The following is a 57671-nucleotide window of genomic DNA, read 5'->3' on the forward strand; positions in this document are numbered from 1 at the left end:
GCCGATGGTACTGCAGGGGGGACCCTGTGGGAGAGTAGGACACCGCCGGACTTAACTTAGAAACACCAGAAAAGCCATCCCTCCGGGGATGGCTTTCCTGCGTTAACAGGCCACCCACGGGTGGCCCTGTTTTCGTTAAGCCGGTCTCTTTCGGCCGCGTTCAGTAGCGTTCTCAAGACCCGGGCCGTACGCCTGCGGGGTGACGGCGCATCCGCTGCTCAGCTCAAACACTCGAACTCGGCACCCCGCGAATACCCCGACACCCCGCCCACAACGTAGACGCTGTGCGAGCTGCGACGTGCTGCAGCGGTGGTGAGAGCCGGCGTTTGGCGATGGGCAACGCGCAGCGGGCAATAGGCGCTTGCGGTTCTGTGGCTGTCTCTGAGATCCACCATCCGCGTGCTATATCCCGCGGCTTTTGCTTGGCTCTCAGGACGGAACAGGAGAAGGCGTGCCCTCCGCTGTTTAGCTAGCGGTTGGGGAAGCCGTGGGGGAGGCCGGTCAGGATCGGCGCGAGCCGGGCCAGACGCTCGCGCTCGAGGACGAGGGCGGTGTACTCACGTTCGCGGCGCACGGCGGCCACGCCGACGAGGAAGTACTCGGCCGGAGCGTCGGGCAGAGGATAGACGAAGGGGGCGACCTCGGCGGCGAGGGACTGAGCCAGATGTTCGCGGGTCGCGGGGGTCAGATGGGACGACTGGCGCAGGTACTGGGCGACACGACGGGCGAGGCGGTCGGGCAGGCGCGCGATATCGACCGTCTGCGACCAGGGCAGCAAGGCGTCGGGTAGGGGCCGCGGGACCTCTTTATTGCGCTGCACACGTTCGTGCTGGCTGTAGGTACCGGCCAGCAGGTCGCCGAGGCGCTTGGAACGCCCATTGAGCAGGGCTGTGATGGCGGCGAGACCTCCGACGGTCATGATGATCTCGAGCACGCCGGTCAGGGCGCGAATGAACGCGTGACGCAGGGAGATCGCTCCACCGTCGTCTCGTACGATGCGGGCGCCGATGGCGAACTTGCCGAGCGAGCGGCCGTGCGTGAGGGTTTCGACCAGGACCGGCACGACCACCAGCGAGAAGACGAGGGCAACAACGTTCAGTGCCTGGGTGAGCGCGGCGTCGGTATAGACCGCGAAACTCAGATAGAAGCCCAGAAGAATGAGCAGGTACAGGGCCAGATAGGCGATCGCGTCGATGATCGCACCGGCACCGCGGAGGATGACGCTGGCCGGCCGCACGTCGAGCGCGACCGCCTCACCGGTGACGAGTTCATCGTCACGCTCAAAATCAGCGGCACGGTCGGTGGGACGCGCGGTCTCCTTCATGTCTACTATTGAACCAGATGGATCTCGACGCATATACGGCCGCGCACCGCGCCGACTGGGACCGCCTGACCGAGCTCGGTGCCCGGCGGGGTCTGTCCGGTGCCCAGTCGGATGAGCTGATCGAGCGATATCAGGCCGGGGCCACTCAGCTCTCCGCGATCAAATCGACCGCCGGCTCTACCCTGGAAGGTGACCGGCTGTCGGTCGGCCTGTCCCGCGCCCGGCTGCGCTTCACCGGCGTGAGTGTCAATGTGTTGGCGCAGCTTCCCCGGTTTTTCGTTGCCCAGCTCCCCGCGGCCCTATATCGGCTTCGCTGGCTCACCCTCGCGGTCGCCGTGGTCACGGTCGTCGTCGCTGGACTGTACGCCGTGTGGGCCTACAACGATCCAAGGGTCTTGGCCAACCTGGGAACAGAGGCGCAACTCGCGCAACTGGCCAACGAGGACTTCGTGGGGTATTACTCCGCGAACCCGGCGGCCTCCTTCGCCGGGTTCGTCTCGACCAACAACGCCTGGATCGCCGCGCAGTGCATCGCCTTCGGCATCACCGGGGTCTACGTGCCATTCATCATTCTGCAGAACGCCATGAACCTCGGCACCACGGCCGCCATCATGTTCGCCTACGACAAGGGCGACGTGTTCTTTCTCTACATTGCTCCGCACGGGCTGCTCGAGCTCACGGCGATCTTCGTTGCGGCTGCCGGCGGACTGCTCATCTTCTGGGCCTGGATCGCCCCCGGCGCACGTACCCGAGGTCAGGCACTCGCCGAAGACGGCCGAGCACTGTTCACCGTGGCGATCGGACTGGTGTTCGTGCTGTTGGTGTCGGGCATTATTGAGGGCTTCGTCACCTCGCAGCCCTGGCCGTGGCCGATCAAGATCGGCATCGGAGCGGTGGCGCTCGGCGCGTTCCTGTTTTACATGATCGTGGTCGGCGGGCGCGCAAGCAGGGCCGGAGAAACCGGCGACCTCAGTGAGTTCGAAGCGGGGAGTACGCGCATTTACAGCGCGTGAGTCAGAGCCGCCCGGCCGCCTTCAGCGCGATGTAGCGGTCAGCCAGGGCGGGCGGAAGCTGCGCGGGGGAGGCGGTGACGACATCCGCTCCCAGCTGGCGGATGGCGGCCGACACGCGCGCCACGTCGAGCAGGGCCCGCTCAGCGGCCGCCGCGCGGTAGATCTCGTCGCGTCCGCCGCGGGTGGCCGCCGCGAGCACGGTAGCTGGGTCGAGCACGGAGGCCACGACCACCGTGTGCCGCTTGGTGAGCTGCGGCAGCACCGACAGCAGCCCGGTCGACGCTCCCGCAGCGTCGATGGAGGTGAGGAGCACGACCAGGGCATGCTGGCTCGTGACCGCGCGCACCTGGCCGGGAACGGCCGCCCAGTCCATTTCGATGAGCTCCGGGTCGATCAGCGCCATGGAATCGACCATCTGCGACAGCAGCGCCGCGCCGGTCGCGCCCTGCACCCGGCCGCGCACCCGGCGGTCGAAGGCGAGAAAGTCCACCCGGTCGCCGGCCACCGAGGTGAGGGCTGCCAGCAGCAGAGCCGCCTCGAAGGCGGTGTCCAGCCGGGGCTCGTTGTCGACGCGGGCTGCGGACGTGCGGCCGGTGTCGAGCAGAATCACGACCCGACGGTCGCGCTCCGGCCGCCAGGTGCGCACCATGACGTCGGCCCGCCGGGCCGTGGCCCGCCAGTCGATCGAGCGCACATCGTCACCGCGCACATATTCGCGCAGCGAGTCGAACTCGGTGCCCTGCCCGCGCACCATCACACTCGTGCGTCCGTCGAGCTCCTTGAGTCGTGCGATGCGGGAGGGCAGGTGTTTGCGGGCGTGAAACGGCGGCAGAACCCGGATGCGCCCCGGCGCGTTCAGTGTCGCCTGACGGTTCCACAAACCCAGCGGCCCCAGGGAGCGCACCGTCACCTGTTCGACCCGGCGCTCCCCCCGCCGAAACGGAGTGAGCGTCAGCGAGACCAGGCGCCGTTCGCCGCGCGGAATCACCACCCGGCCGCGCACGAGGCCGGCACCCGCCGACGGCTGCCAGGCATCCCGCACCACGGCGTTCAGGCGCCGACGACCGGTATTCGTCAGGTACAACTCGCTCGTGGCCGATTCGCCGAGGCGAACGCGGGCGGGCAGCATCCGTTCGACCGAAACGGCGCGCGGCGACGCGGCCAGCGCCAGGTCGAGGCTGCCGAGCAGAAGCACGAAGATCAGCCAGAGGGCGAGCACGCCGGCCGCCGCCTCCACGGAGGGCCCGAACAGCACGATGGGCACCGCGCCGAGGGCGAGGAGAAGAACGAACCGTCCGCTGAGCGTCATCGTTAGATCGGAACCTGAACCTGCTGCAGCACTCCGCGCAGAATCGCATCGACCGAGACGCCTTCGAGTTCGGCTTCGGGGCGCAGCTGCACACGGTGCCGCCAGACCGGCAGCGCCATGGCCTGCACGTGGTCGGGGGTGATCGAGTCGTAGCCGCTCAGCCAGGCCCACGCCTTGGTAGCGGCGAGCAGGGCGGTCGTGCCGCGAGGGCTGACCCCGAGCTTGACCGAGGGGCTCGTGCGGGTGGCGCGGGCCAGGTCCACGATGTAGGCGAGCACATCGGCGCTCGACCCGACCCGAGCGACGGCATCCTGCGCCGCGGCGAGTTCGGCCGCGCCGAGAACCGCGCTCACACCGGCAGCGGCCAGATCGCGCGGGTTGAAGCCGGCCGCGTGGCGGCGCAGCACCTCGATCTCATCGACCCGCTGAGGCACTTCGAGCACGAGCTTGAGCAGAAACCGGTCGAGCTGTGCCTCGGGCAGCGTATAAGTGCCCTCGTATTCGATCGGGTTCATGGTCGCCGCCACGATGAACGGCTCTGGCAGCTTCAGCGACTCGCCGTCGACGCTGACCTGACGCTCCTCCATCGCCTCGAGCAGCGCGGACTGCGTCTTCGGCGGCGTGCGGTTGATCTCGTCGGCGAGGCAGATGTTCGTGAATACCGGCCCCTGCCGAAACTCGAATTCGCCGGCCTTGGCGTCGTAAATGAGCGACCCGGTCACGTCGCCGGGCATCAGGTCGGGCGTGAACTGGATTCGTTTGGTGTCGAGACTGAGTGCGTGGCTGAGGGTGCGCACGAGCAAGGTTTTCGCTACGCCCGGCACGCCCTCGAGCAGCACGTGGCCGCGCGCGAGCAGCGCGATGATCAGCCCGGTGACCGCGCCGTCCTGCCCGACGACGGCCTTGCCGACCTCGGTGCGCACCCGGTTGAGGGCGGCCCGCAGCGCGGCGGCATCCGCTGCGTTGGTCGGCGCGGTGTCGATCTGATCAGTGGGAGTCGTCATGGGTCCATTCTCTCGGCTGGAGGGGTGAAGATTTCAGAAGAAGCGGATGCCGGAGCCCCGGCCCGCACGGCCTGGCTGGTCGCCGTTTCGAGGGCCTGCAGGGCGCCTCCGAGCTCCATCAGCTGGGCATCGGAGACGGGGATCGCCCCCACGAGAACCCGGCGAACCTCGTCGGGGGCGCGGCCGGTGAGAAGCACCACCGTGCCGATGACCTCGTCCAGGTGGGCGAGCCGGCCGAGGCCGACGGTTCGGGCCAGGCGTTGCACGGAGCCCACGCGCAGGGCGTCGATCGCCCGCAGGCGGGCGTTGCTGCGCGCATAGAGTCGGGCGCGACCCTCCATGGTCTCGCTCGCCTTCACCGTTACCGGCAGATTTTCGGCTACGAGCGGCCCGAAGCGCCGGCCGCGCCAGAGGGCAGCGGCGACGCCGACGAGCGCGAGCAGCACGAGCACCGGGGTGACCCAGCCGGGCGTCAGCTCGGCGAGTGAGGGTGGCCCCGTGCGGGGCAGGTCGGCCAGGGTCGGCAGGTACCAGACCAGCGAGTCGCTCGGCCCGAGCAGGCCGAGGGCGAACGCCGCATTGCCGTAGCCGGTCACGTTCTCGTTGTTGAACACGCGCGGGTCGGGCACAAGCGAGACGAGCCCGCCGGTTAGTTCGTTCTGCACCTGCACCAGCGAGAAGGTGTCGGTGCCGCTCGGAAAGCAGCCGGTGACCAGCGGATGCTCGCCCTGCGGAATCGACAGGGTGTCGCCTCCCGGCACCAGCTCCCCGGCCCGGCTTGCGGCCGGAACCGAGCAGTCGGCCGTCAGTGTCTCCGCATCGGAGACACCGCCGAAGCCCACGGTGGGCGCCAGCGACTGCAGGGCCAAGAAATCCGGTGCAACGACCACCGTGCGCGCGGCGACGTCGCCGAGTTCGCTTAGCTGTGACTGGTCGAGGTAGCTGTTCTCGTCATAGAGCAGCACGGTGGAATCCGCGCCGACCGCTCCGCGCACCTCGGCCAGGGAACCGGCCAGAGTCACGGTGACGCCCTGCTGGCGAAGCACTTCGACCAGGGCCATCGACCCGGCCGGAGCCGCGTTGTCCCCGGCCAGTGCCCGGCCGGCCGCCTGGCTGCCACCCGAGACGAGCACGGCGATGATGGCGATGGCCAGTATGCAGGCAGCGGCGATCACCCAGAACGAGGAGCGGCGAAGCAGCGCGCGCAGGGTCGGCGTTGCCACGGTCGTGGCGCTCGCAGGGCCACCACCGGCGCGGGCGCCGGGCGCAGCGGCATCCTCTGGAGACGTCAGCGTCGCGCTCATGACCGACCCGCCTCGGCCAGCGGGGCCAGCACGACGGGCATCGCAGAGCGCAACTCGGCCTCGAGCGCGGCCAGAGCGCGATAGTCGGGCTCGGTGCCGGCCTGCTCCAGATAGCGCACCCGGTCGAAGGTATCGGCGGCGAGAGCCAGGGCCGGGCCATGCGCCGGAAAGGCCTGCCGGGCTCGGGCGGCGAAATCGTGCGCGGTCGTGCCGGGCGAGACAACGAGCACCGTGCGTTCGGCGAGGCCGCGGGCCAGGGCGCGAAAAATTTCCTCGCAGGCCAGGCTCCAGTCGCCTGAGCTCGCCGTTGCCTCGGCGGCCGTGCGCATCTCGGCGCTGCTGCGCTGGTCGATCGTGCCGAACAGGTCGAGAACGGCGCGGCGTCGCCTGGCCAGCCTGGGGGCGCCGAACAGCAGCCAGCCGGCCACAAGCGCCGCGAGCACCAGCACGACCGCGACAATCGGCAGCCAGTCTTTCAAATTGCCGTCGCCGCTGATGGTCAGGGACTGGAGCCAGTCCAAAAAGGCCTGGGACGCCCGGTCGAACCAGGTGGGCCGGGCGGCGGCGTACGGGGCTTTGGCGAGTTCCTCGCGAAGCCACTGGCGGGCCTCTGGCGCGTCGGGAACCACCGGTACATCACGCGGCACGCCGAACGTGATGCGGTCAACCAGCGATCCGAGCTGCGCCAGGCCCAGAGCGGTCATGCCGCCGGATACCCCGTGCCGGGAGCGGTCGGTACCAGATACGGGTCGGGAACATCGCCGCCCTGCGCCGCCGATTCCACGTAGCGCGCCAGCTCGAGGTCGAGCCCCTCCTTGCGCATGCGCAGGTCGAGGTAGATCAGCGCTATGGCCGCCGACTGCACGACGGCCGCCACTGCGGCCACCGGGATAGCGATGATCAGGCTGAGGGCGGTGATGATGTAGGTCGTCTCGTCGGTGAATGCCCCGTTCGGGTCGATCAGCGACGCGCCGATTCCCATGAGCAGTGATACGGGCGTGGTGATGATCTGGGTGATCACCTGCACGATCAGGCCGATTAGCAGCAGTACGCCCAGGGTGCGCCAGAAGTAGCCGCGAGTGAGTGACCACGATCGAACAACGGATGCCCGCACGCCCAGTTTCTCCAGCACGATCAGGCTCGGCACGACACTGGTTTTGGCATACAGGAACGCGCTCACGGCCGCGAGCAGCAGGCCGCCGAAGATGCCGACCAGAACGCCGGCCACGAATCCGGCGGTACCGCCGACGCTGATCAGCGCCACGACAATGCCGGCGATCACGGCCACGCCGATGAAGAGTGCCACGGTCAACAGCACGGTCCACAGCACCAGCGGCCAGAGACGGGTCGCCGCTGTGCGCCACAGTGCGCCGAGCCGTAGTTTCTCGCCGAGGGTCGCGCGGGCCACTTCGAGCACGATGACGGCCTGCAGCAGGGCCGAAGCGATGAGTGACAGGGCGATCGGGATGATGGCGGACAGCGCGCCGGCCAGTAACGAGCCGGCGGTGACGGCATCCTTTTGGTCGAGCGGGGCGCTGTCGATGCGGTCGATGGCCCAGAACGTGACGAGCCCGACAATGACCACGGTGATGAGCATGATCGCGGCCTGCACGATCAGACCGCTGCCGAAGGTTGCCTTCGGATTGCGGCGCAAGACCTGGAACGACGCGCCGAGCAGCGTACCGAATCCGATCGGTCTCAGTGGAATCAGCCCCGGCTTGGGCGGGGGCGCCCAGCCCTGGCCGGGGGCGCCGTCCGGGTACGGGCCGCCCGGGTACGAACCGTACGGATGCGGCGCGCTCTGATCGGGCGAAACGGGCGGCGCAAACTCCCCGTAGCGCGGTGCAACGGGGGCGTCGGGGGCTTGCCAGGGGTCTGTCACCATTCAATGCTGGCACAGGTCGATCAAGAAATGCGCTCAGAGGCACTCTGTCAGCGCGCTCAGCTACTCTTATGCCAGACTTTGCCGTACTCATCGGGCAATCTGCTGAGCGAACCACATCAGAACACACGTGACTGACGTTCTGGAAAGAGACCCATGACTGCACGAATTTTGGTTATCGATGACGATACCGCCCTGTCCGAGATGATCGGCATCGTTTTGCACGGCGAAGGCTTCAATCCGGGGTTCTGCGCCGATGGGTCCCTCGCCCTCGAGACGTTTCGCACCGAGAAGCCCGACCTGGTATTGCTCGACCTCATGCTGCCCGGCCTCGACGGGATCGAAGTGTGTCGGCTGATCCGCGCAGAATCGGGGGTCCCGATCATCATGCTCACCGCGCGGTCCGACACCACCGACGTGGTCAAGGGTCTCGAGTCCGGCGCCGACGACTACATGGTGAAGCCGTTCAACCCCAAGGAATTGGTCGCCCGCATTCGCACGCGCCTGCGCCCGCCCGCCGCCGACGGTGCCCTCGCCCTGCACATCGGTGACCTCGTGGTGAACGCGGTCGGCCACGAAGTCACCCGCGGAACGGCCTCGATCAATCTGACCCCGCTCGAATTCGACCTACTGCTCGCCCTGGCGTCCAAACCCCAGCAGGTTTTCACCCGCGAGATGCTGCTGGAACAGGTCTGGGGCTACCACTACAAGGCGGACACCCGGCTGGTGAACGTGCACGTGCAGCGGCTGCGCGCCAAGGTCGAGCATGACCCCGACAATCCGAAGATCGTCATGACGGTGCGCGGTGTCGGCTATCGCGCCGGCACGGTCAGCTAGAGAACTACGACCGCCCATGTGCGCCCGGCGCTTCCCGCAGAAACGGTTTCTCAAACCGTGCCCCAGCTGACCTATTGGAGCAGGCCGCGTAACTGGCCGAGGCTGGTGCGCGCGTCGTGGCGTTCCTCCCTGCAATTTCGTACGGTGACGATCTCGGTCGCGCTGTCCGGGCTGGCGATTCTGGTGGTGGGCGTCTACATGTCGGTCAGCATCGGCAACGACCTGTTTCAATCACGACTCAGCCAGGTGCTGCTCGAATCCGACCGTGCCACCAGCTCCGCGCAGAGCCTGTTCGATTCCTCCGATGCCACCGACCGGGTGCAGGTGCAGAACCTGCTCAGTTCGGCCCGCACCTCGATCTCGGCCGCCTCCTCGAGCCGGCTGGTCGCCGTGCTGCGGGTGCCTGGGCAGGATCCGTCGACCGTCGCGCCGCTCGACTCCTCGACGTTCGGGCAATCCACCGGTGTGATCGGCACCGACCTGCGCACCGAGGTGCAGGCCAACGACGGCGATCAGTTCTGGCAGTCGGTCACCCTGACCGGTGAGGATGCCACGACCATTCCCGGCATCGTGGTCGGGTCGCAGATCACGGTTCCGGTGGCCGGCCGCTACGAGCTGTACATCGCGTACAGCCTGCAGGATGCCGAAGCGACGCTCCTGTTCGTACAGCAGACCCTCGGAGTGGCCGGTGTCACCCTCGTGCTGCTGATCGGGGCCGTATCGTGGATCGTCGTGCGCTTCGTCGTCACGCCGCTGCGCGTGGCCGCCGAGACGAGCCAGAAGCTGGCCTCCGGTGACCTGGAAGTGCGCATTCCCGAGAAGGGTGAAGACGTCATCGCCACGCTTGCCCGTTCGTTCAACGGTATGGCCGACAGCCTGCAGAGCCAGATTCGTGAGCTCGCCGACCTGTCCGAAGTGCAGCAACGCTTTGTATCGGATGTCTCGCACGAATTGCGAACGCCGCTCACGACCATCCGCTTGGCCGGCGATGTACTGTACGACCAGCGGGCGACTTTTCCGCCGGCCACCGGCCGCACCGCCGAGCTGCTGCACACCCAGGTCGAACGGTTTGAGCTGCTGCTGAGCGACCTTCTCGAAATCAGCCGCTACGACGCCGGGTCGGTGGAGCTGGAAAGTGAACCGACCAATCTGGTCTACCTCGCCGAGGATGCCATCGACAGCCTCCGCTCCCTCGCCGAGACCAAGGGCAGCGACCTGCGACTTCTCGCCCCCGGCGGGTACCTGAACGCCGACGTCGATCCGCGGCGCATCCGTCGGGTGCTGCACAACCTCATCGGCAACGCCATCGAGCACGGTGAGGGCAAACCCGTCGTGGTCTCGGTCGACAGCGACGCGAACGCGGTGGCGCTCGCCGTGCGTGACTACGGGCTCGGCATGAGCCAGGCCGAGGTCGCGCACGTGTTCGACCGGTTTTGGCGTGCTGATCCCTCACGCCAACGCACGATCGGCGGGACCGGACTGGGGCTGGCCATCTCGCGCGAAGACGCGAGCATACACAACGGCTGGCTGCAGGTCTGGTCGAGCCCCGGCGACGGGTCGTGTTTTCGACTGACTCTGCCGCGCACGGCCGGCGCCATGCTCGAATCGTCCCCGATCCCGCTGCCGCCCGACGACGCCACGGCCGCGCTGGGCGAAATCGGGCATGTGCCCGGAATCGGCGGGGGCCAGCATGAGTAGTCGCAGTTCAGCCTGGCGCGTCGTTCCGGCGCTGCTCGTAGCGGTCAGTCTCGCCGTCGGTCTCGGCGGCTGCACCGGCATACCGCGCGACGGCGTGGTGCACGCCGGCAATGACATCGCGCCCGACGACAATCCGGCGCCGGTCTTTCTGCCCGCACTACCGCAAAAGGATGCTTCGATCGAGTCCATCCTGCGCGGATTCATCGACGCCTCCTCCAGCCCGGAGAACAACTACGACATCGCCCGCCAGTTTCTGGCTCCGGCGTTTCAATCCAGTTGGGATCCTACTGCGGGCGTCACCGTCGACAACGGTTCAGGGCGCACCCTGACCGTCATCGACGACGCCACCACCCTCGTGGCCGTCACACCGATCGCCGAAGTAGACCAGTCCGGGGAATACCGCGAGGTCGACGCGAGCCCGGTACCGTTGCGCTACGAATTTGCGCAGATCGGCGGCCAGTGGCGCATCAGCGCGGCCCCGAACGGCACCGTGATCGATGAGAACACCTTCAATGACGTGTTCAGCGCCCAGCCGGTCTACTTCTACGACCCGGGATTTCGGTTTCTGGTGCCGGACCTGCGCTGGTTTCCGCGCGGGGCATCCGCTCCGACCAAACTGGTCAATGCCGTCCTGAACGGACCGAGCGCCTGGCTGACCGGCGCCGTGGCCACGGCGTTTCCGGAAGGCTCCAAGCTCACCGCCGACGCCGTGCAGGTCGTCGGGCGGCAGGCCATGGTCGACCTGAACAGCGAAGCCCTCAACGCCGATCGGCAGACCCTGCAGCGTATGAAGGCCCAACTGGCGGCGAGCCTGCCGACGGGCCTGACCGTCGAAATCACCATCGACCAGAACTCCCAGGCCATCACTGATCTGGAGTCCGGCGCTCCGCTCGTGGATCCGCGCGTGGATGCCAGGGCGCTCGTGCTGCGCGGCGACGAGTTCGGTTTTCTCGCCGCGACCGGGCAGAGCGTCACCCCGCTCGACGGTTTGTCTGACGCCATCGCCCAGCTGGCCCCGACCGCGGTGACGCTCGCTTCGGGGCAGGGATCGGCTGCTGTACTGGCCAGCGACGGCGTCTACCTCGTGCGGGCCGGCGACGACCCCCAATTGCTCGATACGCGTGCCGGACTGCTCGCACCCTCGATCGACAACGACCGCTTCGTCTGGTCAGTGCCGGCCAACGATCCGAGCGCACTGGTCGTCTATGGCCCGTCGGGGGAGGCGACCGTACTGCCGACGCCATGGCCGGAGGCCACGTCGATCTCGTCGCTGAAGGTGTCCAGAGACGGCGCCCGACTGATCGCGCTGCTCGGCACCGGTTCCGAGACCCGATTCGTGGTCGCCTCCATCATTCGCACCGGCGTTGTGCCGACCGGCATCGGCGCGCCCGTGCTGCTGGCATCGGGCGGCGGGGTCGGCCAGGGCGCCACCTGGATCAACGAGTTGACCGTCGCATCGCTCAGCCTGCTGCCCAGTGGCGAGACCCGCATCGTCGCCCAACAGATCGGCGGCGTCAGTACCGTTTTGGAATCCCCGGTCAGCAGCCGGTTCATCGTCGGCAGCAACTCGGTGCGCGACCTGCGAGCCCTCACCGACACCGGCAGCCTCGAGGTGCAACGCGGAGCGGGCTGGCAGGCCCGCATCGGAGACGTGACCCTGCTCGCCACCCAGCAAGGCCTCGGCGGCTAGCTTCTCCTCCCCAGCGGGCGTCCAGGCCCGTTTGTGCACCGCTGGCGAGGTCGCACAGTCCCCACCGTCATCCCGCGGCACACTGAGGCCATGAGTAGACAGCTGCGCGATCGACTGGCCGCCGCCGGCCGCGACGCCTGGGCCACGCTGCTGCCGACCGAGTGCAGCGGCTGCGGTGCCGTCGACCGTGCCCTGTGCGCGAGCTGCCGGCTGGCGCTGGCGCCCGCCGTGCACGCGGTCACCCGCGACGACGCCCTCATCTGGGCCGCTCTGACCTATGCGGGTCCTGCCCGCCACGTGATCGCCGCCTACAAAGACGGCGGTCGAACGGATGCCGCCGCCGCGCTCGCCGCGCCGCTGCGAGCGGCCATCGTGGCCGCGCTCGTCGCCGTGCCAAACCTGACCGAGCCGAATCAGCCCGGGAGCCCGCGCGACATCCACCTGGTCACCATTCCGTCGTCCCGCCTGGCCTGGCGCGTACGCGGCTACCACCCGGTCGACGCCCTGCTGCGCCGGGCCGGCTTGCACTCATCCACGGTGCTCGTGCAGCGCACCGAGGCCCTCGACCAGGTGGGCCTCGGCCGGGCGGCGAGGGCCTCGAACAAGAACAACAGTCTTGTCGCCCGGCATCCGCTCGACGGGGTGTCGGTGATCCTCGTCGACGACGTTGTGACGACCGGCGCGACCCTGCTCGAGGCGCGGCGTGCCGTGTTCGCTGCGGGCGGTATCGTCGTCGGTCTGGCCGCACTGGCGGAAACACGGCGTCTGCTCCCCGCGCACAACCCTCCTTAGGCAAACTGATGGATAAATACTGTGACTTATCTGACCGTCACGGCTACGGTGGAGACAAAGGCGCGTAATGATCGCCCAGTTGTCGGGCGGTCCGCCAAACTGGAGGTCGTCATGGAAACTAACATCGTCGGACGCAACCTTGGGATCACTGATCGCTTCCGGGATTACGCGACGGAGAAGGCCGAGAAAATTGCCCTCCTCGCCGAGAAGGCCGTCGCGCTCGAGATTAAGGTCAGCCGCCACCACGAGAAGAACGGCGCTGCCGTCGGCAACGACCGGGTCGAACTCACCCTGATCGGCAAAGGTCCGCTGGTGCGGGCCGAAGCAGACGGTTCCGACAAGTACGCCGCCTTCGACGTGGCGCTGGGTCGTCTGCTCGAACGCGTTCGTCGCGCCAAAGACCGCAAGAAGGTGCACCGCGGCGGGGCCCACCGTCCTACCTCGCTGCACGAGGCATCCGCTGTGGGATTCAGCGTCATCGACATCACCCCCGCCAACCCCGAAACGCTCGAGCGGGTGCGCACCGGCGCGATCCCGATTGTGCAAGCGGATGCCCCAGAAGCCTCCGCCGAGGAGGAATACTGCCCCGTCGTCATCCGTCGCAAGGTGTTCGCGGCTGCTCCCATGTCCGTCGACGATGCCCTCTACTTCATGGAGCTCGTCGGCCATGACTTCTACCTGTTCCAGGACATCGAGACGAAGCGTCCCAGCGTGGTCTACCGCCGCAAGGGCTGGGACTATGGGGTCATTGAGCTCGACGGTTCGTCGAGCGAGTTGCAGGAGGCTGTGCCCGTTGCCAGCGGGCGTGCCAACTGACCAACTAGCATTGCCTTAGCCGCCGACCAGGTCGGTGCTCTGGCATCTGCCAGACGAGAGGTGCAGGCTTGTGCTGCAGAAGTCCGATTGGGCTGCCGCAGTGCGAGCCTGCACCGTTTGACTAGTGGAGTACATTCGTGGCGTCAATTCTTGAAAAGGTTCTTCGTGTTGGTGAAGGCCGCGTTCTGCGCCGCCTCGAAAACTATGCGAAAGCCATCAACGCGCTGGAAGAAGACTTCCATGAGCTCACCGACGACGAGCTGAAAAACGAAACCGTCACCCTGCGGGAACGGTATTCCAACGGCGAATCGCTCGATGACCTGCTGCCGGAGGCCTTCGCCGCCGTGCGCGAGGCCAGCACGCGCACCCTCGGCCTGCGTCACTTCGACGTGCAGCTCATGGGCGGAGCAGCCCTGCACCTCGGCAACATCGCCGAGATGAAGACCGGTGAGGGCAAGACCCTCGTCGCCACCACCGCGGCGTATCTCAACGCGATCAGCAGCCGCGGCGTGCACGTCATCACGGTCAACGACTACCTCGCGAGCTACCAGAGCGAGCTCATGGGGCGCGTCTTCCGCGCCCTCGGCATGACGACCGGATGCATCCTCTCCGGCCAGACTCCGGCGCAGCGTCGCGAAATGTATGCCGCCGACATCACCTACGGCACCAACAACGAGTTCGGTTTCGACTACCTGCGCGACAACATGGCGTGGCAGGCCAGCGACATGGTGCAGCGCGGCCACTACTTCGCCATCGTCGACGAGGTCGACTCGATCCTCATCGACGAGGCCCGTACCCCGCTGATCATCTCCGGGCCGGCATCCGGTGAAGCGAACCGCTGGTTCAACGAGTTCGCCAGCCTGGCCAAGCGTCTCATTGCTGACGAAGACTTCGAGGTCGACGAGAAGAAGCGCACCATCGGTGTGCTCGAACCCGGCATTGAAAAGGTCGAGGACTACCTCGGCATCGACAACCTGTACGAGTCGGCCAACACGCCGCTGATCTCCTTCTTGAACAACGCCATCAAGGCGAATGCCCTGTTCAAGAAAGACAAGGACTACGTCGTCATGAACGGCGAGGTGCTCATCGTTGACGAGCATACCGGCCGTATCCTCATGGGCCGCCGCTACAACGAGGGCATCCACCAGGCGATCGAGGCCAAGGAGGGGGTCGCGGTCAAGGCCGAGAACCAGACCCTGGCCACGGTCACCCTGCAGAACTACTTCCGCCTGTACTCGAAGATCTCCGGAATGACCGGAACGGCCGAGACCGAAGCTGCCGAGTTCATGAGCACCTACAAGCTTGGCGTGGTGGCCATCCCCACCAACAAGCCGATGCAGCGCATCGACCAGTCCGACCTGATCTACAAGAACGAAGAGTCCAAGTTTCGTCAGGTCGTCGAGGACATCGTCGAACGACACGAAGCGGGACAGCCGGTTCTGGTCGGCACGACCAGCGTTGAGAAAAGCGAGTACCTCTCGCGCCTGCTCGCCAAGAAGGGCGTGCGTCACGAGGTGCTCAACGCGAAGAATCACGCCCGTGAAGCTGCGATCGTCGCGCAGGCCGGTCGACTCGGTTCGGTGACCGTCGCCACCAACATGGCCGGTCGTGGTACCGACGTGATGCTCGGCGGCAACGCCGAATTCCTCGCCGTTGCCGAGATGAACGCCAAGGGCCTCAGCCCGGTCGAAACCCCTGACGAGTACGAACTCGCCTGGGACGACGTGTTCACCGTGGTCAAGGCCAACGTCACCGAAGAGGCCGAGAAGGTGATCGCCGCCGGCGGTCTTTACGTGCTCGGCACCGAACGGCACGAATCACGCCGCATCGACAACCAGCTGCGCGGGCGCAGCGGACGTCAGGGAGACCCGGGCGAGAGCCGCTTCTACCTCTCGCTCACCGACGACCTCATGCGCCTGTTCAACGCCGGTGCCGCCGAGGCCCTCATGGGCCGCCAGGGCGTGCCAGACGACATGGCGATCGAATCCAAGGTGGTCAGCCGCGCCATCCGCAGTGCCCAGTCCCAGGTCGAGGGTCGCAACGCCGAGATCCGCAAGAACGTGCTCAAGTACGACGACGTTCTCAACCGTCAGCGCGAGGCCATCTACGGAGACCGCAGGCACATCCTCGAGGGTGACGACCTGCACGAACGCACCCAGACCTTCCTCACCAACGTCATCGACGAGGTGCTCGATGTGCACGCTGGCGACGGCAACGGTGACGACTGGGACTTCGATGCACTGTGGACCGAGCTCAAAACGCTCTACCCGGTGGGACTGACCATCGATGAGGTCGTCTCCGAGGCCGGCGACAAGGGCAAGATCAACCGCGACTTCATGCGCCGGGAGATTCTCTCTGATGCCAAGCTGGCCTATTCGCGCCGGGAAGAGAGCCTCGGAGCCCCGGCCATGCGCGAACTGGAGCGCCGTGTCGTGCTCTCGGTGATCGACCGTCGCTGGCGGGACCACCTCTACGAGATGGACTACTTGAAAGACGGTATCGGACTGCGCGCCATGGCCCAGCGCGACCCGCTGGTGGAATACCAGCGCGAAGGTTTCGCCATGTTCCAGCAGATGATGGGTCAGATTCGCGAGGAGACCGTCGGGTTCCTGTTCAACCTCGACGTTGAGGTGACTGCTGGGGCCGGTGCTGTCGCCGGGCCGGTCGTCGCTGCCAAGGGACTCACACCGGCCGACGCTCCGGAGGAGAAGCTCAGCTACACCGCACCCAGTGACTCAGGCGGAGTCGAGGTGCGCAACCAGCGCGGCCAGATTCAGCAGGCAGCCACTGACCGGGCCCGGCGCTCGGCCACCGTCGCGGCCAGCGACGACGAACCGGCCGAAGCAGCCGGCCCCCCTCAGCGCGGAGCGTTCGGGCAGAAAACCGAGGGTGCAGCCCCGGTGAACCGGGCCGAACGCCGATCGCAGGGTAAGAAGAACAGCTAGACCCCGCGCCAGCACATCGACGTGCGCCCGTCCGGCGGCGCGCGTCGATATGGGTGGGTGGGGCATCCGTCTGCTGGCCGGGCTGTCCTGGCCTCACAGGACGACGAGTACAGTAGCTCTCCAGCGCTGGTCCAGGGCTTCCAGCTGCAAGGAGACGACGTGCGCGCGGCGTTTGTCGTACACCACGATCACCGCGTTGAAACCGCCGGTCTCGGTCGGCCAGGTTTTGACCTGATCGATCCACAGTCTCGGCCTCTCCGCGACGATTCCCGTGATGGCTCTGGCACGAGAGGCGATCGTCACACGGATGTGAAGATGGGCGTAGACGTCGTCGGTGACCCATCGCGCGAGCTGCTCGAGGTCTCTGGCTCCGGCGATGACCTCGATGGCCCGCAGTGCGAGGGCGCGCAGGAGCTGTTCTGTTTCGTGCCCGTGCGCTGTTCCGATTGGTCTCGGGCCGGCACCGCGCGGGCTGACTGCGCGCTGGTCGACGCGGGGCTCCAACGGGTTGACCTGCAGACGGGCAGACCCGGAACCAGATGACGTCATTGTTCCTCCTGATATCGAACGTGCAACTCTTGTGGCGCAAAACCTAAGCAGCTTGATCGCTGCACTGTCGAGCGCTTAAAGAGCCTGTGCACAACCCGAGCGAGAACGCTCGGCGTCGGCTACTTTCAACGTGTGCGCTGGGATAATCTGTTTGACGACCTCGAAGGGCAACTCGAACGCGAGCTGCACGCCGAGGCCACTGACCTGCGCCTGCAGGAGGAACGTACGCGGTTGGAAAAGCTCTCCCTGCGCACCCGGTTGAGTAACGTGGTGCGATCGGCCGGCCCCGGAGGCACACTGCAACTGCGAATCGTGCTGGTGTCCGGTGAGACCCTCTCGGTTCGACCGACGACGCTGGGCCGGGACTGGCTCGCGGCGGAACTGCCCGGCACCGCCAATGGGCGGGCTCAGTGCGTGATCCCGCTCTCGGCCGTCGCCGGTGTAGTGCTCAGCGCGGAGCAGAGCCTGGTCTCGCTCGCGGTCGAGTCAGAATCCACCGGAAAGCTCATCGAACGCGTCGGTTTTCCCTTTGTGCTGCGGGACCTGTGCCGGCGGCGGCGCTTCGTGGAACTCGATACCCGCGGTGGTGTCCTGGCCGGAACCATCGACCGGGTGGCGCGTGACCATCTCGATCTGGCGGTGCATCCGCTCGGAACGCTGCGCCGCGCGCCGGAGATTCTGCACTACCGTCTCGTGCCGTTCTGGCAGATTCACGTTATTCGGCTCTGCTAGTTGTGGATAACTTTTTCACGACTTAGCGAAGTCGGGCACGATAGGGCCATTGCACCATCGGAATCGATTCAGAGAAGCGAGGTAACGGATGAAAACACCCCGTCCCACACGCACGCGCCGCCGCTTCTGGGTTGACCCCCGATTCATCATCGGGCTGGTGCTGGTCGCTGCTTCGATAGCGGGGGTCGGCGCGATTGTCGCCGGCACTGATCGCACTACGGCGGTCTATACCGCACGGCACACACTGACCGTCGGTGACCAGCTGAGGGCGGCCGACCTCGTTGAAACTCGGGTGCAGCTCGGCGGCGCGGCCGACCTGTATCTGGTTCCGTCGACCGGCTTGAAGGGTGGGCTGCTCGTCACGCGGACGATCCTGACCGGTGAACTGGTGGCCCGGTCAGCGGTCGGGGAATCGTCGGGGAGCGATGTGACCAGTGTCGTCGTCGACGTTCCCGGTCGACTGGCCGCCTCGATCGCGGCCGGTTCGGTCGTCGACATCTGGTCGGCGCGGGCGACCGGGCCGAGTGAGTACGCGCCGCCGACGATTCTCGTGGGGCAGGCTGTCGTCGTGCGGATCGTCGAACCGACCGGCATCATTGCCGCCTCCAGTGGGCAATCCGTGGAAATACTCGTGCCGAAGGCCAACGTGGGCGCGGTGCTCGAGGCCATCATGAACGGCGATGCCCTCGCGATCGTTCCCGTGAACACCCCGGTGGTGCCCTGATGGCCCGGCTCGCGCTCGTGCTCGACCGAGCGACCGAGCAGCGCATGCTGGCCGACATCATTGATTGTGGGCACAGCGTGGTCACTCGCGTGGATACCGCCCGGGAGTTCCTCGAGACGCTGTCCCATGGGCAACCCCACGTCGTGGTCGTCAGTGGTCGCCGGGAATCCCTGACCGGCCAGCTGATCGCCGCCTGCGACGAGCGCGGCATTCGCGTTGTCGCCCTGACCGCGACGGAATTGGAACGGCGGCACGCCGGCACCCTGGGCCTCTACGAAACTGTCGCGATACCCTGCGATTGGTCGGAGATTGAAGATTTGCTGGTGTCGGGGGTTGTCGTTCCGTTGCGGGTGGGGGAGCGGCACTTCACCGGCGGCGCACTCAATACCGGCTCGGTGATCGCGGTGTGGGGCCCGGCCGGCGCGCCGGGGCGCACGACACTGGCCATCAACATCGCGGCCGAAATCGCAGCGGCCGGTCATACCGTCGTGTTGGCCGACGTCGATACCTACAGCGCCTCGATCGCTCCGAGCCTGGGCATGCTCGACGAAGCGCCCGGCTTTGCCGCTGCCTGCCGTTTGGCCGGCAGCGACAGTTTGAACCAATCAGAGCTCGAACGTATCGCGCAACGCTACAAATCGCCCAAGGGTGCCTTCTGGGTGCTCACCGGCCTCGGCCGACCGTCGCGCTGGCCGGAACTGTCGACCGAACGGGTCACCCGCACCATCGACGCCTTGCGGCACTGGGTGGACTACGTCGTGCTGGACACCGGGTTCAGTCTGGAAAGCGATGAAGAGCTGACCAGCGACATGTTGGCACCCCGGCGCAACGCGGCCACCGTCACGGCCCTGCGGGTGGCCGACCATGTCGTGGCCTGTGGGCTGGCCGACCCGGTCGGGATGGCCCGGTTTCTGCGCGCTTGGAGTGACCTCACCGAGGTGATCGGCAGCAGCACGGTCAGCGTCGTGATGAACCAGGTGCGGGCGAGCGCGGTCGGGCTGAATCCGCGCGGGCAGGTCGCGGCCATGCTGCTGCGCTTTGGCGGCATCGAATCGCCCATTCTGGTGCCGCACGATCAGGGCGCCCTCGACGCTGCGGTCTTGACCGGCCGCAGCCTGCGGGACGCGAGCCCGAAGTCGTCAGCTCGAGCGAGCATCCGTCGGTTTGTACTGGAGGACCTCATCGTGGTTCCAGCCCGGGAATCAGAACGGATGCCGCGGCGGGTCAGGTGGCGCGGCCGTAAGGCCGCCCCGGCCACGTAACCCGCCGGATACACCTAGGCTATGGAGAGTGTCGACGCTCAGTGATCTCGTACTTGCCCAGGGCCGCAGCAGCGCGGAAGATGTGGACTGGCTACACATGCTGGTCGCGGATGGCCAGCTGCTGGCCGACCTCGCCTTCGCGGATATCGTCGTGTGGGTTCCGACAACGTCTGACAGTTTCGTCGCGGTCGCACACGCGCGCCCGTCGAGTGCCGCCACGCTGTTCTACCGGGACTTCGTCGGCCAGCACATCAAAGCGGAGTGGCGCAACCAGGTCACCGAAGCCTTTGAGACGGCGAAGATCGTCGACCGTGACGCTCCGGACTGGTACGAGGAGACTCCCACCCGGGTGCGGGCCATCCCGGTGTTGCGCCGGCTGAGTACGACCGGTGCTGAAGTGACCGCTGCTCCGGTTGCGGTGCTCACCCGCCACACCAACCTGAGTGAAGCGCGCACGCCGAGCCGTCAGGAGCTCACCTTCAACGACTGCGCGAATGACCTGTTCGCCATGATCGCCTCTGGCGATTTTCCCGACCTCGGTGCCCCGACCGGGCCGCGCCGTGGCGCGCCGCGCGCGTCGGACGGCCTGCTGCGACTCGATGTCGACGGCCTCACCACCTTTGCCAGCCCGAACGCGCTCTCCGCATTCAACCGGATGGGTTTCGCGGAGGAACTCGAGGGAGAGTCGCTCGCCGAGGTCACTACGAGCCTGCTCACCGGCACCGCCGTGGTCGACGAGTCCCTGCCGCTCGTCGTGACCGGGCGGGCGCCCTGGCGCACCGACATCGAGGCGCGCGGGGTCACCGTGTCGCTCCGAGCCATTCCCATTCGCAACCGGGGCGAACGCATCGGCGCGATCATTTTGTCCAGGGACGTGACCGAGCTGCGGCACCAGGAACGTGAGCTCATCACCAAGGATGCCACCATCCGGGAGATCCACCACCGGGTGAAGAACAACCTGCAGACCGTGGCCTCGCTGCTGCGCATCCAGGCCCGGCGTACCCAATCCGACCGGGCACGCGAGGCGCTGACCCAGGCGATGCGGCGGGTTGCGGCCATCGCCGTGGTGCACGACACCCTGTCAGAGGGGCTCAGCCAGATCGTCGACTTCGACGCCGTCTTTGAACGGGTGCTGCTGTTGACGGTGGAGGTGGCATCCGCTCACAACACCACGGTGCACCCGAAGTCATTCGGCAGCTTCGGAACCCTGCCGAGCGCGTACGCGACGCCGCTCGCGCTCGTGCTCACCGAACTCGTCACGAACGCGGTCGAGCACGGCCTCGCCGGGCGGGAGGGCGAGGTCTCGATCGAGGCGCAGCGCAGCGACGAGACCCTCACGGTGATGGTGCGCGACACCGGTGCCGGGCTTCCCGAGGGCAAGGTCGGCTCCGGGCTCGGCACGCAGATCGTGCGCACCCTCATTCAGGGCGAGCTGGGCGGCACCATCGACTGGCACACCATGATGGGCAGCGGCACCGAGGTCACGATCGAGATCCCCCTGCGCTTCATGCAGGAGGGCTAGCCCCCTCCTGCTGCGCGGATTTCTGCGCGGATTTCGGGACGGGGCCCAGGCCCCGTCCATGGGCCCAGTTTATAAACTGGGCCCATGTTCATAAGGTGGGCCCGACGAGCGGATGCACCGGGGCGCGGCGCGCGACGGCTCGCCGGGCACAAAAAAGCGAGCCCTCGGCCTTCCGGGAGTACCGGATGGCCGCAGGCTCGCGTTCTGTAGTTGTGCTGGCTCGCTAGGAAGCGCGGCGGGCGCGTGCGGCGCGACGCTTGAGTGCGCGGCGCTCGTCTTCGCTCAGGCCGCCCCAGACTCCCGAGTCCTGGCCGGTCTCGAGTGCGTACTGAAGGCACACCTCGGTGACGTTGCATCGGGCGCACACCGACTTTGCCTTCTCGATCTGGTCCACAGCGGGTCCAGTGTTGCCGACCGGAAAGAAAAGTTCCGGGTCAGCGGTGAGGCAGGCAGCTTTATCGCGCCAGTCCATAGGGATGCTCCTTTTATTACATGGGTGCACGGCCGATTGGCCAGAGTTGCAGGGGTGATGGCCGGTTGCAGGAAAGTGGGATCTGCGCGATAACCGCGTTGAAACAGCTCACGTCCCTGTGAGCGTCAACCGGGCCTCAAATATCGTCCCATAATAGAGGTATCAAATCAATAGTTTTGTATGGCTTTTCGCTGTGAACAGCGGCTCTGGTGCAGGGCGCCCAGCCTGGATTGACCTCCGGGCACTTCGACGCGCCCCAATGTTGGGGGTGCTGATCGCGCTCCTCGCCGTGGAAGCACTCGCCCTGTGGGCCTTCAGCGCCTGGTGGGTGCTCGAACTGCTCATCGCCACCCCGAACTCCGTCGGAGCCTCGCTGGCCCTGTTAGCCCTCACCGTGGTCGCTGCCGTATGGGTCAGCGCGATCACCGTCGGGGCGCTCCGCCGCCGTCCGTGGATTCGCGGCGCCGCCGTGACCTGGCAGCTCGTGCAGGTCATGATCGCTATCGGCTGTTTTCAGGGCATCTACGCCCGACCCGACGTCGGCTGGGCGCTGCTGGCCCCCTCGATCGTCGTGCTCGTGCTGGTTTTCAACCCGCGTGTGGTCGCCGCCACCAGTCACGAACCCGAGCCCGAAGCCGACTGACGCCGCTCAAACTGCAGCAGCCTCGGGCCGTGACGACCAGATCAGGCGTCGATGCCGAGCTTCTTGCGCAAGCTCGCGACGTGCGCGGTGGCCTTGACGTTGTACAGGGCGTGGGTGATGATTCCGGCCTCATCGAGCACGAAGGTAGACCGCAGCACGCCGGTCACGAGCTTGCCGTAGAGGTTCTTCTCTCCCCAGGTACCGTAGGCGCTGTGAACCTCAAGGTCGGTGTCACTTAGCAGCGGAAAATTCACCGCGTCGTGCTCCTGAAACTTCTTGAGCTTGGCCGGAGCATCCTTCGACAGGCCGAGCACCTGGTAGCCGGCTGATTTGAGCGACCCGAGGTTATCGCGAAAGTCGCAGGCCTGGGTGGTGCAGCCGGGGGTCATGGCGGCCGGATAAAAATACACGACGACCTTGCTGCCGGCGAAGTCCGCCAGCGAAACGGATGCCCCGTCCTGGTCGGTCAGGGTGAACTGGGGGGCTGTGTCGCCGACTGCAAGGCGTGCTGAATCCGTCATGCCTCCATCGTATCGATGTCGTATCTCAGCGGGCGGGGGCGAAGGTGGCGAGCAGGCGTTGCAGGGAATCCAGGCGCACCCGGCCGGTGTCGCCGAGCTCGCCAGCTTCAACGGCTTCGATGATGGCGCAATCCGGCGACCCGGGCAGGTGCGTGCAGCCGCGCGGGCAACGCTCGGCGATGGTGGCAAGGTCGGTGAACGCCTTCAAAATGTTGTCGGTGTTGATATGGCCCAGGCCAAAGGACCGCACGCCGGGGGTGTCGATAACCCACCCGCGGCCGGCATCCGTTTGTAGGCGCAGCGACACGGTCGAGGACGACGTGTGGCGGCCGCGACCGGTGACGGTGTTGACGACGCCGATGGCCCGGTTGGTGCCGGGAACGAGCGCGTTCACCAGGGTGGACTTGCCCACGCCGGAGTGTCCGACGAAGACGGTGTCGTGACCGACCAGCGCCGCCGAGATCTCCTCGATCGGCATGCCGCCCTCGCCGCTTTGGAACACCGGCAGGTCGAGTCCGGCGAAGTTGGCCAGAAAGGCTGACGGGTCGGCGAGGTCGGTCTTGGTGATACACAGGATGGGCTTCACGCCGGCGTCGTAGGCCGCGACCAGATAGCGATCCACCAAGCGGATGCGCGGCTCCGGGTTGGCCGCAGCGACCACGATCAGCATCTGGTCGGCGTTGGCCACGATCACACGCTCGACAGCGTCGGTGTCGTCGGCGCTGCGCCGCAGCAGGGTGTCCCGCGGCACGATGCGCACGATGCGGGCCAGGCTGCCCTCGGCACCGGTGGTGTCGCCGACGATATCGACCCGGTCGCCGTTGACGACGGCCTTCTTGCGCAGCTCGCTGGCCCTGGCGGTCGTGATGCGCCGCTCGGTGGGCAGGTTCTCGTCGAGCATGACCGTGTAGCGTCCGCGATCGACAGAGAGGATGCGACCGGTCAAGGCGTTCTCGTGGCTCGGGCGGGTCTTGGAGCGGGGTTTAGAGCCCTTGCGGCCGGGACGCACGCGCACGCTCGACTCGTCGAATTCGGGCTCGTCGTCGTCGGCGGAAGCCCACCAGGTGTCGCCGGGGTCGCCGGCGAGCTCGCCGGAATCGGCCAGGTCGTCAGGCCGGTCACGATCGTCATCCCAGGTGGGGTCGCCGGCGGGCGGCTCCACTGCCATCTACAGCGCCGCTTCGGTGAGCATCGCGTGCCACAGCTCGGGAAACTGGGGGAGGGTCTTGGCGGTCGTGCCGATGTTCTCGACGTCGACGCCCTCAATGCGCAGGCCGATCAGCGCTCCGGCGGTGGCCATGCGGTGGTCGTCGTAGCTGAGCCACTGGCCGCCGTGCAGGGGAGCGGGCTCAATCGTGAGGCCGTCGGGCAGCTCGGTGACCTTCCCGCCGAGCCGGTTGATCTCCGTGGCCAGCGCAGTGAGGCGGTCGGTCTCGTGGTTGCGAATGTGCCCGATGCCGGTGATCGTGCTGGGCGACTCGGCGAGGGCTGCCAGGGCTACGAGGGTGCAGGCGAGTTCACCGCCGGTGGACAGATCGAGCTCGACGCCGACAATACGCTCGCCGCCGGTGACGGTGAGGCGGTCGCCGGTGCGGGTGACGCTCGCACCGAATAGGGGAAGCAGCTGTTCGAGGTCGGCGCCGACCTGGGTGGTCTCGGCCGGCCAGCCGGTGATCGTGACGCTGCCGCCGGCCACGAGCGCGGCGCAGAGGAACGGCGCGGCGTTGGAGAGATCGGGTTCGATGTCGACCGTGCGGCCCGCGATCGGCCCGGGCGGGATGATCCACTCGCCGACGGCAGGAGTGGCCACGTCGACTCCGCGGGCGCGCAGCACCTCGATGGTCATCTCGATGTGCGGCAGGCTGGGCAGTCGTTCGCCCGAGTGAGTCAGGTGCAGCCCCTGGTCGAACCGGGCGCCGGCCAGCAGCAGCCCGGAGACGAACTGGCTGGAGCTGCCAGCATCGATGGTCACCGCGCCGCCGGTGACCGCTCCACGGCCGTGCACGGTGAACGGCAGGGCGCGCTTGCCATCGTCGTTGATATCGCCGCCGAGGTCGCGCAACGCGCCGATGATGGGGCCCATCGGGCGGCGGCGTGCACCGGCATCCCCGTCGAACGTGGTCGGGCCGAGGGCGAGGGCGGCCAGCGGCGGCAGGAAACGCATCACCGTGCCGGCCAGCCCGCAGTCGATCGTGGTCGAGCCGAGCAGCTCGGACGGCGGGGTCACACGCAGGTCCGTGCCGAAGGCGCCGGTGCCGGGAACAGCCTCAATGGTGGCGCCGAGCTGACGCAGCGCGTCGACCATGAGGTCGCTGTCCCGTGAGTGCAGTGGCGAACGCAGCAGGGACGGTTCGCTGGCCAGAGCGGATGCGACCAGCTCCCGGTTGGTCAGCGACTTCGAGCCCGGCAGGGCCAGCACCGCCTGCAGCGGCGCGTCCGTGGTCGGCGCGGGCCACCAGGCATCCTCTTCGGTCGGCGAATTATCGCCGTACGGATCGAACTCCGGCTTGGAATATCTCGAGATCAACATCGGTTATCAGAATAGTCGGTGATAACAATCTGAGGGAGATCCGTAACGGTGTCAATGTTGTTGGAACGACCCCTGGCTGTGGGTAACAGCTTAGAATTGCGCGTGATGACTTCAGACACGCCCGTTTCCGCGGAAGACCTTTCCAGCAGCGACCCAGAACTCACAACCCTTGCCCCGACCAAGGCCGAACTGCGCGAGCAGACCCGCGGACTGTTCGAAGAGCAGGCGTTGCCTTTTCTCGACCAGTTGTACGCGGCGGCCATGCGCATGACCCGTAACCCCTCCGATGCGCAGGACCTCGTGCAGGAAACCTTCGTGAAGGCGTTCGCCGCGTTCGCGCAGTACGAGCAGGGCACCAACCTCAAGGCGTGGTTGTACCGCATTCTCACCAACACCTTCATCAACCAATACCGCAAGAAGCAGCGCGAGCCCTACCAAGGCACCATTGACGAGCTTGAAGACTGGCAGCTCGGCGGCGCCGAATCGACCACCGCCATGTCGGGGCGTTCGGCCGAGGCCGAGGCCATCGACCACCTGCCGGACAGCGCTGTCAAAGACGCCCTGCAGTCCATTCCCGAAGACTTCCGACTCGCCGTGTACTTCGCCGACGTCGAAGGGTTCTCCTACCAGGAGATCGCCGAAATCATGAAAACCCCCATTGGCACCGTGATGAGCCGCCTGCACCGTGGCCGGCGACTCCTGCGCGAGCTCTTGGCCGGCTATGCGGTTGAGCGCGGGCTGGGCATGGGCCAGGGCCAGAAGACATCCAGGAGCGCAGACAAATGACCGATTGTGGTTGCGAGAAGGCCAAGGCCGAACTCGAGGAATACCTGCACAACGAACTTCGCAAGAATGATGCGGCCGATATTCGGGAGCACCTCGCGAGTTGCACCGACTGCAGCAGCGAGCACCTGGTTGGGCGCACACTGACCGAGGTCATGCAGCGCGCCTGCAAGGAGACCGCGCCGGAAGACCTGCGCGACCAGGTTCTGCTGAAGCTCCGCGCGCTGCAGGCCTCGCACTAGAGCACCTGAGGCGCGCGTCTCAGGCACGCGGCGACGGTTCCACCTGCCCGAGCAGGAAGACGGCACCGGTCGCATCCGCTATCTGGGCGAAGGTTCCGAAGTCGGAATCCCACGGCTCCCGCAGCACGGCGCCACCGAGCTCCGTCGCCCGTGCCGCGGATGAGCGCACATCGGCGACGCCGAGATAGACCTGCCAGTTCGACGGTACTCCCGGGGGCAGCATGGCGTCGGCGTCGTACACCCCGCCGGTCATCGATTCGTCGTGGCCGAAGGTGCTGTACCGAAAGTCGGTTGTGTCGCTGAGCGGAATCGGCGTCCAGCCGAAAACCTCCTCGTAGAAGGCGATCGCGGCCGTGAAATCGCGGGTGATCAGATCGTGCCAGACCGGCGTTCCAATCTCATTGTCGGCACCGAAGCCCCGGTGGCCGGCGGCCTCCCAGACTCCGACGGCCGCGCCGGCCGGGTCGCGCGTCACAAGGTCGATCCAGCACGGCTCCCCGAGCCGGTTTTCGGTGCGAAGGGGCACGATCTCTCCTCGGGTTGCCTGCGAGCCTAGAACCGTCGGCGGACAATCGCAACGCCAGCCGACCCGCATCCGCTCGAACGCGGCAAGCGGATGCTGCCATCTGCGACCGCAGACAGCCGCGGAGACAGCAATGGAGGGTGACAACGTCACCCTCCATTGCTACCTAAGTTGCTGTGACCGTTACAGCGTCAGGGCGTCGCGCTGCAGCTTGGCCTGCTCGATCGCGTGACGCTTGGCCGACCCGGCAGCCGGCGAGGCCGACGCGGGGCGGGAGAACAGCCGCATGGCGCGCGGACCGAGCTTGTTGGTCTCCAGGTAGAAGAACGGCCAGGCTCCCTGGTTCTCCGGCTCGTCCTGCACCCAGGCGAGTTCGGCGTTCGGGTACTGGGCGGCCACGCTCTTCAGCTCAACGGCGGGCAGCGGGTAGTACTGCTCGACGCGCACGAGGGCGATCTCGGGGTTCGGGTTCTTCTCGAGTTCGTTCAGCAGGTCGTAGTAGATCTTGCCGGCCATGAACAAGACGCGCTTCACGGCGTTCTTGTCCTGGATGCGGGCATCGTCGATGACCGTCTCGAACTTGCCGCTGGTGAGCTCGGCCACGGCGCTGGTCGCTCCGCGCAGGCGCAGCATCGACTTGGGCGTGAACACGATCAGCGGGCGGCGCGGGCGCATGTACGCCTGGCGGCGCAGCAGGTGGAAGTACGATGCGGGCGTCGACGGGCGCGCCACGGTCATGTTCTCTTCGGCACACAGCTGCAGGAACCGCTCGATCCGGGCCGACGAGTGGTCGGGGCCCTGACCCTCGTAACCGTGCGGAAGCAGCAGCACAACGGATGACCGCTGGCCCCACTTCTGCTCGGCGGAGGAGACGAACTGGTCGATGATGGTCTGCGCGCCGTTGGCGAAGTCACCGAACTGCGCCTCCCAGAGCACGAGGGCGTCGGCGCGTTCCACCGAGTAGCCGTACTCGAAGCCCATGGCGGCGTATTCGCTCAGCAGCGAGTCGTAGATCCAGAACCGGGCCTGGTTGTCCTTGAGGTTGGCCAGCGGCAGCCATTCCTGGCCGTTCACCCGGTCGTGCAGAACGGCGTGACGCTGCACGAACGTGCCGCGTCGGGCATCCTGTCCGGCGAAGCGCACCGGGGTGCCCTCGACCAGCAGTGAGCCGAGAGCGAGCAGTTCGCCGAAGCTCCAATCGATGTTGCCGTTGCGGCTCATGTCGAGGCGCTTCTGCAGAAGCTGCTGCAGCTTGTTGTGCACGGTGAAACCGGCCGGCTTGTTGTTGAACGCGTCGCCGATGAGCTGGATGACGCTTTCGGGAACACCGGTCGTCTCCGGCTCGCCGGCAGCGTCCTCGCGGGCCTGTGCGTCGGCGTCGGCCTTGGCTGTGGCGGCCATTTCCGGGGTGATGATCGGAATCGAAGCGGTCTGCGCGGCGTGCGTCTCCATGAAGGCGCGCTCGAGGCGGTCCTGGAAGTCGCGGTGGGCGGCTTCGTATTCTTCCTCTGTAATGTCACCGCGGCCGACCAGCGCTTCGGTGTAGAGCTTGCGCACGCTGCGCTTGGCTTCGACCAGGTTGTACATCAGCGGCTGGGTCATCGAGGGATCGTCGCCCTCGTTGTGGCCACGACGGCGGTAGCAGATGAGGTCGACGACGACATCCTTCTTGAACTCCTGGCGGTAGGCGAACGCGAGCTCGCCGGCCCGAACCACGGCCTCCGGGTCATCCCCGTTGACGTGAAAGATCGGCGCCTGGATGGTCTTGGCGACGTCGGTCGCGTAGACGCTGGTGCGGGCATCCTGCGGCAGGGTCGTGAAGCCGAGCTGGTTGTTGACCACGATGTGCACGGTGCCGCCGGTGCGGTAGCCGCGCAGCTGGCTCATCTGCAGGGTTTCGAGCACAACGCCCTGGCCCGCCATCGCGGCGTCGCCGTGAATGAGGATGGGCAGGGTGGAGAAGGTACCGATCGGCTTGCGGTCCTGCTTGGCCCGCACGATGCCCTCGAGCACGCCGTCGCCGGCCTCGAGGTGCGAGGGGTTCGCGGCGAGCGACACCGGAATCTCGGCGCCGTCTTCACCGCGGAAGGTTCCCATGGTGCCGAGGTGGTACTTCACGTCACCGGAACCGTGCACGGTGCGCGGATCCTGCGTGCCCTCGAACTCGCGGAAGATCTCGCCGTAGGTCTTGCCGGCGATGTTGGTGAGCACGTTCAGGCGGCCACGGTGGGCCATGCCTATCGCGACCTCGTCGAGGCCCTGCTCTGCGGCACCCTGCAAAATGGTATCGAGCAGCGGAATGGTGCACTCGCCGCCCTCGAGGCTGAACCGCTTCTGACCGACGTACTTGGTCTGCAGGAACGTCTCGAAGGCTTCGGCCTCGTTGAGCTTGGCGAGAATGCGCATCTGCTCGTGGTGTGTGGGCTTGACGTAGGACTTCTCGATCTTCTCCTGCACCCACTTGCGCTGGGCCGGGTCCTGAATGTGCATGTACTCGATGCCCGTGGTGCGACAGTAGGAGTCGCGCAGCACACCGAGGATGTCGCGCAGCAGCATCTGGCGCTGGGATCCGAAACCGCCGGTCACGAAGGACCGGTCGAGGTCCCAGAAAGTGAGGCCGTGGGTGGCGATGTCGAGGTCGGGGTGACTGCGCTGCGAGTACTCGAGCGGGTCGATGTCGGCCATCAGGTGGCCGCGCACGCGGAACGAGTTGATCAGTTCCTGCACGCGTGCGGTCTTGTCGACGGCGCTGGCGAGGTCGACGCTGATGTCCGGTGCCCAGTGGATCGGGTCGTACGGGATGCGCAGGGCCGAGAAGATCTCTTCGTAGAAGTTGTGCTGGCCGATGAGCAGCTCGTGCACGATCTTGAGGAACTCGCCCGAACCGGCACCCTGGATGACGCGGTGGTCGTAGGTGCTGGTCAGGGTGATGGTCTTGGAGATGGCCAGGCCGGTGAGCGTCTTCACACTCGAACCCTGGAACTCGGCCGGGTAGTCGAGGGCGCCGGCGCCGATGATGCAGCCCTGGCCCTTCATGAGGCGGGGCACCGAGTGCACGGTGCCGATGCCGCCCGGGTTGGTCAGCGACAGGGTCGCGCCGGCGAAGTCGTCGGCGGTGAGCTTGTTCTGGCGTGCGCGCGTGACGAGGTCTTCGTAGGCCGCGAGGTACTCGCCGAACGTCATCGTGTCAGCGCGCTTGATGGCCGGAACCAGCAGGGCGCGGGTGCCGTCGGGCTTGGGCATGTCGATGGCCAGCCCCATGCCGACGTGGGCGGGGGCGACGACGGAGGGCTTGCCGTCGACCTCGTTGTAGTAGACGTTCTGGCTGGGGAACATCTTGAGCGCGCGAATCAGCGCCCAACCGATCAGGTGGGTGAAGGAGACCTTGCCGCCGCGAGCTCGCTTCATGTGGTTGTTCATGACGATGCGGTTGTCGATGAGCAGCTTGGCCGGAATGGTACGCACGCTCGTGGCGGTCGGCACGGTGAGGCTGGTGACCATGTTGGTCGCGAGCGACTTCGCCATGCCGCGCAGCGGAACGACCTTATCCTGCTTGACCGGCTCCGAGTCGTCGACGACGACGGCCTGCGGGCTGGTCACGGGAGCGTCGGCGGGAACCGGGGCCGGCTTGGGCGCACTCGAGGTGGTGCGGGCCGTCGGCTGGTTCTCGGTGACGGGTACGGGGGCTGCGGTCGGCGTTGCAGCGGGCACCGCTGCAACGGGTGCGACCGGTGCCGGTGTGGCCGGGGGAGCGGATGCTGCCGGCGCTGCCGACTGCGCTGCCGCCGGAGCGTTCGCGGTTTGGTGGTAGCTCTCGAGCACCGGCCACCACGATTCATCCACCGACTGCTTGTCGATCAAATATCGTTCGTACAATTCGTCAACGAGCCACTCGTTTGCTCCGAATTCGCCTGACGTTGTCTCGTCAGAAGCTCCACCGGTTACCTGGCCTGACACCGTGGGATCGCCCACTCTCTGCTTTGAATTTGGATGCCCTCGGCGGGTCAATCGCCGGGTCAATCTGCGTTTTCAGTGAGTCTGTCGCTGACGATGTCGACCGCCAGGTCAGTCTGCCCATCTAGCCTAATCCCATCCCGCCGGGCCATAAACACCCCACTGAGCGGCTAGCGTTCTTGGTATGCAGTTCTATGGAACGACGCCCAGCCACGATTTGACCTACTCTGACGTGTTCCTGGTGCCCGGCCAATCGGCCGTCACCAGCCGTTTAGATGTCTCGCTGGCCCCGGATGACGGCACAGGCGCCACGATACCTGTCGTCTCGGCCAATATGAACTCGGTCACCGGGCCGCGTCTGGCGGCCTCTCTGGCGCGGCGTGGAGGGCTCGGGGTGCTGCCGCAGGACATGCACCTGCAGGACCTGGATGCGGCCATCCGCTGGGTAAAAGACCAATCGGTTCGTTTCGACACGCCGTTCGTGTTCGCGCCCGACGACACCGTCGAGCGGGCGTTGCGGCAGGTTCCGGCCGTTCCCGGGCAGGGAATCGTGATCCACTCCGGTACCGGTGACTACCTCGGCTGCATCGCCGCCAGCCGACTGGCCACCGCGCTGCCCGACGCTCGCCTGGGCGATCTGCTGCACGGTGAACTGACCGCGCTCGACGCCGATGACGTCGACGGGCCGCGTCGCGCGTTCGACCTGATGACCGAGGCCGACATCGACTTCGCCCCGGTACTGCACCACGGCGTCGTGGTCGGAACCCTCAGTCGCAAGAGCGCGCTGCGCTCCACGCTCTACCAGAGCACCCTCGACGTCCACGGACGGCTCAAGGTGGCTGCGGCGATCGGGATCAACGGTGACGTCGCGGCGAAAGCCCGCGCGCTCGCCGCGGCCGGCGTCGACATTCTGGTGATCGACACCGCCCACGGCCACCAGGACGGCATGCTGCGCGCGCTCGGCATCGTCGCCGACCTGAACCTCGGACTGCCGATCGTAGCCGGCAACGTCGTGACCAAGGATGCCGTGCGCGACCTGGTCGGCGCCGGCGCCACCATCGTCAAGGTCGGTGTCGGCCCCGGCGCCATGTGCACCACCCGCATGATGACGGCCGTCGGTCGGCCCCAGTTCTCGGCCGTGCTCGAAACGGCCACCGCCGCCCGCGAACTCGGCGCTCATGTCTGGGCCGACGGTGGGGTGCGCTACCCGCGGGACGTGGCGCTGGCACTCGCCGCCGGCGCGGCATCCGTCATGATCGGTTCCTGGTTCGCCGGAACCGCCGAAGCGCCAGGCACACTCAATACGGATGCCCGTGGCGCGCTCTACAAGGAAAGCTGGGGAATGGCCTCGACCAAGGCCGTACAGGCCCGGTTCGAACGCCTCGACGCGTACGACCTCGCCCGCAAGACCCTGTTCGCCGAGGGAATCTCGAGCTCGAAGATTTACCTTGATCCGCTGCGGCCGTCGATCGAGGACCTGCTCGACATGATTACTTCGGGCGTGCGCTCCTCGTTCACCTACGCCGGGGCCACCACCGTGGCCGAATTTCACGAGAAGGCTCTCGTGGGCATTCAGTCGGCGGCCGGCTACGAAGAGGGCAAGGCGCTTCCCGTTTCCTGGTAGGGCTGCGATAGCGCTGGTAGGGCCGGCGGTATTTCGCGGAGGCAGCATCCGCTGGTCACCGGACGAGTGTCAGATGCGCCCGGTATACTCGGATGAATAATGGATGACCCTCCCACCGCTGAACCGTCTTCTCATAAACCCTCGCCGCTAGGAGCTGGCGGTGCTGCCTGTGTCTGAGCTGATCATGCTCGGGTTCGGCCTCATCCTCACCGTCGGAACGGGCCTTTTCGTCGCCAGTGAGTTCGCCCTGGTGAATCTCGACCGCGCCGACCTCGAAGCGCGACAGGGTCGCGGGGAGACCCGCCTCGCACTGACCATCTCCGCGCTGAAAATCACCTCGACGCACCTCTCGAGCGCGCAACTGGGGATCACCCTCACCACCCTGCTCACCGGGTACACCATCGAGCCGGCCCTGTCGTCGCTGCTGCGCGCCCCGCTCACCGCGCTCGGGCTTCCCGGCGATGTGGTTCCGCTGTTCGGCACCACGATCGCCATTGTCACCGCGACCCTGGTGTCGATGGTCATCGGCGAGTTGGTTCCCAAGAACTTCGCGCTCGCCCTGCCCATCCAGACCGCGCGCCTGGTGATCCCGTTCCAGACCGTATTCACGACAGTGTTCAAACCGGCCGTGCTGGTGCTGAACAACAGCGCCAACGGTCTGCTGCGCGCCATCGGCATTGAACCCAAGGAAGAACTCTCCGGCGCCCGCACCGCCGAGGAACTCTCCTCGCTGGTGCGCCGCTCGGCCAGCGCCGGACTGCTCGAAAAGGACACCGCGACCCTGCTGCACCGCACGCTGCTGTTCTCCGGACACGATGCCTCCGACGTTATGTCGCCGCGGCCGCGGGTGGCGAGCATCCACCGCACCGATTCGGCGCAGGCCGTCATCGACCTCGCCCGCTCCACCGGTTACTCGCGGTTTCCGGTCGTCGACGAAAGCGTCGACGACGTCGTGGGCATCGTGCACGTCAAGCAGGCGGTAGCCGTGCCGCGCGCCCGGCGAGCGGATGTCCCGGTGTCGGCCCTGCAGACCGACCCGGTTCGCGTGCCGGAGACCATGAAGCTCGACGACCTGCTCAGCGAACTCCGAGGCCGTAGCTACCAGATGGCGATCGTTGTCGACGAGTACGGCGGAACAGCCGGTGTCGTCACCCTCGAAGACCTGGTCGAGGAACTGGTCGGCGAGGTGGCCGACGAGCACGACCGGGCTCGCGCCGGCGTGGTGCGCTCGCCCGATTCCCTGACCTTTCCCGGCATGCTCCGGCCAGACGAACTGCTCGAACGCACGAACGTCGTCGTGCCGGAGCAGGGCCCGTACGAGACCGTCGCCGGTTTCGTCATGAGCGAGCTGGGCCGGCTGCCGGTGATCGGTGATCGGGTTCCGGTCAACGGCGGCTTCCTCACCGTTGAGCGACTGGAGGGGCGCCGCATCGACCGGCTGCGCTTCACGCCGGAGGCTGTGCCGGAACCCGCATTGGCCGTTGACACCAAATCCGATCGAAAGAAGGTGAGCGACAAATGAGCGACTGGGCCGGACTTGCCTGGTTGGTCGTACTCCTCGCAGCCAATGCCTTCTTCGTCGGGGCGGAATTCGCCGTCATCTCGGCCCGCCGCTCGCAGATCGAACCGCTCGCCGAAGCCGGCAAGCGCAGCGCGAAGACCGCGCTGTGGGCGATGGAACACGCGACACTGATGCTCGCAACCTCGCAGCTGGGCATCACCGTGTGCTCGCTGCTCATTTTGAACGTGTCCGAACCCGCGATCCACCATCTGCTCGAGGTACCGCTGGGCCTGACCGGTCTGCCGGAAGGCGCAATCGGCACCATCGCGTTCGTCGTTGCGCTGCTGCTGGTCTCCTACCTGCACGTCGTGTTCGGTGAGATGGTGCCGAAGAACCTGTCTTTCTCGGTGCCGGACCGCGCCGTGCTGCTGCTCGCGCCGCCGCTGGTGTTCGTGGCCAGGGTATTCAAGCCCCTGATCGTGACACTCAACGCCTGTGCCAACGGTGTGTTGCGTCTGTTCGGAGTGCAGCCGAAGAACGAGGCGACGAGCGCGTACACCCTCGACGAGGTTGCCACGATCGTCACCCAGTCCACCCGCGAGGGCGTGCTGAGCGATGGAACCGGAGCGCTCAGCGCCGCGTTCGAGTTCACCAACCTCAAGGTGCGCGATGTGGCGGTCTCTCTCGGCAAGCTGGTTAGCTTGCCGGAATCGGCCACGCCGGCCGACGTCGAGAAGGCCGTGACGCGCCACGGATTCTCCCGCTACGTGCTCGCCGATACTGAGGGCTATCTCACCGGCTACGTGCACTTGAAGGACGTGCTCGACCTCGATGTTGCCGCGGCTTCGGCCGATGCCGCAACGCTGGCCGTGCCAGACAGTTACGCGGGAAGGATCCCGGCCAAGCGCATCCGTGCCCTGATCTCGATCTTCGAAGACACCGACCTTGAAGACGCCCTCGCCACCATGCGGCGTTCGGGCGCGCACCTCGCGCGGTCCTTCACCGCCGAGGGCGAGACCACCGGGGTGCTCTTTCTGGAGGACATCATCGAGGAGCTGGTCGGCGAAGTGCAGGACGCCACGCGTCGCGACTAGCCCCGCAGCTTCTGACCGCCTAGACGTGCTCGCGTCAACGGCATGCGGATGCTGCTCCCGCCTTGCCAAGACGTCGACGCGGGCGTAAAATGTTCCCTGAAAAATGCACATTCACCTATGAAAGTGCAGAAAGGGAAAGCTCATGTTAAACCAATTGGAAACCTACTCGGTGCTTCCCGCGCGCGATCTGGCGCGTGCCCGGCGCTTCTACAGAGACGTGCTCGGCATGGAACCCGATGAGGAACGCGTGGAAGGGTTGCTCTACCGCACCCCGAAGGGCGCCGCCATCATGGTGTACGAAACCGAGAACGCCGGCACCGCGGCCAACACCGCGATCGGTTTCGACACCGATGACATCGAAGCCGAGGTTGCCGTGCTGCGCGGCCGGGGCGTCACGTTCGAGGAATACGATTTTCCAGGATTGAAGACCGAGAACGGCATCGCCACGACCAGCGCGGATCGCGCGGCCTGGTTCAAGGACACCGAGGGCAACATCATCTGCGTGTCGCAGACCGTCGCCTTCAGCCGCAGCGATGCACGGGAGCTGGAGGGCTCGCAGAGCTCCACGATCAGCGACTGACTCGCCCCTCGCCCGTGCCAGGGCGGACGAGCGGATGACCGCGCCCGATATGGGTGGCCGCTACGCCGGTTACCGTAGCGCGCACCAATTTCGGGGGCGGTCGCGAATGGTGGCGGCTCGGGGCGGGGCGGCGCACCGGGGCGCGGCATCCGTTTGCCCGAGGGACGACCGGGCGGTGGGCCCGCGAGCAGACCGAAAACGACCTATCGTGGAGGCATGGTGAAACCGCGCGGCTGGCTTGAATGGGAGGCCGAACAGGCCCGCGACTGGGTCTACCGGCCCCAGGCCGGCGACGACAAGTATTCGCGCGGCGTCCTCGGCGTGCGCACCGGCTCCAAGGACTACCCGGGCGCGGCGGTGCTCGGCGTCGACGCGGCCGTGCGCACCGGCCTTGGCATGGTGCGCTACCTCGGGCCGCGCCGCGCCGCCACCCTCGTGCTGCAGCGCCGCCCCGAGATCGTGACCGTGCCCGGTCGGGTGCAGGCCTGGCTGCTCGGCTCCGGTATCAACGCCAGCACCAGAACGGATGCCGTCACCACAGCCCTGACGGAAGCCCTTGCGGAGGGCCTGCCCACCGTTCTCGACGCCGGCGCCCTCGATCTGGTCTCCCGGGCGATCGGTCCGACCGTGATCACCCCGCACGCCGGGGAGCTGGCCGCCATGCTCGCGCACGAGGCCAAGCCCGGTTCGGCCTCCCAGATCGCCGCCAACCCGGGGGAGTGGGCCATTCGCGCCGCGCGCCTGTTCGACGTGACGGTGCTGCTCAAGGGTGCCGTCACCCACGTAGCGTCGCCGTCGGGCGCCCGCCTGACCGTGTCGACCGGGCCGGCCTGGCTGGCTACGGCCGGCTCCGGCGATGTGCTCGGCGGCATTCTCGGTGCGCTCCTGGCCACCCACTCCGACCAGCTCGAAACTGATGCCGCCTCCCTCGCCCCGCTCGCCGCCACCGCCGCGCTCCTGCACGCCGAAGCCGCCAGGCTCGCCTCCGCCGGAGGCCCGATTGCAGCCCTCGACATCGCCGATGCCGTGCCGCGTGCCGTCGCCGCGCTGCTCGATCACTGGGCCGACCCCGGCGCGCGCTAGGCGACCCGCAGCCTCAGTCGCTAAAGCGGAATGCGGGCGAGAAAGTCCCGGGTGCGGCACTGGGGTGTGGCAGCCCGGGCCAACCGCTGTTCGGCATGAACCGCTAACCTGCAGTCGGACCGCAGGGCGTCGAGCGTCGCAGCGACCTTTTAGGCCGACTGACCGCCAATTCGACGAAATACGACGGATGCGCCGGCTGGTCCCGCACGACGGCCGGCTGTGCGAAAGTAAAGCGTGCGAATTCACGACGAGACCCGTAGCGGTCAGCGACCCCGGCGGCATCCGCTCGCCGCACAGTGGTCGGCCTTCGCTCTCGTGCACCTGCTGCTGATTCTTCTGGCCGTGTTCGGGCCGGGGTATCCGCTCGGTGACGTCGAGGTGGTCTACCGCGGCTGGGCCGAGAACGCGGCCGCCGGCAGCATCGTGGGAATCACCGAAAACTTCGTCTACCCGCTGCTCGCCCTCCTGCCGATCTCCGCCGCGTTCGCGTTCGGCGGCCCGGCCTACCTCGGAACCTGGTTCGCGCTGGTGACGGCGCTGAACGCGGGGGCGTTCGTCGTGCTCGTGCGCGAACACCGCAGCGCGGCCTGGTGGTGGCTGCTCTTTCTGGCGCTGCTCGGCCCCATCGCGCTCGTGCGCATCGACGCGATCACGGTGCCCCTCGTCATCGTGGCCCTGCTCTGGCTGCGCCGGCGCCCGTTCTGGGGTACGGCACTGCTCACGATCGCGACCTGGATCAAAATCTGGCCGGTCGCCGTGCTCGCCGCCCTGTTCGTGGCGTCGAAACAACGCTGGCGGATGCTCGGGGTCGCCGCCGCCGTCACCGCGGCGGTCGTCGCCGTGGCCGCGGCGCTCAGCCTTGCCCGCGGCAGCGGAATTCACGTGCTGAGTTTCGTGGCGGAGCAGGCCGGCCGGGGGATCCAGATCGAATCGCCCGTCGCCGTGCCCTGGCTCTGGCAGGCCGCGCTCGGCGTGCCGAGCAGTTTCGTCTACTACGACCATCAGATTCTTACCTTTCAGGTCGCCGGCACCGGCACCACCGCCCTGAGCGTTCTGATGACCCCGCTGCTGGCGGTCGCTGCCGCTGCCGTGCTGCTCCTCGGCGTGCGCGCCCAACGCATGGGCGCTGGATGGCTCGCGGTGCTGCCGCCGCTGACGCTCGCGCTGACGGTGACCCTGATCGCGTTCAACAAGGTGGGGTCGCCGCAGTTCATCAGCTGGCTGGCCGCACCGATCATTCTGGGACTCGTGCAGAGCGGCCGGGCCTGGCGTACACCGGCGCTGCTCGGGCTCGCGCTCGCCGCTCTCACCCAGGTCGTCTACCCCTACCTGTACGACTGGCTGCTCGTGGCCAACCCGCTTATGGTGCTCGTGTTGACCCTGCGCAACCTGCTCGAGTTCGTGCTGCTCGGCTGGGCGATCGGGGCGCTCTACCGGCCGAGGCCCGCGCGAATCCGGCCTAGCTAACCACCCCGACTCCCGGTGCACCCCTCGAAGCCGGATCAGGCGTCGATCAGGCGAGGCGCCTCATGGACCTCTGACGAGACGCTCGTATACTCGTTGTTGGATTCCACGGTCGTGGTGGCTTGCGGGGCCGCTGATCTCAATGGCGCACCCGCAGTGCTGCTATCGACCTCCACCGGTATTCAGGAGCATTCTTGTGAGTTCTCGATCCCGACAGTCACCGGCCGTTGGTGTCAGTGCTGAGCCCGCAGTGAAGCCCCTGGCGTGGCATACCCTCTCTGCCACGGTCGTCGCCACGATGTTGGACGTCGATCCAGGAGCCGGTCTGCACGACGGCTCGGTTGAGGCGCGACAGGAAGAGTACGGACCCAATGTCCTGGCCGAGCCCAGAAGGATACCGGCCTGGCGCAAAATCATCCGTTTATTGGCGGAGAAAATGACGCTCGTGCTGGTGATCGCCGCAGTGGTGAGCGCCGTCGTCTCAGGCGAATGGGAGACGCCTGTCGTTATCCTCGCGGTGATCATCCTGAACACGGCATTGAATTATCTGCAGGAACGACGGGCCGAAAACAGCCTCCAGGCGTTGCGAACTATGTCTGCGGGAACGGCGGTGGTTCGCCGTAACGGCACCGAGCTGGAGGTTCCTCGGTCCGCGCTGGTGCCCGGAGATATTGTTCTGCTCGACGCCGGGGACTCCATTCCGGCCGACGGCCGCATCGTTGAAGAATCGCGGTTGCAGGTGGCCGAGGCCACACTGACCGGAGAATCCGAACCCGTCGGCAAGACGACGCGTGCCCTCACGGTTGCGAGCCTGCCGCCTGGCGACCGCGACAACATGGTCTTCATGAACACCGAGGTCACCCGTGGCCGGGCCACCATGGTCGTCACCGCTACCGGTATGCGCACAGAGGTCGGTGCAATTGCGGCTTTGCTCAGCGAGGTGAAAGGCGAACGTACCCCCCTCCAAAAGAGGATCGACCAGTTGGCCCAGATGCTGACCGTGGTGGCCCTGCTCGTGGTATCCGTTGTCTTTGTGCTGGGTCTCATCCGTGGGCAGTCGTGGTCCGACCTGCTGATCACCGCGGTGTCGCTGGCCGTGGCGACAATTCCAGAGGGACTCACGGCGGTCGTCGCCTTCACTCTGGCGATGGGAGCCTCTCGGCTAGCGGGCCGTGGGGCCATTCTCAAGCAGCTCTCGGCGGTGGAAACCCTGGGCAGCGTCACCCATATCGCCACGGACAAGACCGGCACGCTGACCATGAACGAGATGACGGCACACCGCCTACACATTCACGGACACGATTTTCTGGTCACCGGCGAGGGCTATTCGACAAACGGGAAAATCCTGACCCCGGAGGACCTGCCGGTGCCCGACCTGACCGAGGCGTTACTGGCGATGGCGCTGTGCAACGATGCCGTGATCCGTGACGGCAGGCTGGTGGGAGATCCGACGGAAGGTGCGTTGCTCGTGTTGGCCGAAAAGGGCGGTCTCGACGTTGAGGCAGCCCGGCAAGATCACCCGCGCGTGGCGGAGGTCCCGTTCGATTCTGAGTACAAATACATGGCCACCTTCCACCGGCTGGCGTCGACAACGCCCAACTCGAACCCGTCCGCGCCGCTGACCGTCGACCAGTGTCTGGCCAAGGGGGCCCCGGTCGCGCTGATGCAGCTGGCCGATTCGGTACTCACCGCGCACGGAATCCGGCCGATCACCGAGGAACATCGCCAACGGATCCACGCTGCCATTCAGAAACTGGCCGGGGAGGGCCTGCGCACACTCATGATCGCCGGGCGGCGGCTTGACGCCGCTCTCCCAGACGACGAGAAATCGTTGCAAGCCATGGTCACCGGTTTGACGATCTACGCAATCGTGGGAATTGTCGATCCTGCCCGTGCCGAGGCTGCCGAGGCCATCGCCGTGGCGCGGAGAGCTGGCATCCAAGTACACATGATCACGGGCGATCACCTGATCACGGCTTCGGCCATCGCCAAGAATTTGGGTATCCCCGGCGACGCCGCGTCCGGTCCGGACCTGGACAAACTGGACGACGGCGAGCTTGGCCGACGTGCTGCCGGTTACGGCGTGTTGGCGAGGGTCACCCCGGCACACAAGATTCGAATGGTCAAGGCTCTGCAGCAGGGGGGCAATATCGTGGCGATGACCGGGGACGGTGTCAACGATGCCCCGGCCCTGAAGCAGGCCGACATCGGTATCGCGATGGGCATCACCGGTACGGACGTGTCCAAAGGCGCAGCGAATATGATCCTCACCGATGACAACTTCGCCACCATCGTGGCGGCGGTCAGAGAAGGCCGCGGCATCTATGCCAACATCCTGAAGTTCGTGAGATTTCAGCTCACCACGGCGTGGGGGTTCGTGCTCATCTTTTTGATCGCGGGCGTCACCGGGCTGGCCGGCGGTGCGCCGTTCACCGCCCTGCAGATCCTCTGGGTCAATATCATCATGGACGGCCCGCCCGCGCTCGCCCTCGGCGTGGATGCGGCGGAGCCGGGCACGATGCTGGAACAGCCTCGCCCGGCAGATGAACGGCTGCTGACCCGAGGTCGGCTCGTCCGAATCCTCGGGTTGGGGATCGTCATGGCCGCTGGCACCATCGCCGTCCTGACCCTTGCGCCGGTCGTGTTCCCGGACAGGGCCGATGATGCGGCATTCGCCAGCACCCTGGCGTTTACCACGTTCGTGTTTTACCAGGTGTTCAATCTGCTTAACGTGCGTTCGGACACGCACTCCGTATTCTCGATCCAGACCTTGACGAACCGGAGCATCTGGGTCGCCCTGGCGGCCGTGATCATCCTGCAGATCTGTGTGGTGCAGCTCCAGGTTCTGCAGGGGCTCTTCGACACCACAGAACTCACTGCATCCCACTGGGGCCTGGCCGTGCTGGTGGGGTCTTCCGCGCTCTGGGTCGAGGAAATCGGTAAGTTCCTGGTGCGGTCGCGGGTCCGCCATCGGCGCGGCCCGGCCCCGAGTAGCAGTGCGCGCAATCCCAGCTCAGACCATCACATCTAAGGAGTCACAATGCTTGTAGCCTTTTCCGTTGCACCGTCCGTCGCCGCCGACTCGCAGGGGTCGGTGCACGACGCGGTCGCCGCCGCCGTGCGCATCGTGCGCGACTCCGGGCTGCCCAACCACACCGATTCCATGTTCACCACCATTGAGGGCGACTGGGACGAAGTCTTTGCCGTGATCAAGGCGGCGACCGAGGCAGTGGGAGCCTTCGGGCCGCGCGTTTCCCTCGTGCTGAAGGCCGACATCCGCCCAGGTCACACGGGCGAGCTGGCCGGCAAGCTCCAGCGACTCGAGAGTGCGTTAGGGCAAGGGAAATCCGACTGAGCGAACCGCCACGCGGGCTTCACGTCCTGATTGGGCGGTTAGCTTGTCCGTTCGGAGTCGGGCGGATCATCGGCAGTCAGTGAGCCGGCGTGGGCGCGTATGGTCGGGTTCAGACGAACCTTGATCAGGCTGGCGATTGTGGTCACCGTCAAGACGACAGCGATGACGACAAGGCTCAGGTTGGTGCTGATCTCCGGCACGCGGTCGTCGATACCGTGTCCCCAGTGCAGAACGAGTTTCACGCCGATGAAAGCGAGGATGAGCGCCAGACCGGTGGATAGGTACACCAACTCGTCCAGGAGTCCCTTGACGAGAAAGAAAAGCGCACGCAGCCCGAGCAGGGCGAAGGCGTTGGCGGTGAAGACGATGTACGGTTCCTCGGTGATACCGAAGATCGCCTGTCGTCGTGAGCGAGTGCATCCGGGGTTCTTCCACCAAGGATAGACACATGAACCATAATTCGGTAATCTGAAAGCGTATTTTAGAACTGTCATTTCACAGGATTTGCCGCTAGCAAGGCCAGCTGGGTGCCACCCATCGGCCTGCGGGCCGGCATCGCTGTCACCCCCCGTTACCGATAAGGAGAACTACCAATGAGCGTTGACGGCGCGATCGACACCGTTGAACTGGTGCCAGCCCCGAGCAATAGCATCGTGGTCGGACACGATGGCTCAGACTGTGCCGATTACGCACTAGCCATGGCCCTTGAACTCGCCGACCAGTTGCACGTTCCCGTTGTTGTTGTGCGGGCGTGGTCCATCGCGACAGCTCCGCGGCCATCAAGTTGGGAGTTCGGATATGTCTCTTCGTTCGAGGAGTACCTCTCAGCGGTCCACGATGAACTGGTGCGGGACGCGCGGACCAGCGTCGAGAATCATCTCGCGGTCGTGGTGAGCTACCGGGCGGTTCATGCCAGCCCTGCGAAGAGCCTCATTGCCGTCTCACGAGACGCTCGTATTCTCGTTGTTGGATCTCGCGGTCGTGGCGGCCTCACGGGGATGCTGCTCGGTTCCGTGAGTGAGCAGTGCGTGCGGCACGCGACATGCCCCGTCCTGGTCGTACGGCAGCGGGGACGCAAGGTGGAACACGAGTGAACGTGACCGACACCGGAGTTTAAACAAGCCCATCTCCAGCAGAAAAAGAGCAAGAATTCCCTTGAAGAGATCCACGAACAGCGCTTCGATGGACGACAACCCGTCCGGGCCAGCTACCCAGCCGATGAGGAGTCCGCCCAGGAGCAGCACGATGCCTTTCCCCAGAAACACTTCATGGGCGATCGACTTCCACCGCGTCTTGCGCGAGATGCCTCGCGCCAGAACAATTCCCACCAGAATTGCGGGCACTTCCAGCAAGACCAGAAGCAGCGGCATGTGTTCTTGGAACGAGATCTGCTGGCTGCCGAGGTAGGCGACGGCAGCGGCGTAGGCGCCCACGCTCACGGATCCGTAATGGGCGGCGATAGAGGCCGCATCCGCTCGCTTGAACCGGCCCAGATAGCGCAGCACGGGAAACGCGAGCAGGGTGAGGCCAAAACCCATGGTCACCACGGCCAGCATCTGCGGCAACAGGTTGGCGAAGGGCTGCTTGGCCAGTTCCACGCCGCCTTGGAGGCCAATGACCAGCAACAGCACGATGCTCACAAACTCGTACATCGCCGCCGGAAGACGCAACTCTGAACGCAGAAGACCGGCCACTGCTCCGAGCAGAAAGAAAAGAATGGTGGGATCGATCACATTGTGGCTCTCTGATTTACTCTGCTCGAAGTTCGAAGAAGCGGCGCGACTCCATGGTGACCAACCCCGTCAATGCACGCTGAGCAATACGTGCTAACACTAGCGTGTATTGCGGAGCGTGTGTCGTCTATGATCAAACGATGGCCGTCTGGACCTTTCTCACTAATCACGCACACGTGCTGCTCTGCGTTTCTCAAGACCCCGGGATGCGATTGCGCGATATCGCAGTAGAAGTGGGAATCACCGAACGCGCCGCCCAACGCATCATCGCCGAACTCGTCGCAGATGGCTATCTCACGCGTCACCGCGACGGACGGCGCAACAGCTATCAGCTCTACCCCGAGCTTCCTCTTCGGCATCCCCTGGAACGACACCACAAAATTGGTGAGCTTCTCGCAGCGCTTGGATTGGATCCATAGATCGTGAGTAGCCACCGCGGTCGACCCTGCCAGTCGCCGTTGCCCGCATCGCTGCACTCGCGAGTTCACCGACCGAAGCTATGCCGACCCACTATTTTGCGATAACTCAAATGGTGACGCTGCTCACACCGCGACACGCTGGTCGCGCAGATGATGTGCGGCGGGCAGACGGGCCACGAGAGCGCCATGGGGCTTAGGCTTGACGCATGCCCCTCACTCCTGACGGGTCGACGCAGCTGTCGTCGACCCGTATTCGTCTTGCCCTGTTAGCCCTGGCCCTGGGCGGATTCGGCATCGGCGCGACCGAATTCGTCGCCATGGGTCTGCTGCCAAACCTCGCCGCCGACCTGCTGCCCGGCCTGTACGCCAACGCACCGGATGCCGCCAACGCGCAGGCCGGCTGGCTCATCTCGGCCTACGCCCTCGGAGTCGTCGTCGGTGCGCCCACGATCGCTGCGGCCGCCGCGCGCTGGCCGCGCAAGCAGTTGCTGCTCGCGCTGCTCACCGCATTCACCCTCGGAACCATCGCCTCGGCCCTACTGCCGACCTTTGAGACCGTACTCGCGGCCCGCTTTGTGGCCGGACTGCCGCACGGCGCCTACTTCGGCATCGCCTCGCTCGTCGCCGCCCACCTGATGGGCCCGGGCAAGCGGGCCCGCGGCATCGCGATCGTGCTCAGCGGCCTCACCATCTCCAACGTGATCGGGGTGCCGACCATCACCTGGATCGGCCAGATGAGCGGATGGCGCGTCGCCTACCTCGTCGTCGCCGCCATTTTCGCGCTCACCTTCGCGGCCGTCGCCGTGTTCGTACCGTTCCAGAACGGCAACCCGAAAGCCACCATGCGGGCCGAACTTCAGGCGTTTGGCAAACTGCAGGTGTGGATCACCCTGTCGATCGGTGCGATCGGCTTCGGCGGGCTGTTCGCCGTGTACACCTACGTCGCCCCGCTGGTGACCCTGATCACCGGGCTGAAAGCCGCGGCGGTGCCGCTCATTCTGGTGGTCGTCGGTCTCGGCATGACGGTTGGCAACTTCGCCGGGGGAGCGCTGGCCGATTGGAGCGTGCGCCGCACCATGTACATCTCGTTCGGCGTGCTCATCATCGCGCTCGTCACGCTCGGCCTGTCGGCGCAGGTCCTGGCCGGGCTGCTGGTGGGCATGTTCCTGGTGGGGGCGGCAGCATCCGCTTTGTCACCGACCATTCAGGCCCGGCTGATGGACGTCGCGCACGAGAGCCAGTCGCTCGCCGCGGCGCTCAACCACTCCTCGCTCAACGTGGGCAACGCGCTCGGCGCGGCCCTCGGCGGTGTGGCCATCGCGGCGGGGCTCGGCTATCTCGCCCCGGTGTGGATCGGCGTGGGGCTGAGCGGGCTCGGCGTGCTGCTGACCCTGCTCACCTTCAGCATCGACCGTCGGCGTCGTCGGCGCGGCCACCATGTGCCCTACGGGACGCAGCTGATCCCGGTCGTGCGCGAGCACTGACGCCGTCTGACCGTGCCCGCCTTAAACGACACTGATCGGCCCTCATCGAGAAGGCCGGTCAAGTTCAGACGAACAATCAGTCGGTCTGCAGCAGGATGCCGTCGTGGATGGCACGCTTGCGCAGCGCGACCTTGGTTCCCACGTCGTATCCGGCGAGGCGGTACTTCTCGCGAATGCGTTTGAGGTAGCTCTTGGCGGTCTCCTCGGAGATGCCGAGCTGGTAGGCGACGGCCTTGACCGGCTCGCCGGCACCGTAGAGCGCCATGACCCGGCGTTCCTGGGCGCTGAGGCGGGGACCTTCGACGTTCTCGGTGGAGTTGAGCGCGTAGTCGAGTTCGGCCGAGATGTACGACTTGCCATTGTAGGCGGCGCGAATGGCGTCGACGATCATGCTGGCTTCCTCGCTCTTCACGAGGTAGCCGAGCGCGCCTGCCGCGAGGGCTTCGCGCACCAGTGCCGGTTCGGAATAGGTGCTCATGAGCACCGTCTTCACACCGGTCGTCTTGAGTGTGGAGATCTTCAGCGACACCGGAATGTTGTCCTTGAGATCGAGGTCGAGCAGCACGACATCCACCGGAAACTCGGGATGCGTCAGCAGCTCGGGCCAGGTGGTCACCGCCGCTACCATCTCGATGTCATCAGCGGCGCTGCGGATCCACTCGGTGAGGGCACCCAGGAGCATCCTGTGGTCATCGACCAGGGCTAAACGGATGGGACGGTCTGTTGTCGTCATTTTCTGCCTCCTACTGGTTGCACCCTATCGCCTAAATCCCCAATACTAGGCATCCGCTGGATTGTCGCCACTGCACTCGATGTCTACCCGCAGGCTCCCGGCCCGATTTGAGTCCACATGCGGGCCAACCGCACGAATCGCCTGCCAGGTTTCGGGATCGACACGCCGCCGGGCGACCCCCGTTGTAGTCAATTCGATGGGGAAACGAACCTTGCGGTGCGGACCCGCCCCATGTGTGGGGGCAATCGGTCCAAGGCGCAGCGAAACGGATGTCCCCGACCTGGCCGTATCCCCGATCAGCAGCCAAATTGTCAGCAGCAGCCCATCGCGTTGCGGCGGGGAGAGCAGTCCGGCCAGACCGGCCGGATCGCTGAGCGCGACGACCGGACCGAGAAATTCGCTCTCGGTGATGGCGTGGTGCAGCCAGGTTTCAGTGCGCCCCTCGATCAGGTGCAAGCGCAGTTGGGTAGCCAGGGAGGCCGCCGTGGTCGCCGTCGACGGCGTCAGTGGCAGTGCGGTGCGGCCCTGGGCAACATCGTCGAGCAGGGTCTCGGCGTCGAGGTCGAGCCGGGCCAGCTGCTCGGAGGCAAGCATCCCGACCGCGAATCGTGGCTGGGAGACCGTGCTCTGCACCAGAACGAGGTCGAGTTCGCGCTGCACCATGCGCCGGAACGCCTGCACGATGCTCGCACCGACCAGCGGTGGTGCGACAGCGAGGGCGATGGAGAGGATGTCGGGGCCGAGGGTGAGCAGGTCGGCGCGCGTTTCGAACAGTGTCGCCGCGCTCATCGCCAGACCGAGGGCCACGGTGGCCATGGTGATTTCGCCGGTCTCGCGTAGGGTCACGATCGACAGCAGAAAAGCGCCGACGGCGGGTGCCGCGGTCGAAAAGTTTCCCGCGCCGGTCGCGCCCGAGGATCCGGCCAGATCGAGCGCCACCACGACCGCACAGGCGCCCAGGGCCGCCAGGAACAACCAGAGCGGCAGGAGGGAGGCCAGTTTGTGTACCGCGAGGTGAACGGCCACCGCGGTGGCCAGCAGAATGACCCAGGCCAGAATGCTCAGCACCGGAATGTGCGCCGGGTCCCACTCAATGATCAGGCGCGCGAGCAGGAACACCGCGATGAAGGCCCCGCTGATGCTCATGCCGATACCGAGGTGACGGGCACCCAAACCGTTCTGGTCCGACCGAAAGACGGTGATGCGGCCGTCACCGCGCAGAATCGTGCGGGGAAACCGCAGCGGCAACAGGTCGGCGCGGGTGCGATGCGCGGCGGATGCCGGTGGCCAGCTGCGTTCGGATGATCCGCCGAGCAGACGCGAACCCACACCGCGGGCCCGCGGGTGGGTGGCGATGGGCGCGGTGTCATTGAACTGGCTCACTTGGGAACCTCCAGCACAACCGTGGTTCCGGCGCCGGGCGAGGAGAACAGGCGGGCGTTGCCGCCGACATCCCGAAGCCGGGCAATCACCGATTCGGCCACACCGAGGCGCTCCGTTCCCACCTGGCCGAGGTCGAAGCCGACCCCGGTATCGGTGACCATCGCGCGAACAGTGCGGGCGTCATCTGTTATGGTCACGTCGGCGTGGTCGACACCGGAGTGACGGCGCACGTTTTCGAGGCATTCGGAGAGGGCCAGCAGAAAGGAATCGAGTACGTTGCTGGATAGCTGCACCTGCCCGCTGCCGTGCCAGTTGACGGTGAGGCCCATGCGTTCAAAGCGTTGGCGCACGGCGTCGAGGGTGTCGCCGAGGGAGAGCACCGACGCCGGTTCCAGGCTGTAGACCCCGGAGCGACGGGGCGTCGGCAGGCCGCCGAGGCGCAGCTGGCGTAGGAGTCGTGCGTCATCACCGGCCTGCTTCTGCAGGGCGATCGGGCTCACCCCCACGCCGGAGTGGGCCAGCAGGGTGAGGGTGGCGAGCACCGTGTCGTGCAGCAGACGGGCGTCCTGACGGCGTTGCGCTTCCAGCTCGCTCGCGTACCGCTCGGCCCGGTGGGCGCGGCCGATCGCGGCGATGCGGTGCATCACCCGGGGCACGCTCTGCGCGATCCACCAGGCAGCGAGCGTGAACGCCAGCCACATGCTCACGGTCAGCGCCAGCAGCACCGTGCGGTCGGGCGCATTGACGGTCACGACGGCCACACTCGCGATGGTGACTGCGAAACTCGCCACGAGCAGCAGTATCCGGCGGGGGCTGGTCAGCAGCACGGCCGCGACCGCGCACATCGGCGCGGTGGAAACCATGCCGATGACGCTCTCCTCGATCAGGTTCAGGGGAACACCCGGATGGCTGGCGAAGCCCACGATGAGTATGATCGCTTCTCCGCTGAGCACGGTCAGAACGGCCCAGCGCAGCGCCCCGGTGCTGCCGAGCAAGTATTGTCCAACGGCCAGAAACAGCACGAGCACAAGACACCAGAGGCGTGCGTCGGCCTCCAGCCCGCCCGGCACCAGCAGGCAGGCCAGCGTCGTGGCCGTACCCACGAGCCCGGCTGCCTGCACCGCTCTGCGCAGGAGGCGGTCGCGCTCCTTGAGGATGCGTTGCATGGGGGCCTGTCCGGTTTGGAAATGAACGTGTTCTATCAGCACCATACCGGGCGACGCGCGCGCGGGTTCGCCCTAGTGCAGCACCCGTCGAATCTGGGCGCCGATTGCCTCGTTCTCAATGAGGAAACCATCGTGACCATAGCCGGATTCCAGCACGACCGCGGTGGGTCCATCAATATTGTTGGTCAGATGCGCGGCGATGGTGCGCTGGCCATCCACCGGAAAGAGACGGTCGCTGTCGATTCCGACGACGACCGAGCGGGCGCTGATCCGGCCCAGGGCGGTCGCGACGCCGCCGCGACCGCGACCGATATCGTGGGAGTTCATGGCTTCGACCAGCACGATGTAGCTGTTGGCGTCGAAGCGTCGGGTGAATTTGTTGCCGTGAAAGTCGAGGTACGACTCAACGGCGAAGCGGCCGTTGGCGCCGAGCGGACTGATGCCGCTCTGCCAGCCCCGGTCGAAGCGGGCGTTCAGCTCGGCCGGGCTTCGGTAGTTGAGCAGGGCCATTCTGCGGGCCAGGGCCAGCCCGCGGGTTGGGCCGTCGCCATCCGCTTCGTCGTAGTAGTCGCCGGCTCGAAAGGCCGGGTCGGTGCGGATGGCCTCGATCTGCACCGAGTTGAGGGCGATCTGGTCGGCGGTCGTGACGGGCGGCGCCGCCAGAATGATCAGGCGTTCGACCCGGGCGGGGGTCTCGATCGCCCATTCGAGGGCGTGCATGCCGCCCATGGATCCGCCGATGACGGCCGCCCAGCGTTCGATGCCGAGCCGGTCGCTGAACACGCGCTGGGCGCTGACCTGGTCGCGAATGGTGAGATAGGGAAAGCGGATGCCCCACTCCAGCGCGTCGGGTGCGAGCGAGGCCGGCCCGGTGCTGCCCTGGCAGCCGCCGAGCATGTTCGGCGCCACGACGAACCACCGGTCGGTGTCGATGGCCAGTCCGGGGCCGACGATACCGTCCCACCAGCCGCCGGTCTCCTGGCCGGGTCCGGGAGCGCCGACCACGTGGCTGTCACCGGTGAGGGCGTGCAGCACGAGTACGGCGTTGTCGGCGGCCGGGTTCAGGGTTCCCCAGGTTTCGTAAGCGAGGCGGGCTGCCGGAAGGCTGCCGCCGGCCTCGAAGCTGAGCGGGCCGAGGTTTTGAAACTGGCGGTGTCCCACTGGGTCGCCGTCGCGCCAGGCTCCGGTCGCCGGAGGCTTGCCGAGTACCGAGCGCGCCTGGGCTTCGGTGATGAAGCTCGACGGGACCGTGTCTGCTGACGATTGCCATTCCATACAGGTCCATTCTGTCGGTCGAATGAACCGCCCGGGCGCATGTTACGTCGTACGCCCGGGCTGGGCCGATTTGGTTTAGGCGTCGGCGCGGTCGCGCTTGACGACGGCGCGGGCGGCGGCCAGACCGGCCTCGAGGTCGGCCTTGAGGTCGACGACGTTCTCGATACCCACCGAGAGGCGCACCAGGCCGGGGGTGACGCCGGCGGTGAGCTGCTGCTCCGGGGTGAGCTGGGCGTGCGTGGTCGACGCCGGGTGGATCACCAGGGAGCGTACATCACCGATGTTGGCGAGGTGGCTGAACAGGCTCAGGTTGTCGACCAGGGCGCGGCCGGCCGAGACACCGCCCTTGAGTTCGAACGAGAGCACAGCACCGACGCCGAGCGGGGCGTACTTGTTGGCGTTGGCATACCAGGGGCTCGACGGCAGTCCGGCGTAGTTCACCGAGGCGATGTCGTCGTGGTTGTCGAGCCACTCGGCGATGTCCTGCGCGTTCTGCACGTGGCGTTCGATGCGCAGGCTGAGGGTCTCAATGCCCTGGATGAGCTGCCAGGCGCTCGCCGGGGCGATAGCGCTGCCGAGGTCGCGCAGCAGCTGCACACGCGCCTTGATGACGTAGGCGATGCCGTCGCCGACCGCGGTGGTGTAGCTGGCGCCGTGGTACGACGGGTCGGGTTCGGTCAGGCCCGGGAACTTCTCGACGTTCTTCGACCACTCGAACTTGCCGCCGTCGACCAGCACGCCGCCGATGATGGTGCCGTGACCGCCGAGAAACTTCGTCGCCGAGTGCACGATGATGTCGGCGCCGTGCTCGAACGGGCGAATCAGGTACGGGGTGGCGATGGTGTTATCGACGATCAGCGGAATACCCGCGGCGTGGGCGACATCCGCTACCAGGGAAATGTCGAGAACGTTGATGCGCGGGTTGCCGATGGTCTCGGCGAAGAACAGCTTGGTGTTCGGGCGCACCGCGCGCTGCCATTCGGTCGCGTCATCCTGGTCTTCGACGAAGGTGACCTCGATGCCGAGCTTGGCCAGGGTGTACTTGAACAGGTTGTAGGTTCCGCCGTAGATCGAGCTCGACGACACGATGTGGTCACCGGCCTGCGCAATGTTCAACACCGCAAACGTGGATGCCGACTGGCCGGAAGACAGCAGCAGCGCCGCGGTTCCGCCCTCGAGCGCCGCGACGCGCTCCTCGACGACGGCCTGCGTGGGGTTCTGGATGCGAGTGTAGATGTTGCCGAACTCGGCCAGCGCGAACAGATTCTGGGCGTGCTCCGCACTGTTGAACACGTACGACGTGGTCTGGTAGATCGGGGTGGCTCGAGCGTTCGTAACCGGGTCGGGACGCGCGCCTGAATGAACCTGCTTGGTCTCAAACTTCCACGATGAAGAATTGTCGGTCACGATAGCCTCCGCGTCATTCAGCGCGGACTCTCCAGCGCTCTGGCCCCGAGCCTAAAGATGCCCGAATGGCCGTGCAAGAGCGGGCGAAACACAACGTCATGTTGTGCGAGCGCTTACGTGCGATTGTCATGCGGCAACACGATCGTGCCGGTCGGCGTCGTCGCCGTCTCCCGGAACAGCCACCGTACTTTCGGCTGGACCAGGGGCTGAACCAGCCGTCGAACGACGGGCAGCGACAGCACGATGGAGGTAATCACGCTCAGCACGATCATGCCCGGCAACACCCACGCGGGCTGTGGACCGTCAAGCACACCCGTCTCCCGTAGCGGGTATAGCACGAAGGTGTGCAGCAGGTAGATGTACATTGTCGCCGCGCCCAGCTCGGTGAACCAGGTCCTGCGCCGCGGAATCAGCATGAGGAATGCCACGATGAGCGCAAACGCGAGCAGCATGACGGCCAAACGGATGCCGCCAGCCCACCACGCGGAATAGTCAAACGTCGCGTACCCCTCGTCATAGAGCAGGAATCGGCGCACCTGCAGGGTGCGGAGGGCGTCGATATTGAACGCGATCACCAGGTAGAGCAGGGCGAACAGCCCGATCGCGCCGGCCCGCCAGCGCCAGACCAGGCCGTTGCGGAGCTCGAGCCAGGTGTCGGTCAGCAGCCACTGGCGCAGTTTCCAGCCAAAAACAAAGAACGGCAGCAGCCCGAGGGTGCGGGACAGGGCGAACGTACCGTCTATATTCGGCAGGTAGCCGACCCCGATCGAGATAATAATGCTGATGATGAGGGGATAGCGCAGGAACACGAGGTACGGCATGACAATCCGCCACATCACCAGGGCGAGCAGAAACCACAGCGTCCAGCTCGCTGTGGAGTAATCCAGCACGAACTTGCCGCCGAGGATCCAGCGCAGCACCGTCCAGATCGTCTCGAAGATGAGGTAGGGAAAGACGATGTCGGTGAGCAGCCGGTGCATCTGCCGTGCGTTTGGCGGTCCCGACTTGGCGAAGTAGCCGCTCACGGCCACGAAAACCGGCACGTGGAAGGCGTAGATGAACAGATACAGCGTGTAGGCGACATCGGCTTCGCCGATGAGTTTGAGAATCGCGTGGCCGATCAGCACGAGGGTGACGGCCACCCAGCGCGCGTTGTCCCAGAGGGGTACGCGACGCTTCTGTGGTGGAGTGGTGGTGTCCAGTGCGCTCATTGACACCATTCTCCCGCCACAATGGAGAAATGAGTATTCGACGAGTGGTTGTGACCGGAGCAAGTTCAGGAATTGGAGCGGCGACGGCACGCCTGTTCCGGGAGCATGGTTGGAACGTGGTGGGGGTCGCGCGGCGGGCCGACCGTCTCAAAGCGCTGCAGGCCGAAACCGGAGCGGATGTCTTCACCGCCGACCTCACGGTGCAGGCGGATGTCGACGCCTTGCGCGACTACCTCGCCGCCAGCGGCCCGGTGCACGCCCTCGTCAACAATGCCGGCGGCGCCAAGGGTCTTGACTCGGTCGAGGCCGGAAGCATCGAAGACTGGGCCTGGATGTTCGAGATCAACGTGCTCGCCGTCAAGCGGGTCACCACGGCCATTCTGCCGCTGCTGCGCGCCGGTATGGCCTCCGGGGCCGGATCGGCCGATATCGTGAACATCACCTCGATTGCCGGGCACGTGGCTTACCTCGGCGGCGGCGGCTACAACGCGGCGAAGTTCGCCGCGCACGCCATGACCGAGGTGCTGCGCCTCGAACTCTCGGGGGAGCCGATTCGGGTGATCGAGATCGCGCCGGGCATGGTCAGAACGGATGAGTTCGGCCTGGTTCGCTTCGACGGCGACGCCGACAAGGCCTTCGCGGCCTACGAGAACGTTCCCGATCCGCTCTCGGCGGAGGACATCGCCGAGACGATCGTGTCGAGCGTTGAGCGCCCCGCGCACGTGAACCTCGACCTGATCGTGATCAAGCCGGTCGCCCAGGCATCGTCGACCCGCGTCGCCCGCGGCCCCCTAAAGGTGCGCGAGGACTAACCGGGGGCCGCGGGTTCCCACGCGACGCGCCGCGCTGGACCTGAGCCAGTGCGCGGGAATTCCGCCTCCCGCGGGGCACAGCAAACGGGCCGGACAGGATGTGCATCCTGGCCGGCCCGTTCGTTGCACTGCGGGGGTTAGTGCTCGACAGCCTTCTCGGCGCCATGCCCGGTGAGCGAACGCACCGACATCTCGGCGGCGAGCTTCGGGCTCTCCTTCACCGTGCTGGTGACCGATCCGAGCCAGCCCAGGAAGAATCCGAGCGGGATCGAGACGATGCCGGGGTTGCTCAGTGGGAAGATCGCGAAGTTCACGTCAGCACCGAACATGGAGGTCTCCGTACCGGAGAACACCGGCGAGAAGATGATCAGCAGCACGGCCGAGGCGAGTCCGCCGTACATGCTCCAGACCGCGCCCCGGGTGGTGAAGCCACGCCAGAACAGGGAGTAGAGGATGGTCGGCAGGTTGGCGCTCGCCGCGACGGCGAAGGCCAGGGCCACCAGGAAGGCAATGTTCTGCCCCTGCACGCCGATACCACCGGCGATGGCCAGGATACCGATCACGATCACGGTGCGACGAGCGACCTTGACCTCGTCGTCGGGGTTTCCCTTGCCCTTCTTGATGACGGAGCCGTAGATGTCGTGCGCGAAGCTGGTTGCAGCCGTGATGGTGATGCCGGCCACAACGGCCAGGATCGTCGCGAACGCGATGGCCGAGATGAAGCCGAGCAGCAGCGGACCACCGAGAGCGAGCGCGAGCAGCGGGGCTGCTGAGTTCACTCCACCGGGAGCGGCGAGAACGGTGTCAGCACCAACGAGAGACGCGGCACCGAAGCCGAGCACCAGCGTGAAGATGTAGAACGCGCCGATGAGCCAGATGGCCCAGACCACCGAGCGACGAGCTTCCTTCGCGGTCGGAACCGTGTAGAACCGCATGAGCACGTGCGGCAGGCCGGCGGTTCCAAGAACGAGGGCCAGAGCCAGGGAGATGAAGTCCAGCGGGTTGGCGCCGTACTTCAACCCCGGAGCCAGGATGTCGGCGCCCGAGGCGGAGATTGCGACGGCGCTGTCGAGCAGGTTCGACAGGCTGAAGCCGTTGATCGCCAGCACCCAGATGGTCATCGCGAACGCACCGATGATGAGCAGGAACGCCTTGACGATCTGCACCCAGGTGGTGCCCTTCATACCGCCGACCAGTACGTAGACGATCATGAGCGCGCCGACGACGGTGACCACGATGGATTGGCCGAGCTTGTCGTTGATGCCGAGAAGCAGCGACACGAGTCCGCCGGCTCCCGCCATCTGGGCGAGCAGGTAGAAGAAGCAGACGGCCAGGGTAGTCGTCGCCGCTGCCACGCGCACGGGGCCCTGCTTCAACCGGAAGGAGAGCACGTCGGCCATGGTGAACTTGCCGGTGTTGCGCATGAGCTCCGCAACCAGCAGCAGGGCCACGAGCCAGGCGACGAGGAATCCGATCGAGTACATGAATCCGTCGTAGCCGCTGACGGCAATTGCGCCGACGATGCCCAGGAACGATGCCGCCGACAGGTAATCGCCGGCGATGGCGAACCCGTTCTGCGGTCCGGTGAACGAGCGGCCACCCGTGTAGTAATCAGCCGCCGTCTTGTTGTTGCGGCCGGAGCGGATGACGATGATCAGGGTCACCGCCACGAAGGCCAGGAAAATCGAGATGTTCAGGACCGGGTTGTTCTCAACCGGTTTGACCGCGGTGGCCAGAAAATGCAGTGCGTTCATCGCTGTTCCATCCGCTCGAGTTCAAGGCGAAGTTCTTCGGTGCGGGGGTCGATCTTGCGGTTGGCGAAGGTCACGTACGTCATGGTGATGGCGAACGTCGTGACGAACTGGCCGAGGCCGAGGAGCAGACCGATGTTGATGCTGCCGAAGACCGGCGTGGCCATGAAGTCGTGCAGGTAGGCCGCTGCGAGAACGTAGGCGATGTACCAGACGAAGAAGAAGATGGCCATTGGTACGACGAACTTGTTGCGAGTGCGCTTCAACTCGAGAAAACGGGGGGTCTTCTCAAACGCCTCGTAGTCGATACGGGACTTCGGTGGGGCGTCTTTCACTGCTTCACTCATGGGGCCTCCTTGCCTCAGGGACGGAAAATTCGGGTTTTGCGGAAAAAGTGTGGGTGCGCGGTGGGGGTGGAGAGTGGTCGTGACCGGGTTAGGAAACGGATGCTGACAGCGCTCGTTTCAGATCGTCAAGAACGGTGGGGTCTTCGATGGTGGGGGGAACGGAATATTCTTCACCATCGACGATTTGCCGAATGGTTTTGCGAAGAATCTTGCCCGACCGCGTTTTGGGCAGTCGGTCGAGTATGGTGACGTCGCGAAACGCTGCGACCGGGCCGACATGCTCCCGGACGAGGGCGACGAGTTCTGCGGCGAGTACGTCGTGTTGCACCGTACTGCCGGCTTTGAGGGTAACGAATCCAGCGGCACGCTGACCCTTGAGCGGGTCGTGCACGCCGAGCACGGCGCACTCGGCGACGGCCGGGTGCAGCGTGAGCACCTCTTCGAGAGAGCCGGTCGACAGTCGGTGCCCGGCCACATTGATGACGTCGTCGGTGCGGCCCATCACGAACAGGTAGCCGTCCGCGTCGAAATGACCGGAGTCACCGGTGGCGTAGTAACCCGGAAAAGCGGTGAGGTAGGAACTTTCGAATCGTTCCTCACTGCCCCAGACCCCGAGCAGGGTCCCGGGTGGCAGCGGAAGGCGGATGGCGATGTTGCCGTCCTTGCCGATCTTTTCGATCGGCTTGCCCTTGGAGTCCAGAATGGCGATGTCATACCCGGGAACCGGAACGGTGGCCGAACCCGGCTTCGTGGGCAACTCTTCGATGCCGAGCAGGTTGGCGCAGATCGGCCAGCCGGTTTCGGTCTGCCACCAGTGGTCGACCACCGGGCAGTGCAGCCCGTTATTGGCCCAGTGGAAGGTTTCGGGGTCGAGGCGCTCGCCGGCCAGGAACAGGCTGGTCAGGCTGGACACGTCGTGATTCTTCAGCTCGAGCAGGTCGGGATCGACGCGGCGGATGGCCCGAATGGCGGTCGGCGCGGTGAACAGCACCTTCACCTTGTGCTCGTCGACGACGCGCCAGAACGCACCGGCGTCGGGCGTTCCGATCGGTTTGCCCTCGTAGATGACCGTGGTCGCGCCCGCCAGTAGCGGTGCGTAGACGATGTAGGAGTGCCCGACCACCCAGCCGACATCGGACGCAGCCCAGTAGACGTCGCCGGGGCCTACGTTGTAGACATTGCGCATCGACCAGTTCAGGGCGACGGCGTGGCCGCCGTTGTCGCGGATGATGCCCTTGGGCTTGCCGGTCGTGCCGGAGGTATAGAGGATGTACAGGGGGTCGTCGGAGCGCAGGGCCACCGGGTCGGCCGGTGCCGCCGTGGCCTCTTCGTCGGCCCAGTCGAGCCAGACGGCATCCGCTTTCTGGTAGTCGGCTGCCGACCCGGGAATGCTGTCCCGGTTGCGTACGATCACCGTGTGCACCGAGCCCTGGCTGAGGGCGAGCGCTTTCTCGACCAGCGGCAGATATTCCACCGCGCGGCCGGGTTCCAGACCGCCGGATGCCGTGACGATGACACTCGGGCGGGCGTCATCAATGCGTACGGCCAGTTCGGTCGCGGCGAAACCTCCGAACACGACCGAGTGCACAGCCCCGATGCGCGCGCAGGCGAGCATGGCGACGACGGCCTCGGGGATCATCGGCAGGTAGATGATGACGCGGTCTCCGGTGCCGACGCCGTTGGCGCGGAGAACGCCGGCGAATCTGGCGACGCGGCCGAGCAGCTCGAGGTAGCTCAGCTGAACCCGGGTGCCGGTCATGGCGGAGTCGTAGATGAGTGCCGTGTGGGCGCCCCGGCCAGCCAGAACGTGCCGATCGAGGGCGTTGTAGCTCGTGTTGAGCATTCCCCCGGGAAACCAGCTTCCGGTAGCTTTGCCGTTGACGGCGAGTGCACGTGTCGGCTGCGTGATCCAGTCGATACCCTCGGCGGCCTCAAGCCAGAAGTCCTCCGGCGACGAAATGCTGCGTCGCCAGGCCTCCCGGTAGCCCTCACCTGATTCGCCGTTCATGTCTACCTTCTCCATCGAAGTGCCTCTGTATACAAAGAGTGGTTGAAGTATTGCATATAACCCAGCTATGTGGAATAGGATCGCTCTTGTGTATACAGAAACCGCAATGTTGGGGTTAGACGTACCGCTTCGAGCTAGCGAGCGGGCGTACCGTCAGCTGCGCGGGGAGA

Annotated in this window: 50 protein-coding genes and 1 pseudogene (1 of these 51 running past the window's edge); 27 read left to right on the forward strand and 24 right to left on the reverse strand. The window is 66.1% G+C overall.

Annotated features, from left to right (window positions below):
* Window positions 1-469: 469 nt before the first annotated feature.
* A complete protein-coding gene (locus E3T35_RS16565; RefSeq protein WP_134380137.1) occupies window positions 470-1324 on the reverse strand; it encodes an RDD family protein in 855 nt (284 codons plus the stop codon).
* A 17-nt stretch (window positions 1325-1341) separates the two neighbouring features.
* Between E3T35_RS16565 and E3T35_RS16570 the strand changes: the two genes are divergently transcribed.
* Window positions 1342-2337, forward strand: a complete 996-nt coding sequence (locus E3T35_RS16570) for a stage II sporulation protein M (RefSeq protein WP_092340539.1) — start codon at window positions 1342-1344, stop codon at window positions 2335-2337.
* 1 nt (window position 2338) lies between these two features.
* Here E3T35_RS16570 and E3T35_RS16575 read toward each other — a convergent pair whose 3' ends face one another.
* Genes E3T35_RS16575 through E3T35_RS16595 form a run of 5 tightly spaced genes read right to left on the reverse strand, consistent with a single transcriptional unit; the run spans window position 2339 to window position 7836 of the window.
* The gene (locus E3T35_RS16575; RefSeq protein ID WP_134346191.1) at window positions 2339-3646 is read right to left on the reverse strand and encodes a DUF58 domain-containing protein; all 1308 of its coding nucleotides are present in this window, start codon (window positions 3644-3646) and stop codon (window positions 2339-2341) included.
* Between the two features lie 2 nt (window positions 3647-3648).
* Window positions 3649-4650: a MoxR family ATPase gene (locus E3T35_RS16580; RefSeq protein WP_134380139.1), complete on the reverse strand. Its 1002-nt coding sequence runs from the start codon at window positions 4648-4650 to the stop codon at window positions 3649-3651.
* A complete protein-coding gene (locus E3T35_RS16585) occupies window positions 4647-5954 on the reverse strand; it encodes a DUF4350 domain-containing protein (protein ID WP_134380141.1) in 1308 nt (435 codons plus the stop codon). Before E3T35_RS16585 ends, E3T35_RS16580 begins: the two co-directional genes overlap by 4 nt.
* Window positions 5951-6658, reverse strand: coding sequence for a DUF4129 domain-containing protein (locus E3T35_RS16590; protein WP_134380143.1), 708 nt, complete (start codon window positions 6656-6658; stop codon window positions 5951-5953). The genes E3T35_RS16585 and E3T35_RS16590 overlap by 4 nt, the downstream gene beginning before the upstream one ends.
* Window positions 6655-7836 (reverse strand): hypothetical protein, encoded by a 1182-nt coding sequence (locus tag E3T35_RS16595; RefSeq protein WP_134380145.1) that lies wholly within the window; start codon window positions 7834-7836, stop codon window positions 6655-6657. Before E3T35_RS16595 ends, E3T35_RS16590 begins: the two co-directional genes overlap by 4 nt.
* Before the next feature lie 156 nt (window positions 7837-7992).
* Here E3T35_RS16595 and mtrA point away from each other — a divergent pair, with 156 nt between their 5' ends.
* From mtrA to secA, 6 genes are all read left to right on the forward strand, one after another.
* Window positions 7993-8673, forward strand: a complete 681-nt coding sequence (mtrA, locus tag E3T35_RS16600) for an MtrAB system response regulator MtrA (protein ID WP_134380147.1) — start codon at window positions 7993-7995, stop codon at window positions 8671-8673.
* A gap of 57 nt (window positions 8674-8730) precedes the next feature.
* Window positions 8731-10371: an MtrAB system histidine kinase MtrB gene (mtrB, locus tag E3T35_RS16605; RefSeq protein WP_174776427.1), complete on the forward strand. Its 1641-nt coding sequence runs from the start codon at window positions 8731-8733 to the stop codon at window positions 10369-10371.
* Window positions 10364-12061, forward strand: a complete 1698-nt coding sequence (locus E3T35_RS16610; protein WP_166789996.1) for an LpqB family beta-propeller domain-containing protein — start codon at window positions 10364-10366, stop codon at window positions 12059-12061. Before mtrB ends, E3T35_RS16610 begins: the two co-directional genes overlap by 8 nt.
* Before the next feature lie 90 nt (window positions 12062-12151).
* Window positions 12152-12853 carry a ComF family protein gene (locus tag E3T35_RS16615; protein WP_134380149.1) on the forward strand — a complete coding sequence of 234 codons (702 nt, stop codon included), beginning with the start codon at window positions 12152-12154 and terminating at the stop codon, window positions 12851-12853.
* 111 nt (window positions 12854-12964) lie between these two features.
* Window positions 12965-13669, forward strand: a complete 705-nt coding sequence (hpf, locus tag E3T35_RS16620; protein ID WP_104089423.1) for a ribosome hibernation-promoting factor, HPF/YfiA family — start codon at window positions 12965-12967, stop codon at window positions 13667-13669.
* 137 nt (window positions 13670-13806) lie between these two features.
* Window positions 13807-16614 (forward strand): preprotein translocase subunit SecA, encoded by a 2808-nt coding sequence (gene secA, locus E3T35_RS16625; protein ID WP_134346205.1) that lies wholly within the window; start codon window positions 13807-13809, stop codon window positions 16612-16614.
* A gap of 93 nt (window positions 16615-16707) precedes the next feature.
* Here secA and E3T35_RS16630 read toward each other — a convergent pair whose 3' ends face one another.
* Window positions 16708-17163, reverse strand: coding sequence for an Rv3235 family protein (locus E3T35_RS16630; protein ID WP_134346207.1), 456 nt, complete (start codon window positions 17161-17163; stop codon window positions 16708-16710).
* A 132-nt stretch (window positions 17164-17295) separates the two neighbouring features.
* Between E3T35_RS16630 and E3T35_RS16635 the strand changes: the two genes are divergently transcribed.
* The 4 genes from E3T35_RS16635 (at window position 17296) to E3T35_RS16650 (ending at window position 21403) form a co-directional block, all read left to right on the forward strand.
* Window positions 17296-17895, forward strand: coding sequence for a hypothetical protein (locus tag E3T35_RS16635; RefSeq protein ID WP_134380151.1), 600 nt, complete (start codon window positions 17296-17298; stop codon window positions 17893-17895).
* An 88-nt stretch (window positions 17896-17983) separates the two neighbouring features.
* Window positions 17984-18619, forward strand: coding sequence for a hypothetical protein (locus tag E3T35_RS16640; protein WP_134380153.1), 636 nt, complete (start codon window positions 17984-17986; stop codon window positions 18617-18619).
* Window positions 18619-19881 carry a regulator gene (locus E3T35_RS16645; protein WP_134380155.1) on the forward strand — a complete coding sequence of 421 codons (1263 nt, stop codon included), beginning with the start codon at window positions 18619-18621 and terminating at the stop codon, window positions 19879-19881. Before E3T35_RS16640 ends, E3T35_RS16645 begins: the two co-directional genes overlap by 1 nt.
* 28 nt (window positions 19882-19909) lie before the next feature.
* The gene (locus E3T35_RS16650; RefSeq protein WP_134346215.1) at window positions 19910-21403 is read left to right on the forward strand and encodes a sensor histidine kinase; all 1494 of its coding nucleotides are present in this window, start codon (window positions 19910-19912) and stop codon (window positions 21401-21403) included.
* 223 nt (window positions 21404-21626) lie between these two features.
* Here the strand turns inward: E3T35_RS16650 and E3T35_RS16655 are convergent, their stop codons facing one another.
* Window positions 21627-21875, reverse strand: a complete 249-nt coding sequence (locus E3T35_RS16655; RefSeq protein WP_035837005.1) for a WhiB family transcriptional regulator — start codon at window positions 21873-21875, stop codon at window positions 21627-21629.
* Window positions 21876-22143: 268 nt separating this feature from the next.
* Between E3T35_RS16655 and E3T35_RS16660 the strand changes: the two genes are divergently transcribed.
* Window positions 22144-22518, forward strand: a complete 375-nt coding sequence (locus E3T35_RS16660) for a hypothetical protein (protein ID WP_198412709.1) — start codon at window positions 22144-22146, stop codon at window positions 22516-22518.
* 41 nt (window positions 22519-22559) lie between these two features.
* Here E3T35_RS16660 and bcp read toward each other — a convergent pair whose 3' ends face one another.
* The 3 genes from bcp to aroA are packed head-to-tail and all read right to left on the reverse strand — an operon-like array spanning window position 22560 to window position 25569.
* Entirely contained in the window at window positions 22560-23039 is a 480-nt protein-coding gene (gene bcp, locus E3T35_RS16665; protein WP_134380157.1) for a thioredoxin-dependent thiol peroxidase, read from the reverse strand.
* 25 nt (window positions 23040-23064) lie between these two features.
* Window positions 23065-24207, reverse strand: a complete 1143-nt coding sequence (rsgA, locus tag E3T35_RS16670) for a ribosome small subunit-dependent GTPase A (protein WP_134346218.1) — start codon at window positions 24205-24207, stop codon at window positions 23065-23067.
* Window positions 24208-25569, reverse strand: a complete 1362-nt coding sequence (gene aroA, locus E3T35_RS16675; protein WP_134346220.1) for a 3-phosphoshikimate 1-carboxyvinyltransferase — start codon at window positions 25567-25569, stop codon at window positions 24208-24210.
* Window positions 25570-25674: 105 nt separating this feature from the next.
* On the opposite strand from aroA, the gene E3T35_RS16680 reads away from it, so the two are divergent.
* Entirely contained in the window at window positions 25675-26355 is a 681-nt protein-coding gene (locus E3T35_RS16680; RefSeq protein ID WP_104089411.1) for a sigma-70 family RNA polymerase sigma factor, read from the forward strand.
* On the forward strand, window positions 26352-26594 hold the full coding sequence (locus E3T35_RS16685; RefSeq protein ID WP_092340559.1) for a zf-HC2 domain-containing protein: 243 nt from the start codon (window positions 26352-26354) through the stop codon (window positions 26592-26594). The genes E3T35_RS16680 and E3T35_RS16685 overlap by 4 nt, the downstream gene beginning before the upstream one ends.
* 19 nt (window positions 26595-26613) lie before the next feature.
* Here the strand turns inward: E3T35_RS16685 and E3T35_RS16690 are convergent, their stop codons facing one another.
* Together E3T35_RS16690 and E3T35_RS16695 are read right to left on the reverse strand one after the other, a co-directional pair.
* Window positions 26614-27120 carry a VOC family protein gene (locus E3T35_RS16690; protein WP_134346222.1) on the reverse strand — a complete coding sequence of 169 codons (507 nt, stop codon included), beginning with the start codon at window positions 27118-27120 and terminating at the stop codon, window positions 26614-26616.
* A 180-nt stretch (window positions 27121-27300) separates the two neighbouring features.
* Window positions 27301-31074: a multifunctional oxoglutarate decarboxylase/oxoglutarate dehydrogenase thiamine pyrophosphate-binding subunit/dihydrolipoyllysine-residue succinyltransferase subunit gene (locus tag E3T35_RS16695; protein WP_134380439.1), complete on the reverse strand. Its 3774-nt coding sequence runs from the start codon at window positions 31072-31074 to the stop codon at window positions 27301-27303.
* Between the two features lie 181 nt (window positions 31075-31255).
* Between E3T35_RS16695 and E3T35_RS16700 the strand changes: the two genes are divergently transcribed.
* The 8 genes from E3T35_RS16700 to E3T35_RS16735 all read left to right on the forward strand — a co-directional run bounded on the left by E3T35_RS16700 (window position 31256) and on the right by E3T35_RS16735 (window position 41772).
* The gene (locus E3T35_RS16700; protein ID WP_134380159.1) at window positions 31256-32695 is read left to right on the forward strand and encodes a GuaB1 family IMP dehydrogenase-related protein; all 1440 of its coding nucleotides are present in this window, start codon (window positions 31256-31258) and stop codon (window positions 32693-32695) included.
* Between the two features lie 184 nt (window positions 32696-32879).
* On the forward strand, window positions 32880-34217 hold the full coding sequence (locus E3T35_RS16705) for a hemolysin family protein (RefSeq protein WP_134346265.1): 1338 nt from the start codon (window positions 32880-32882) through the stop codon (window positions 34215-34217).
* Window positions 34214-35290, forward strand: a complete 1077-nt coding sequence (locus tag E3T35_RS16710; protein ID WP_134346226.1) for a hemolysin family protein — start codon at window positions 34214-34216, stop codon at window positions 35288-35290. Before E3T35_RS16705 ends, E3T35_RS16710 begins: the two co-directional genes overlap by 4 nt.
* Window positions 35291-35432: 142 nt before the next feature.
* The gene (locus E3T35_RS16715; protein ID WP_134380161.1) at window positions 35433-35870 is read left to right on the forward strand and encodes a VOC family protein; all 438 of its coding nucleotides are present in this window, start codon (window positions 35433-35435) and stop codon (window positions 35868-35870) included.
* 216 nt (window positions 35871-36086) lie between these two features.
* A complete protein-coding gene (locus tag E3T35_RS16720) occupies window positions 36087-36953 on the forward strand; it encodes an ADP/ATP-dependent (S)-NAD(P)H-hydrate dehydratase (protein WP_134380163.1) in 867 nt (288 codons plus the stop codon).
* Window positions 36954-37187: 234 nt separating this feature from the next.
* Window positions 37188-38420: a glycosyltransferase 87 family protein gene (locus tag E3T35_RS16725; RefSeq protein WP_134380165.1), complete on the forward strand. Its 1233-nt coding sequence runs from the start codon at window positions 37188-37190 to the stop codon at window positions 38418-38420.
* A gap of 247 nt (window positions 38421-38667) precedes the next feature.
* Window positions 38668-41448 (forward strand): cation-transporting P-type ATPase, encoded by a 2781-nt coding sequence (locus tag E3T35_RS16730; RefSeq protein ID WP_241988892.1) that lies wholly within the window; start codon window positions 38668-38670, stop codon window positions 41446-41448.
* Window positions 41449-41457: 9 nt separating this feature from the next.
* Entirely contained in the window at window positions 41458-41772 is a 315-nt protein-coding gene (locus E3T35_RS16735) for a thiamine-binding protein (protein ID WP_134346235.1), read from the forward strand.
* 38 nt (window positions 41773-41810) lie between these two features.
* Here E3T35_RS16735 and E3T35_RS16740 read toward each other — a convergent pair whose 3' ends face one another.
* The gene (locus E3T35_RS16740) at window positions 41811-42266 is read right to left on the reverse strand and encodes a hypothetical protein (protein ID WP_134380169.1); all 456 of its coding nucleotides are present in this window, start codon (window positions 42264-42266) and stop codon (window positions 41811-41813) included.
* Window positions 42267-42470: 204 nt separating this feature from the next.
* Between E3T35_RS16740 and E3T35_RS19945 the strand changes: the two are divergent.
* Window positions 42471-42776: pseudogene (locus E3T35_RS19945) on the forward strand (universal stress protein); the annotation flags it as partial.
* Here E3T35_RS19945 and E3T35_RS16750 read toward each other — a convergent pair.
* Window positions 42714-43505: a sodium-dependent bicarbonate transport family permease gene (locus tag E3T35_RS16750; protein ID WP_241988893.1), complete on the reverse strand. Its 792-nt coding sequence runs from the start codon at window positions 43503-43505 to the stop codon at window positions 42714-42716. The pseudogene E3T35_RS19945 and the gene E3T35_RS16750 overlap by 63 nt on opposite strands.
* A 140-nt stretch (window positions 43506-43645) precedes the next feature.
* Here E3T35_RS16750 and E3T35_RS16755 point away from each other — a divergent pair, with 140 nt between their 5' ends.
* The gene (locus tag E3T35_RS16755) at window positions 43646-43924 is read left to right on the forward strand and encodes a helix-turn-helix domain-containing protein (protein ID WP_134346239.1); all 279 of its coding nucleotides are present in this window, start codon (window positions 43646-43648) and stop codon (window positions 43922-43924) included.
* A gap of 206 nt (window positions 43925-44130) precedes the next feature.
* Window positions 44131-45408 carry an MFS transporter gene (locus tag E3T35_RS16760; RefSeq protein WP_092340568.1) on the forward strand — a complete coding sequence of 426 codons (1278 nt, stop codon included), beginning with the start codon at window positions 44131-44133 and terminating at the stop codon, window positions 45406-45408.
* Window positions 45409-45484: 76 nt separating this feature from the next.
* On the opposite strand, the gene E3T35_RS16765 is transcribed toward E3T35_RS16760, so the two are convergent.
* The 6 genes from E3T35_RS16765 to E3T35_RS16790 form a co-directional block, all read right to left on the reverse strand.
* The gene (locus E3T35_RS16765) at window positions 45485-46141 is read right to left on the reverse strand and encodes a response regulator transcription factor (RefSeq protein WP_092111590.1); all 657 of its coding nucleotides are present in this window, start codon (window positions 46139-46141) and stop codon (window positions 45485-45487) included.
* A 45-nt stretch (window positions 46142-46186) separates the two neighbouring features.
* Window positions 46187-47524: a hypothetical protein gene (locus E3T35_RS16770; RefSeq protein ID WP_134346241.1), complete on the reverse strand. Its 1338-nt coding sequence runs from the start codon at window positions 47522-47524 to the stop codon at window positions 46187-46189.
* Entirely contained in the window at window positions 47521-48690 is a 1170-nt protein-coding gene (locus E3T35_RS16775) for a sensor histidine kinase (protein ID WP_134380171.1), read from the reverse strand. Before E3T35_RS16775 ends, E3T35_RS16770 begins: the two co-directional genes overlap by 4 nt.
* A gap of 72 nt (window positions 48691-48762) precedes the next feature.
* On the reverse strand, window positions 48763-49965 hold the full coding sequence (locus E3T35_RS16780) for a homoserine O-acetyltransferase (protein WP_134380173.1): 1203 nt from the start codon (window positions 49963-49965) through the stop codon (window positions 48763-48765).
* 75 nt (window positions 49966-50040) lie between these two features.
* Entirely contained in the window at window positions 50041-51372 is a 1332-nt protein-coding gene (locus E3T35_RS16785; RefSeq protein WP_134380175.1) for a bifunctional o-acetylhomoserine/o-acetylserine sulfhydrylase, read from the reverse strand.
* A 113-nt stretch (window positions 51373-51485) separates the two neighbouring features.
* Entirely contained in the window at window positions 51486-52583 is a 1098-nt protein-coding gene (locus E3T35_RS16790; protein WP_241988894.1) for an acyltransferase family protein, read from the reverse strand.
* A 29-nt stretch (window positions 52584-52612) separates the two neighbouring features.
* On the opposite strand from E3T35_RS16790, the gene E3T35_RS16795 reads away from it, so the two are divergent.
* On the forward strand, window positions 52613-53395 hold the full coding sequence (locus E3T35_RS16795) for an SDR family NAD(P)-dependent oxidoreductase (RefSeq protein WP_174777111.1): 783 nt from the start codon (window positions 52613-52615) through the stop codon (window positions 53393-53395).
* Between the two features lie 137 nt (window positions 53396-53532).
* Here E3T35_RS16795 and E3T35_RS16800 read toward each other — a convergent pair whose 3' ends face one another.
* The 3 genes from E3T35_RS16800 to E3T35_RS16810 all read right to left on the reverse strand — a co-directional run bounded on the left by E3T35_RS16800 (window position 53533) and on the right by E3T35_RS16810 (window position 57501).
* Window positions 53533-55149 (reverse strand): cation acetate symporter, encoded by a 1617-nt coding sequence (locus E3T35_RS16800; RefSeq protein WP_134346251.1) that lies wholly within the window; start codon window positions 55147-55149, stop codon window positions 53533-53535.
* Complete coding sequence (locus tag E3T35_RS16805; RefSeq protein ID WP_092340576.1) at window positions 55146-55493, reverse strand: DUF485 domain-containing protein; 348 nt, start codon at window positions 55491-55493, stop codon at window positions 55146-55148. The genes E3T35_RS16800 and E3T35_RS16805 overlap by 4 nt, the downstream gene beginning before the upstream one ends.
* Before the next feature lie 88 nt (window positions 55494-55581).
* Window positions 55582-57501: an AMP-binding protein gene (locus tag E3T35_RS16810; protein ID WP_134380179.1), complete on the reverse strand. Its 1920-nt coding sequence runs from the start codon at window positions 57499-57501 to the stop codon at window positions 55582-55584.
* A 106-nt stretch (window positions 57502-57607) separates the two neighbouring features.
* Between E3T35_RS16810 and E3T35_RS16815 the strand changes: the two genes are divergently transcribed.
* Window positions 57608-57671 carry the beginning of a GntR family transcriptional regulator gene (locus tag E3T35_RS16815; protein WP_134346255.1) on the forward strand. The gene runs 632 nt beyond the window's last position, so only the first 64 of its 696 coding nucleotides appear in the window; it begins with the start codon at window positions 57608-57610; its stop codon lies off the right edge, out of view.

Origin of the sequence: Cryobacterium sp. TMT1-2-2, from assembly GCF_004403505.1 — a bacterium.
GTDB lineage: Bacteria > Actinomycetota > Actinomycetes > Actinomycetales > Microbacteriaceae > Cryobacterium > Cryobacterium flavum.

Coding starts and splice junctions, on each gene's coding strand:
- E3T35_RS16710 (WP_134346226.1), top strand. CDS start 34,214: ATGAGCGACTGGGCCGGACTTGCCTGGTTGGTCGTACTCCTCGCAGCC.
- E3T35_RS16680 (WP_104089411.1), top strand. CDS start 25,675: ATGACTTCAGACACGCCCGTTTCCGCGGAAGACCTTTCCAGCAGCGAC.
- E3T35_RS16805 (WP_092340576.1), bottom strand. CDS start 55,493: ATGAGTGAAGCAGTGAAAGACGCCCCACCGAAGTCCCGTATCGACTAC.
- hpf (WP_104089423.1), top strand. CDS start 12,965: ATGGAAACTAACATCGTCGGACGCAACCTTGGGATCACTGATCGCTTC.
- E3T35_RS16755 (WP_134346239.1), top strand. CDS start 43,646: ATGGCCGTCTGGACCTTTCTCACTAATCACGCACACGTGCTGCTCTGC.
- E3T35_RS16780 (WP_134380173.1), bottom strand. CDS start 49,965: ATGGAATGGCAATCGTCAGCAGACACGGTCCCGTCGAGCTTCATCACC.
- E3T35_RS16590 (WP_134380143.1), bottom strand. CDS start 6,658: ATGACCGCTCTGGGCCTGGCGCAGCTCGGATCGCTGGTTGACCGCATC.
- E3T35_RS16645 (WP_134380155.1), top strand. CDS start 18,619: ATGGCCCGGCTCGCGCTCGTGCTCGACCGAGCGACCGAGCAGCGCATG.
- E3T35_RS16775 (WP_134380171.1), bottom strand. CDS start 48,690: ATGCAACGCATCCTCAAGGAGCGCGACCGCCTCCTGCGCAGAGCGGTG.
- E3T35_RS16655 (WP_035837005.1), bottom strand. CDS start 21,875: ATGGACTGGCGCGATAAAGCTGCCTGCCTCACCGCTGACCCGGAACTT.
- E3T35_RS16630 (WP_134346207.1), bottom strand. CDS start 17,163: ATGACGTCATCTGGTTCCGGGTCTGCCCGTCTGCAGGTCAACCCGTTG.
- E3T35_RS16740 (WP_134380169.1), bottom strand. CDS start 42,266: ATGACAGTTCTAAAATACGCTTTCAGATTACCGAATTATGGTTCATGT.
- bcp (WP_134380157.1), bottom strand. CDS start 23,039: ATGACGGATTCAGCACGCCTTGCAGTCGGCGACACAGCCCCCCAGTTC.
- E3T35_RS16640 (WP_134380153.1), top strand. CDS start 17,984: ATGAAAACACCCCGTCCCACACGCACGCGCCGCCGCTTCTGGGTTGAC.
- E3T35_RS16585 (WP_134380141.1), bottom strand. CDS start 5,954: ATGAGCGCGACGCTGACGTCTCCAGAGGATGCCGCTGCGCCCGGCGCC.
- E3T35_RS16765 (WP_092111590.1), bottom strand. CDS start 46,141: ATGACGACAACAGACCGTCCCATCCGTTTAGCCCTGGTCGATGACCAC.
- E3T35_RS16735 (WP_134346235.1), top strand. CDS start 41,458: ATGCTTGTAGCCTTTTCCGTTGCACCGTCCGTCGCCGCCGACTCGCAG.
- E3T35_RS16720 (WP_134380163.1), top strand. CDS start 36,087: ATGGTGAAACCGCGCGGCTGGCTTGAATGGGAGGCCGAACAGGCCCGC.
- E3T35_RS16790 (WP_241988894.1), bottom strand. CDS start 52,583: ATGAGCGCACTGGACACCACCACTCCACCACAGAAGCGTCGCGTACCC.
- E3T35_RS16565 (WP_134380137.1), bottom strand. CDS start 1,324: ATGAAGGAGACCGCGCGTCCCACCGACCGTGCCGCTGATTTTGAGCGT.
- E3T35_RS16580 (WP_134380139.1), bottom strand. CDS start 4,650: ATGACGACTCCCACTGATCAGATCGACACCGCGCCGACCAACGCAGCG.
- E3T35_RS16615 (WP_134380149.1), top strand. CDS start 12,152: ATGAGTAGACAGCTGCGCGATCGACTGGCCGCCGCCGGCCGCGACGCC.
- E3T35_RS16800 (WP_134346251.1), bottom strand. CDS start 55,149: ATGAACGCACTGCATTTTCTGGCCACCGCGGTCAAACCGGTTGAGAAC.
- E3T35_RS16760 (WP_092340568.1), top strand. CDS start 44,131: ATGCCCCTCACTCCTGACGGGTCGACGCAGCTGTCGTCGACCCGTATT.
- E3T35_RS16705 (WP_134346265.1), top strand. CDS start 32,880: ATGCTCGGGTTCGGCCTCATCCTCACCGTCGGAACGGGCCTTTTCGTC.
- mtrA (WP_134380147.1), top strand. CDS start 7,993: ATGACTGCACGAATTTTGGTTATCGATGACGATACCGCCCTGTCCGAG.
- E3T35_RS16570 (WP_092340539.1), top strand. CDS start 1,342: ATGGATCTCGACGCATATACGGCCGCGCACCGCGCCGACTGGGACCGC.
- E3T35_RS16685 (WP_092340559.1), top strand. CDS start 26,352: ATGACCGATTGTGGTTGCGAGAAGGCCAAGGCCGAACTCGAGGAATAC.
- E3T35_RS16700 (WP_134380159.1), top strand. CDS start 31,256: ATGCAGTTCTATGGAACGACGCCCAGCCACGATTTGACCTACTCTGAC.
- rsgA (WP_134346218.1), bottom strand. CDS start 24,207: ATGGCAGTGGAGCCGCCCGCCGGCGACCCCACCTGGGATGACGATCGT.
- E3T35_RS16575 (WP_134346191.1), bottom strand. CDS start 3,646: ATGACGCTCAGCGGACGGTTCGTTCTTCTCCTCGCCCTCGGCGCGGTG.
- E3T35_RS16610 (WP_166789996.1), top strand. CDS start 10,364: ATGAGTAGTCGCAGTTCAGCCTGGCGCGTCGTTCCGGCGCTGCTCGTA.
- E3T35_RS16795 (WP_174777111.1), top strand. CDS start 52,613: ATGAGTATTCGACGAGTGGTTGTGACCGGAGCAAGTTCAGGAATTGGA.
- E3T35_RS16810 (WP_134380179.1), bottom strand. CDS start 57,501: ATGAACGGCGAATCAGGTGAGGGCTACCGGGAGGCCTGGCGACGCAGC.
- aroA (WP_134346220.1), bottom strand. CDS start 25,569: ATGTTGATCTCGAGATATTCCAAGCCGGAGTTCGATCCGTACGGCGAT.
- E3T35_RS16715 (WP_134380161.1), top strand. CDS start 35,433: ATGTTAAACCAATTGGAAACCTACTCGGTGCTTCCCGCGCGCGATCTG.